The sequence below is a fragment of the Alteribacillus persepolensis genome, from assembly GCF_900099605.1.
Classification (GTDB): Bacteria; Bacillota; Bacilli; order Bacillales; family Marinococcaceae; genus Alteribacillus; species Alteribacillus persepolensis.
In genome coordinates, this window is the sequence record NZ_FNDK01000002.1 from 1 (window position 1) to 57671 (window position 57671).

The following is a 57671-nucleotide window of genomic DNA, read 5'->3' on the forward strand; positions in this document are numbered from 1 at the left end:
CTGCGCGGACGAATACGTCATTGACAGCTTCCATTGGTTTGTTGCGGTCTACTGGAGGGTTAATAATCGCATGGTTAAAGAACCAGTTTTTCTCTTGGGCTTCTTTGTACCAATAGCGTGCATTATCAGAATATGGTGCATAGTAATCCGGGTCAGCACCAAGTGTTGCTAAGAACGATGCTTTGTAATCCGGGGATCTGCCCATTTGCCCGTACGTAATCTTTGCCCATTCCGCAATCGCATCTCTTGATTCGAGCAAGTCCTGGGCGGATTCAGCATATTGGAAGAATTTTTGCGTATAGCCGCCATTTCCTGTATCGGTCGGTTTTGTTAAGATATCTTTTGTTTTTTCATCGTGAAGGGCATCATATTGTCTCGCAATCGAGCGGGCGGCGTTTCGAAACGCTGGGTGTGTCGTTACGTCATTCACGCGTTCACCGTTAATCCAGACTTCGCGGTTATCTTTTAAGCTCTCCAGGTATTCTTCTCCTGTCAAAGGACGTTTCGTTTTTTGTTGTTGTAGCATGGGACATCCTCCTTCAATCTGTTTTCCAATGAAGCGCTTTCAATTGGTTAGTTTCATTATGGTTTCTTTTCTGAAAAATTTGAACTGTAAAACAATATAGAGATTTTACTTCCTTCTTTCAAAATTTGTGGTTTTTAAAAATGCGCTGAATAATATGATGAAGATTGTGTATAGGGTTTTATTGAAGAGGCGGAGCAGGACAGGAAGTCTGCATCAACATTTCTGCTGTGTTTTACAAAGCAGTTAGCTCTGCATAAGCAATGTTTCAGTATATAAGAGAAGTTTTGGCTGCATAAAAAAATCCCCTTGGTTAATAAAGGAGATTTTATTTAGTATGAGGCTGTTTATAAAGATGTGGCAGATGGCTGGGAATCATTAATTTGTATCGCAAAATAGATTTGAATAGCTAATTGGTACTGAAAACGGCCTTGGCCCGATTTTAAATCCACATCACACAGCTGTTCGATGCGCTCGAGCCGGTAGCGAAGCCCGGCAATGGACAGATGCATTTCGTCTGCTGTTTGCTGCAAGTTGCCGTTATTATCGAGATATGCTTTTAATGTAAGCAGCAAGTTGGATTGACTGTTTTCATCGTATTTGACTAATGCACCAATCGTTTTATGATAAAAATCAATCAATTCTTGTTGATCTGTCCCCTTTAACAGCATCATAACCGGTTCGATATCTTCAAAAAACGTCAAGCGGCTGTTGGCTGGCTGGGTCAGCTGGACGAAATCACTAATGGCACAAGCATCTTGATAGCTTTTGGTTAAATCCTGCAAGCTGCTGGACTGCCGGCCGACTCCCATGTAAATGGTGACGTGTGGAAATTGATGTTCTAGGTCATCTGCCATACATTGAGCAAAGTCTTTGGTCGCTTTTTTATCGTCATCCGATAAAATCATAATAATATAATGTCCTTTAGCAAAAATATCTTTGTCTGGGTATGTGGCGCTTAAAAACTGCATGACATGCTTGTCACAATCAGCTGGTTCTAATTTCATAGACAAGATACGATTCAGTGAATCCGGTCTGAAGTGAAAGAGGTGGGAGCGTTTTTCGTACACGGCATTGTCTGTATCATTTAACATTTCTTCAAAAAACTCTTCTTTTTTCTTCCAAATCGAGCGCGTGATTTTCCACTGATGAAACAATTGAATGGTAAACACACTTAAGGCACGCTTAATAATGAGATGATCTTTATTTTCTATAGGATCGTGGCCGATAACGACCATTCGCCCCAAGTTCAAGTTATTGGCACGAATCGGGTACGTTGTAATCACATTTTCTGTTTCTTCTGTGTAGACAAACTGATCGTTCCAATTTGTATAGATACGGTGGTCGTCATCACTTAGGAAAACGCTTTCAATTGTTTGCCCGTGATAATCGACGATAATGCTTTTCTTAAGAGACTGAGCAACAAATTCAATTGTTTCTGTGAAATCACGATCTTCGAGAAAAAGATTCGTTAGCTGGTCTTGAATTTTATCTGATTCTATAATGTTTTGGTTGATTTCGTGCAGTTCGTTGTATGCGCGGTCGAGTTCAGAAGCAAGGGATTCTGCTTTGTAATAGCGCATGTCTTTTTTATGCTTGTCATCTAACAAGTTTGTTGTTTTTGCAACAAAGTAGCAGTAGTTAGCACCTTGTCCGGCACATTGGTCTTCATAGGCAATTACATCAGAACCAAATGTCTTGGTGAGATAACCGCTGGCATATCCGGCGAGAATCCAGCAGACAGGACACGTACTTTCGCCGTAATGATTGACATGTTCGACCGCTTCAAATGAACTTCTCCAAAACCCTGTGAAATGAAGAGAATCATGAGAAGTGTCTAATGTCTCAGGTTCCACCGTTACTACCCCTTCTAACGTGTGCAGAACGGGGCCGGCGAGCATTAATTCTTTTGTATTATCCCAGTCATACATACTGGCAATACTCTCCCCGTCTTTTGCACCCCAGGCCCATCCATACCGCATAAGGAAGCCTTTGGCACGATCCATGCCGAGTGTATTAATAAGATCACGGCGAAGCAGGCCAAGCGCTTCGACCGATACGAGAGCCATTCGTTTGTGATTAAATGTAATCATGCCCGTTCGGGGATTGATGTCCATTAGGTTATCAAATAACAGTTGATTTGCCCTCATTTCATACCCCTTTCTGGATATATGTAGGAAGCTGCAGCTTATGTGGCTGCAACGTGAGAAAACGATCCACAGAAATAAAGCAGAGGATTACCGCTTTGGTATTGAAAATCTTTCACTTCTCCGAGATAAAGAACGTGATCTCCTCCGTCATAAGCAGCCCATGGTTCACACTCAATATGGGCGAGTGCATCTTTAATGCGACAGCCACGTTTTCCCTCCTCCCAAGTAAAAGGAAGCGGGTCTTGCGTTTTACCGGCAAAGTGCAGAGCTGTCTCTTTCTGGTCCTCTTTTAAAACGTTTACAATAAATCGGTTGTCTTTTAATACATCCAATGCCGTAGTGCTGCGGTCAACAGAAACAAGGATAAGCATAGGATCAAGAGAGACAGAAGTAAAGGAGTTCACGGTAAAACCGTGTGTTCTATTATCTGCTTCACTTGTCACAACTGTGACACCAGTTGCAAAACGTCCCATACAATGTCTAAAATCTTTTGGATCCATGGTTTACACTCTTTATCATTATGTGCTGGATTTATGTAAAATTGTAGCAATATTAAAACAAATGATATACCGCAAAAATGTGGTGGAAATCCAGCGGTAACTTGCACAATGGTAGAGTGTTCAGCCATATCAAAGCCATGCAGCTTTTGTTTGTCTGCATAGAAAAACGTGGACAACTAACAAGTGTAGTAATATTCTGTTTTTTCCTATTATACAAGATAAAAAGAGGTTTGTAGATATAAAATTATTTCAGTCGTTTAAGACAGAAGAGCGTGACATTTTGTATCGGCCTATCAAACGTTGTATAATAATTGTATACAACATACAAAAGGGGGACTCTACATGAAAGAATGGGTTGCTGAGGATCTTTTATCCATTCGAGAGAGGGCGTATCTTCATCTGAAAAATTTAATTTTAGAAGGGGAGTATACTGCCGGAGACCGACTGGTGGAAAGGGAGTTAGCTGAAAAGTTAAACATAAGCAGAACACCGATTCGAGAAGCACTTTTCCGGTTGGAGTCACAAGGTTTTGTGAAAACTGTTCCACGCAAAGGTGTGGTCGTTTCTCAAATTTCAACGGAAGATATTATTGAAGTTTTCACGATTTTATCTTCTCTTGAAGTACTGGCATCGAAATTAGCTGCTCAAAAATTAGACAATCACACGAAAGAGGAATTGGATAATTGGATTGAAAAGCTGGAGTTTGCTTTAGAAAATAAAAACACAAGTGACATTGCGAACTTGCATATGGACATTAGCCATGTGTTATATCGAGCTGCTAAAAGTCCAAAACTATATGAAATGCTTGTTGATTTGATGGATTACATTCGAGCATTCGCTGATATTGGGCGCAGAGTAGAAGGCCGGATGGAAGAAGCGATGAGAGAACATTTGGCGGTATTAAAAGCCGTGCGAGATCAAGAAGTTGAAATGGCCGAGTATCTGACAAAGATTCACATTGAAAACTCCAAAAAAGCATATTTAAATTCTATTAACAAAAAAGGTGAATAGAAATGCTCGCCTTTTTTATTTTTTACATGGACAGACGTGAGCAGGAGTTACTCAGCGGCGCTGCCATCGCGGCGAAGAGCCAAAGGAGCACAGCGAGGCTGCGGCCTGCACAGGAAGGCTCGATGGCAGTCAAGCTTTCTTTATACGAAGAAGCCGCGTGTGTGGAAAATGAACGTCATGGATGTGTATTAAATAAGAATTCAGTAAATTTAAAAAATACATTGTTGAGTACTAGCTCGTATGGTATACTGTATACTAAATAGAATGAGGGAGGTTCTCATTATGCCGAATATCCATCTGAAAAACACAAATAAAACGTTAGAAGTAGAAAAAGATTCTAATATTTTGCGCAATTCTCTTCGTTATGGCGGCGAAGTTCCGAATAGGTGCGGAGGCGGTTACTGCGGAACATGTGTAGTAAAAATTGAAGAAGGCTCTGACAACCTGGATAAAGTGAAGCCGGCGGAAAAAAAGAAACTAGGGGAATTGTTAGACGATGACTATCGGTTAGCGTGCCAGACGTTTGTCAAAGGCGATGTGACATTATCTTGGGACGAAGAGTTTACAAAACAAGTGAAAAGACGGAAAGTGCAGCGTGTTAACTCCTAAAGACTTAAAATATGTCAGAAGATTTCAATATATTTTAGTATCTATTATTTATTATGGAGGGTCAGTGATGCAGCTTCTGACCCTTCTTTTATTCAGTGGAAAGGAGAAGTATGATTATGAACCAGGAAACGCTACTAGCAAAAAACAATATTGAACTGCCTTTGCCACCGAAGCAGTCAGGGCATTACCGTGTCACCAAGCAAGTAGGAAACTTGCTGTATGTGAGCGGCATCACGTGTAAGTGGAATGGTGAGACATTATATCAAGGCAGTGTCGGAGATACTGTCTCTTTGGACGAAGGCTATGAAGCCGCAAAAGTTTGCGGATTAAATCTATTAGCGGTCTTGCAAGATGCTTTAGGCGATTTGAAAAAAGTAAAGCAAGTCGTGAAGCTTGTCGGGTATGTTCGCTGCGACACTTCATTTGCGAGCTTGCCAAAAGTGGTAAACGGAGCATCCGATTTATTGGTGGAAGTGTTTGGTGAAGATGGCGAACATACGCGGTGTGCCGTTGGAGTAAGTATGCTCCCTGGTCAAGCAAGTGTAGAATGCGACTTAATTGTAGAACTTCATGAAAACGAAAAAAAGAGGTGATAAAAACACACCTCTTTTTCGCACAGACAGAAAGCGTCTGCCTGCTCGCAGCCGTCACGAATGATAAACCATGAAAGCTGTACGGCAGACGTGTTTTGATTTAATTTGCAGCCAGTTTCAGTTGGGAGCTGTCGGAATTAGGACCGGATAGTTCCCGTAATTCATCATGAGCTTCTTCTAGTTTTTCAAATGTCTCAAAAAACTTCACCGGGACTCGATTGACGTAGACCTTATCGTTTTTTTCTTCGGTCAGCTTGATTTTAATGCTGTTATCGTGCACCTTGGCAATCGTATATTTTGCTTTTAAGTGGTCAAAGAAGTAGTAGTCATACGTTTCAATAACCTCTAGTCCTTCATTATTTAAATCTGTCTGATACTCTTCTTTGTTCGTTAAAATAATGTATTGATCCATGTTCATCACGCTCCTCAAAATATTTGTATATTGTATACCATAAATAATAAAGGGTAAGTGCAGTAAATGCAAGAGGTGGAGAAAAATTATTTAGAAAATTGTAAACATTTATTGCATTTTGTCTGCAGATAGTTTTATACTAATTATTAAATTTACTATATATCACATAGTAAAATATGAAGGGGGAACTTTTATGCCAAAAGTAACGCTTTATAAAGCAGATATTGTCCATGAGCAAGAGGTAGATCCAGGCTCAAACTTGGTAGTACTAGCAGGAATCAAAAAATTTCCGCATTTGTCCTATGGCTGCGGCATGGGGAAATGCACCAGGTGCCAGGCGAAAATTACGAAAGGATCGGAGCATTTGGATGAGCCGAATTGGAAAGAAGAGAAAATGCTGGGCAGCAAGCTCGAAGAAGGATATCGTCTGCCGTGCCAGTTAACGATAAGAGAAGATATTGAAATTGATCAGTCTTAATTTTTTTTCGATACAAAGGTATAAAGTATACAATTTATGAAATGATTGGAAAAATGAAAGGGCATTCATTATAATAAAAAACGATGTAACATTATATAACACTGTTCATGTACAGGTGGAGGGAATCTATTAATATATTTAGTATACAAAATACTATAAAAAAGGAGGGATCAAAAAGGTTTCCATCAACGCAGGTAAGGAGGGACAGAATGAAGGCCTATTTACTTTCAGAAATGACATGGGAAGAAGTGGAAGAAGCAATGAAGACGGTAGAAATGGCGATTGTGCCAATTGGAGCCCATGAACAGCATGGACCGCATATGGTAGAAAGCTGCGATGCTGTGCTGGCCACAGAACTGGCGAACCGTCTGGCAGAAAGGCTTTTTCCGGAAGTGTTTGTGACACCGACTGTGAATATGGGAGTATCTCCCCATCACTTAAATTTTCCAGGAACGATTTCGCTAAAGCCGGAGACACTCACGGCTGTTATTAGAGATATCGTTGATTCCTTAACACATCAAGGCATACGCAAGTTTTTGCTGTTGAATTCTCACGGCGGCAATCAATCAACACTTGGTGCTGCGGTAACATCGCTGTCACAAGAAACAGGTGCTGATATTTATTTTGCCAAAACTACTGCTTCAGCCAAAGAAGCAATGAGCCGTCATATTGATTCCAGATTGTTTGGGCACAGCTGTGAAAGAGAAGTTTCAGAAGCACTGTACTTGGCTCCGGATCTGGTTCGGCTGGACCGGTTGGAAAAAGGAGATATCCAAACAGGCGGCTATTGGGAATGGCTTCGTCCAGGACAAGCCCTGCAAGGATTTTATCGGTATGAAGAGATGACAAAAAATGGCTGTATTGGTGATGCTACTAAAGCAAGTGCAGGTATTGGCGAAGAGATTGTGGAAGAAGCTTTGGATAACTTAACGACGTCCATTCAAGCACTTTTAATGAAAAATCGAGTATGAGGAGCACGCGGCTGGATATAGGGGGAAGATAATTTATGGAAGATGGTGTAGTATTAACGGCTTCTCATTGGATATTCTTACTTGTTATTTTAACGATTATTGCGTTTATGATTTTCAGGCGTGATGTTGTGATGCCGTCTATTGTTGGCACCTTTCTTATTGGATTGGTTTACAGCGGAGGAGATGGCTTTACAAACACAATCATTGGAGGAGCACAAGTCGTTTTCAGAGCGTTTTTGAATGCGGGGACGGAGCTGCTTGATATTATGCTCGTTATTGCTTTGATGGTGGCTATGTTAAAGTCATTGCAAAGCCAGGGCGCTGATGTTCTCATGATACAGCCGATGAAGAAATTAATGAAAACACCGTCCACTGCCTTTTTTGTCATCGGTCTAACGATGTATGTTGCTGCTACGTTTTTTTGGCCGACGCCAGCTGTGGCACTGGTTGGGACTGTATTAATCCCGATTGCGATGCAGGTGGGGCTGCCGGCTATGGGAGCTGCTGTTTCTGTCAACTTGATGGGGCACGGAATGGCTCTTTCCGGTGACGTCGTTATTCAAGGGGCGACACAGTTAACATCGTCCGCATCAGGCGTGAGCACCGTACAGCTGCTTCCGTTTACGGCGTTATTTTCGGTCACAGTAGGTTTTGTAGCTATTACGATTGCTTTTATTATGATTAAACGCGATATGAAAAAAGGCAAGCTTACTGTAGACACAAGTAATCAACCCGTCCAAGATGCTGATGCACAGCAGCAAAACCAATCGAGTCCGGAAGAAGAAATTGCAGCAACGGTGGAAAGCAGGCCGACTGCTAGAGCAAAGTTTCTTGCGTTTCTTGTGCCGGCAACGCTGTTTACGATTGTATTGACCATGATTTACCGGGCGATTTTTGCACCGGACAGTTCGATTGAAGGCGGCGATGCGACGGCTTTACTGGGAGGAAGTGCTGTTGCATTATTAATTATTGCGACGGTGCTCGATAAAGGCTCTAAGTCTATTGAAGCGATAGCAGGTCATATCCGCGAAGGGTTTTTCTTTGCGATTAAAATTTTTGCACCGATTATCCCGATTGCCGCGTTTTTCTTTATGGGAGATCCTGAACAAGCCCAAACCGTTCTCGGGGAAGGAGCACCTGGATTCTTATTTGACTTAGGAAACGCTGCTGCCCCTTATTTTGATGGCAATAAAATTACTTTAACGTTTGGCATGCTTGTTATCTCTTTATTAGCGGGAATGGATGGATCTGGCTTTTCTGGACTGCCATTAGTCGGTTCACTTTCTGCTGCACTAGGCGGCGGAGCTGGACTAGATGTTGCCGTATTAGCTTCATTGGGCCAAGTTGCTACAATCTTTGCAGGCGGCGGTACATTGGCAGCCTGGGCATTTGGTGTAGCGGCTGATGCAGGGATTGCCGGCGTAAAGCCGATTGACTTAGTCAGGCGCAATTTTATTCCGGTGATGGTAGGCTTGTTTGTCGCTGCCTGTATTGCGATCACCATCATGTAAAATAAAAAATCTGCGAATTAATCAGAATTTTTTAAATAGACAGTTGACAAAAGGGACAAACATTTATTATTATAAAGTCAAACATTATGGTATACAAAATACAGTATTTAAATTTTGGCAGCCATAAGTTAAATTGAAAGTCTATGAGGGAGGAATTTACAAATGGCAGAACTATTATCTCGTGAAGAGTTTAGAAGACAATTAGAGGAAGCAATTAAAGGAAATCACAGTGAAGCGGCACCGTTTACTGTTGCATGGGCAGAAGGGAAACTAAAAAGAGAGCATTTTGCAAGATGGGCGGAAAATCACTACCATTATGTAGGGCCGTTTGCTGATTACTTAGCTAGTATGTATGCCAACACTCCAGAAGCTTATACAGATGCCAAAGACTTCTTGCTGCAAAACATGTATGAAGAAGAAATCGCAGCCGACCGCCATACTGATTTACTAATTCGTTTTGCAGAAACGTGCGGAACGACAAGAGAGAGAGTAGAAAACCCTAAAAACATGCAGCCGACAACATTAGGACTGCAAAGCTGGTGTTATGCTGTAGCAATGAAAGAGAACTTTGTTGTAGCTACGGCAGCACTTGTTGTTGGACTGGAGTCGCAAGTTCCAGCAATTTACCGCAAACAAACACCAATCCTTCGTGAAAAATACGGCTTTAACGATGAAGAAATTGAGTTCTTTGACCTTCACATTGTTTCCGATGAAATTCACGGTGAACGCGGCTATTCCATTGTTTTAGAATATGCCGATACGCCGGAGCTGCAGCAGCGCTGTCTTGAAATTGTCCGTACAGGAGCAGACATGCGCCGCATGTACATGGATGGCTTGTACAGAGCGTACTTAAAAGATGATTTGGAACAAACTGCAAACGCATAATTATTACATTTTACTGGTATACAAAATACAATATCGGCAGTCTTCTAATATAGAAACTGCCGATATTGTTCCTATAAGGAAGGGTGGTACTTTGTTAGAAACAACCGTAAAACAATACAAAAATTATATTAACGGCGAATGGGTGTCCACAAAGGAAACATTCCAAAGTGTGAACCCGGCAGATGTAAATGACGTTGTAGGAGAATTTCCTTCTGCCACTTCAGTGGAAGTGAATGAGGCAATTGATGCAGCGAGTGCTGCTTTTCCAGACTGGGCAAAAGAATCACCAAGTAAACGCGCAGCGGTATTGAATAAAGCTGCCGATATATTAGAACAAAATGCTGATCAGCTTGGAGAAGAATTAACGAGAGAAGAAGGGAAAATTATTAGTGCCGGCAAGGGAGAAATCAAACGGACAGCACAAACCCTCCGGTATTATGCAGTGGAAGGGATGAGTTTCACCGGGGAGACATTTCCAAATGATGATCCGAATATGGAAGTCACGACGCAGAAAGAACCGTTAGGGGTTGTATCTGTGATCACTCCGTGGAACTTTCCGATTTCTATTCCAGCAAGAAAGATAGCTCCAGCATTAATGACGGGAAACACGGTTATCTTTAAACCTTCTTCTGACACACCGTTAATCGCATACCGCCTGGTGGAAGCGTTACATGAAGCCGGAATACCAAAAGGAGTCATCAATTTTGTGACAGGAAGATCTTCCAACATTGGAGATGACATTATTACCCATCCGGCGGTTCGCGCCGTAACGTTTACCGGTTCTACAGCGGCAGGGGAAGATATTCATCAAAAAGCATCACTTACCACACGGACCCAAATGGAATTAGGCGGGAAAAACCCATTGATTGTTATGGAAGATGCGGATATCGATCATGCCGCGCAGCTGGCGGTGAATGGCGGCTTTTCTTTGACTGGACAAGCATGTACAGGGACTAGCCGCGTAATTGTCATGAAATCTGTCGCAGAGGCGTTTCAACGTGCGTTGATCGAAAAGACGAAAGCTCTAACTATCGGCAATGGGCTGAATGAATCAACAAAAGTTGGCCCGCTTGCTAACCAGCGCCAATTAAAAAATGTACGAGAATACATTGAAATCGGAAAGCAAGAAGGAGCAGCACTAGTCTATGGGGGAGATCAGTTAACAGAAACAAAAGAATACGAGAACGGTTACTTTATCCAGCCGGCCATCTTTGCTGATGTTCATCCTTCTATGCGGATCGCTCAAGAAGAAATCTTCGGTCCGGTTATCGCTATTCTTACCGTAGACAGTTACGAAGAAGCGATTCAAGTAGCGAACGGCGTAGAGTACGGATTGTCCGCCGCGATTGTGACCAATGATATAAAAACAGCAAATCAGTTCACAAAAGATATCGAAGCCGGAACAGTAAAGGTTAACCGAACAACAACCGGCAACTTAATTAATGCTCCGTTTGGAGGACTGAAAAAGTCCAGCACCTCCACATTCAGGGAATCTGGAAGAGCTGGAATGGAATTTTTCACGCAAATTAAAACTGTGTACGTGGGGTACTAAAGGGGGAGTTTCGCATGAAGCAAGTATTGGAGCTGACGTTAGAAGAAGCAAAGGTTATGATTGAAGCGGCCAAGCAAAAGGCAGAAGAAATTAATGTTCTCGAGACGATTACTGTCGTTGACAGCGGCGGATATGTGATTGCGATGGAAAGGATGAATGGATCTCGTGTAACAGGTCCGGAAATTGCGATGGCAAAAGGCTTCACGGCCGCTGGCCATAAGCGTTCCACTCATCTTTTTAATAAAGAGCCGAATGGGCCGGTATTACCTGGAAATGAAGCATTTGGCATTCAACATATGATTCCAGGAAAGTTCGCAACATTTGTTGGTGGTTTTCCGGTTGTTGTGGACGGAGAAGTCATCGGCGGTGTCGGTGTGAGCGGAGGCAATGGAGAACAGGACACTGCTGTTGGCACAGCTGCTTTACAAGCTTTAGCAGAACATGTCAAAGACCAAAATCATGAAGTCATTACCGACGCAGATATTAAACGATAGTAATAAATAGACAAAAGGGTTAGGCCCACGTTCTGCGGCCGGCCCTGTTGTATCTGGACGTTGTTCAATGAGGTGAGCGTTTTGCAGACGTTTGTACAAATATCGATAGGTTTTGCAAGGGCTGGTGTCTTAGGATATGGCGGAGGCCCTTCTGTGATTCCGCTAATCGAGCACGAAGCTGTAAAAAATTATCAGTGGATGTCAAGCGACGAATTTGGTGAAACATTAGCTTTAGCCAATACGCTGCCCGGCCCGATTGCTACGAAGATGGCAGCATATGTCGGGTATAAAGTAAAGGGAAGCATGGGTGCAGTTGTTGCCATCCTTGCACATATATTGCCATCTCTTGCAGCAATGATTGGTTTGTTAAGCTTTTTATATTCTTTTCGAGATTCACCGTTTATCAGCGGCATGGTTCAGGGTGTGACACCTGTGATTGCGATTATGCTGTTAATGATGGCATTGGGTTTTTTAAAAAAAGCATCAAATGGCCTTGGAATGAAATGGATGGCCCTTATGTTAATTATTGGTATCATCCTGCTTGAGATTTTATTGATTCATCCAGGAATTGTGATCGCTCTATTTTTGAGTGCTGCTTTTATTTATGCAACATACAAAGTGAAAAACAATGTAAATAACACGCAAAAGGAAAAGGACGTTCAATCATGACGTATGTAGAAATTTTTTGGGCATTTTTTATTGCTAATTTGCTGGGGTATGGAGGGGGACCGGCAACGATTCCTCTCATTCAAAACGAAGTAGTCAATCAGTATGAGTGGATGAATTTGAATGAGTTTAGTGAATTGCTCGCAATTGCAAATGCTCTGCCAGGGCCGATAGCGACAAAGATGGGAGGATTTATCGGTTATGAAGTTGGAGGGGTTTTGGGTGCAGTTGTTGCACTTATTGCTACCGTTGCTCCTTCCGCTATTGCGGTCATTATTTTATTTAAATTTGCGTCGATGTTTAAAGACTCTTTGCAAATAAAGTTTATGACACGGTCGGTACAGCCGGTTATTGCTATCCTGTTAGGAGTGCTTGCGCTGCAATTTTTCTATACTTCGTTTGAAGACAGCGGCATTATTCACTTGCTGTTATTAAGTGTGGTCAGCTACTTCTCGCTGGAAAAGTTTCGTATTCATCCAGCATTGGTTATTCTTGGTGCTTTGCTGTATGGAGGGGTGTTTTTATCGGGGGCCGTTATATAACGCACCAAGCGAAAAAGGAGGGGGAAGATGGAGAGAGAGGTGTACGATATTACGATTATCGGCGGCGGGCCGACAGGGATGTTTGCAGCGTTTTACGCAGGAATGCGGCAAGCTTCTGTGAAAGTAATCGAGAGTCTGCCGCAGCTAGGTGGACAGCTGGCTGCCCTGTATCCGGAAAAGTACATTTATGATGTGGCTGGTTTTCCAAAAGTGCGGGCAAAAGATTTAGTGCAATCCCTAAAAGAGCAGATGGACCAATTTCATCCAGCGGTTAGTTTAGAAGAAGCGGTGGAAGATCTTCAAACAGAAAATGATGGAGTCATTCGACTAACGACCAATAAACAAGAACATCTGACACGAACAGTGATTATTACCGCCGGTGTCGGCGCTTTTCAACCACGTAAAGTTGCTTTCGAACATGCAGATCTTTATGAAAACAGCAACCTTCATTATTTTGTCGATGATTTGGAGAAGTTTCGGGATAAAAAAGTCGTGATTTGCGGCGGCGGAGATTCAGCGGTGGACTGGGCACTGATGCTTGAGTCTATTGCCAAGCAAGTCACTGTTGTTCACCGGCGTACGAAATTTCGAGCACATGAACACAGTGTAAAGCAGCTGCTTTCTTCTGCCGCTCATGTGAAAACGCCATTTAAGCTAGTAGATTTTATTGGAGATGGACAGGCCATTACGTCTGTGATAGTGCAAAAAGAGAAAGAAGAGATCAAGGAAACAGTCGAAGTCGATGATGTCATTGTAAACTATGGATTTGTTTCCTCATTAGGACCGCTGCAGCAATTAGGCCTGGAAATAGATAAGCATTCGATTGTTGTCAATTCGCGTATGGAAACCAATATTCCAGGAGTGTATGCAGCAGGAGACGTGACGACGTTTGATGGCAAAGTAAAATTAATTGCCACAGGCTTTGGAGAAGCTCCGACTGCGGTGAATAACGCGAAAGCATGGATCGACCCGAATGCAAAGGTGCAGCCTTTGCACAGTACATCGATTATGGCATAAAGAGGAAAGGAGAGGTTCTAATATGAGTAAGTTTGTTTTTGTTGATAAAGATACATGTATTGCGTGCGGAGCCTGCGGGGAAGATGCACCGAATATATTTGAATATGATGAAGAAGGTTTGTCCGAAGTGGCGCTTGATAATAACACTGGCACAGGTGCAGTTCCTGAAGACTTAGAGGAGGAGCTGCTAGACGCAGAAGAAGGTTGTCCCACCGAATCAATTAAGGTAGCCGATACTCCCTTTCAAAATAAAGCAGCAAATGAATAAGGAAATAACTGTGGATTGCAGCAGAATCCTTTAAAAAAACATAATAAAGTCCTTTTCTTTTACACTGTTTTGGTATACAATATACAATCATGGGATAAAGACAAAAGGAGTGGAGAGCCATGATTTTTCCAAAACAAATCGATTGGAAGCATCACATGTTCAAAACAAGAGAAGAATTTGCAGATGAGAACGTTGTGGAATGTGCTTTATATGGCGATGTTTGTGTTTCTCAATGCGAAAACTGTGTGTGGCTGCAGCATATGACAGAAGAAATGGCCAAGACTAAGGTGGCGTGCAAGCCGCCTGTCATTTGGGAAAGGTAGAAGGAGAAAAAAGGGGGGCGTTCTAGATCCCTGTGATGCCATGGAAGCAGCGCTCCCTTTTGATTTTGGTTTTTGGTATACATAATGTATAATGAGTAGAAAATGTTGGAAATTATAGATGGGGGATGATGGTGTGATACGTTACATATTTCTATTGGCGATTGGTTTATATTTACTGTCAAATATCATACATCATCCCGTTTTAGATGTTTTCGTTTCTATCGTTGCTTTATGTGCTGTCGTATGCAGCGTCTTTTTTGTTCGAAGCATTGTGCTGATGTTTGGACTGATATTTTTAAGTTCAGGCATTCTCTTGCTGTCTTTCAGCCACTCGGCTGTCACCAGCTATTTATTTGCTTTTGGCGAAATGCTTAATCTCTTAACACTATTTGCTTTAATTCCCATCCTGGCTTTGCCGATCAGGCTTGGAAACTATGCCGGCGAAGTGAAAGCAGTGATTCAGAAGAAAATAAAGAACTCGATGCAGCTGTACATGATGTCATCAGGAATATCGTATTTTTTAAGTTCTTTTATGAACTTAGCTGCACTGCCAATGACATATTACTCGATTCGTCCGTCCATTGATGAGTATGCGGTATACAACAAAGAACGCTTCATGTCACGTTCGATTACACACGGATTTGCGATGCCTCTATTGTGGACACCTGTAACACCGATTGTAGGGATTGTGTTAGAAATGACAGGCGTGAACTACAGTAGCATTTTGCCTGTATTAATCCCATTAAGTGTGCTGGGACTGCTCGTTGATTGGCTGATTGTCCGTGTGCATACTATCCCTTCTCAAGTAAGCCGAGAAGAATTTTCCGGGGTGGAAGCTGCAGAGTCATCCAAGCAGGAGATGGCTGCTGCAACAGAAGACACGGAAGACAAGTCTGTTTACCGTTTGTTTCATATTTTTCTTGCTATTATTCTCTTAAATATAACCATTTTGATTGTCGAACAATTTGCAGATGTCAGCTTTTTGTTTCTTATTAGTTTGTTAGTTATTCCGTTTTCTTTTATCTGGACATTGCTCATCAAAAAGCAGCGTGAGTATGTACACGCTTTAGGAAATCACTTCCAAACCCATGTGACAAAAATGAAAGACCAGTTTTTTCTCTTTTTATCTGCTGGCTTCTTCATTTCTGCTTTAAATATTTCCGGAGCCGATCAAACGGTAAATCAATGGATCAGCAGCATTATTGATGTCATTGGTGTACACGCTTTTCTGGCTGTGCTGCCTTTCATTCCTGCAGGTTTGGCATTTATCGGCCTTCACCCTGCTGTTGCGTTTGTGTTAATTGTAGAGGCCGTTAATCCGCACGTCCTTGGCTTATCGCCGCTGGTCTTGACGATTGCCATGCTCGGAAGTGCCGTTCCGGCATTTTTGATGGGCCCCTACAATGCGACACTTGGAGTAATGTCCAATATTATTGATCAAAGCCCTTTCAAAATATCGAATTGGAATATTCCGTTCAGCCTTACCTACATGGTGATTCTGATTGTTTTCTTGCAAGCAGCACAATATATTTTTTCCTAGAAAAGCAGCTCTTTTTAAAGGGCTGCTTCATTTTTTAGGCTCTACAACGTTTGTTGAGGTTATCATATTCTTCAGACTGGCAATGTTTTCGCTGTCTTTAAGGAATGATCGTTTCTTTTTTTAATTCTTCCCGGTACGTGTCATATTGTGTATGGGCCTTTCCGTTATACCAGCCTTTTTTATACCCATTTTCAAAAGCCGCATCAGCGGTAAGTTCTTCTACTTCCTGCACCGCATCCACCACGTCATCAAGCAGGCTGATATCAATATCGTGTTCAATCAGTTTGTTGGCTAGGATTTCAAACGATTGCGCGAACGTTTCCCTTTTTTCCGCAAATAGAATATGCTTGGCTGCTGAGTAAGTCATAAGCTGTCCACCTCCTGTGAATCTTTGAATCTGTTATTTTTATCATAGACGTGAACGAAGAGGTTTATACGTATCGGAATCAAAGTCCAAGCTTTTGTTTTTACAGCAGTGTTTTATCAGTAGATGCAGCGGTATAAGAGTTACATGTGGATAAGCACCTCCTATAACATGTTCTAAAACATAACAACATTATATTTTGTTGTAATTTTAAAAAAATATTGAAAACTAAAAGAGGCAGTGATTTAATATAGATAGAGTAATCACACATCTGATGATTAATAAGTGAACGAAAGTAACGAGGAAGAAGGATGGTGAGTGGTGGCAATAGAAAAGATTGTAACGAAAAAGGTGTCTGTGTTAGTAGCTGAACAGATTGAAGAAATGATTAAAAACCAAACATTGAAGCCTGGCGACAAACTTCCCTCGATTCGTGAACTATGTGAACAGCTGGATGTGGGAAGGTCCGCTGTACGAGATGCACTGTTAACATTAAATGGCAAAGGCGCAGTGCATATGAAACAAGGGGAGGGTGCTTTCATATGTGAGTTTGATTCGAAGAATTTGTTTAATCAGACGGCTATCTCTGCGGAAAAACGGCATATGAAAGAGCTTTTTCAAGTAAGAAAAATCTTGGAAACAGGAGCGGCTGCAGCGGCGGCGAAAGATTGCACCGGTGAAGATATACAGGCGTTAGAGATATTACTTACCGATTCCTTGCGAGAGTGGGGAGCCGATTATAAGTTTCATTTAAAAATAGCAAAAATGACAGGAAATCCGATCTTAGTTCAGTTAATGGAGTTCATTTCGGCTACGATGACGCAGGCGATGAAAGACTTTCATGTGCAAATTAGCGAAAACGGCGAAGAACTGCATCGCATTATGGAACAGCATGTTCGCATTTTTGAAGCCATTCAGGCAGCTGACCCAAACCAAGCCAAGCGGGCAATGATGGAACACTTGCATCATGTGGAGAAGCTGCTGCTGGAGAAAACATCACAGAAATAACTCTTTTTTTCGACAATTTTAGAAACTGCGTTGCTTTATGAGCAACAAAAGGAGGGGGAGCAGTAAATATGGGAACTTCCGATGTGTTACAGCAAGTAAGCAGTTTAGTAAAAGATTCGGCGGTAGAGGAGAATACGTCGCTTGATTACTGGTATGGAAATGATGGAAAGATGAAAGTTTTTCCACGATCTGAAGACGACATACGAGCACTGCTTCAAAGAGCCAATGACAACCGCCATACGGTGGCCATTGCGGGGAATGGAAGCAAACGAGGGTTCGGAGGAAAAGAAGCTGCAGCTGATATCCTTTTATCTCTATCTTCGTATAAAGGAATCATCGAACATACTGTCGGGGATATGACCATTATTGTGAAAGCTGGCACGTTACTTCGCGAACTGCAGGATTATTTGAGAGAATACCGCCAGCAGATTCCCCTGGATCCAGCGCATCCGGAATCAGCAACCATTGGCGGTGTTATTGCAGCCAATGACAGCGGCCCAAAGCGGCTGGGTTATGGTTCGGCAAGAGACCACGTTATTGGTTTGAAGGTGGCTTATGCCAATGGCGACTTGATACGAACAGGCGGGAAAGTCGTGAAAAACGTTGCTGGGTACGACATGAACAAACTATTTGTCGGGTCGATGGGAACGCTTGGAGTGATAACCGAAGCAGCGTTAAAGCTAAGGCCGCTTCCAAAATATGAAAGCGTGCTGTTTGTTCCATTTGAGGAAGCAAACCAACATGCAATACGTGAATTTGCTGTAGAGATTCTTGATTCCATGGTGGAGCCAGTTTCGTTGGAACTGTTTAATCCTCGTCTGTCCGAGAAATTGTTAGGGCACAGACGGTATACGCTTGCGATCGCATTGGAAGATGTGGAAACATCTGTTCATTACCAAGAGGAAAAAATAGGAGAAATGGCAGAGAGGGTATCATCGCTTACGGTATTTTCCGAAGATGATGCGAAACAATTTTGGAAGCGTTTTTATAGTGCTTTTCCAAACAGCGGCGCGGTACCAAAGGAACATGCTACTGATGCTGTTGTAAAAGTTGGTGTTAAAAATTTGGATGTGCTTTCTGTATTAAACGAATGCGCCATGCTTGAAGACGCCCATAATGTATCGATATGTGCTCATGGCGGATTAGGTCATGGGCTATGTCAGATACATGTGGCCGGAGCGCAGGAGGATGTGCTGGCCGCTATTTCTTCGATACGTAAAACGGCTGTGCATCTGCAAGGTTACGCAGTTGTCAAACACTTACCGTTAGCACTTCGCCAGATGATCGATATTTGGGGAGAGAAGCCTTCCTACTTCTTTTTGCTAGAAGGTATTAAAAAGAAAATGGACCCTTTTTCTACGCTGAATCCGAAACGTTTTATAGGAGGGTTATAGAATGAGTGTAAAAGAAAACGTTGTGCAAGAGCCGCCGTGTACAAATCAAAGCTTAAGCAATTATCTATGGAAAGAAAAGCCGGATGAAAACAAGTGGGCAGACTGCGTGCATTGCGGCATGTGCCTTGAGTCTTGTCCAACCTATGAAGTGACAGGACAAGAGCAGCATTCCCCGCGCGGGCGTGTTCATCTAATAAAGTCGGTGGCCGAAGGAAAACTTGAAGTGAACGAACAATTTATGGACCCAGTGTTTGCCTGCTTGGATTGCAAAGCTTGCACAACGGCTTGTCCAGCGGATGTTGATGTTGGCGGACTCATTGAAGAAGCAAGGGGACAAGTGCGCCAAGCGCTGCCGCTCACTGGCTGGCGGAAAATGGTGAGCAGCTTCTTTTTAAAAGGGATATTTCCACATCCATCCAGGATTCAGACAGCAGGACAGTTGTTAAAAGTCTATCAAAAAAGCGGCGTGCAGTCTGTTGTAAGAAAAACGGGCGTATTACATGTCCTGCCGGACCATCTGAAAACGATGGAAAGCGTGATGCCAAAAATAAAGCAGCCCGTGCGAAAAAAATATAAGCACGAAGAGGTAATCAAGGCAAAAGACAAAACAAAACAAGAGGTCGCATTTTTAACCGGATGTGTGATGGATGTGATGTTTAGTGATATTAACGAAGCCACCGTAAACGTACTGACGAGAAACGGAAACGATGTGGCTATTCCAAAACAGCAGACTTGCTGCGGAGCACTGCACGTTCATGCTGGGGACCGGGATATGGGAAGGAAGCTGGCTAAACAGAATATTGAAGCGTTTGAACATGCGGATACCGTTATTACAAATGCGGCTGGCTGTGGCTGCATGTTAGCAGAATATCCTGAATTGTTTCGAGAAGAAGATACAGAATGGAGAGAGCGGGCCGAAGATTTTGCAAAGAAAGTCGTAGACGTATCTAAATACTTGCACGACACCGGCTATGAAAAGCCGGAAGCAAAACTAAACACTACATTGACGTATCATGATGCCTGCCATCTTGCTCACGGGCAAGGTGTACGGCAAGAGCCGCGTGATGTGTTACTGGATATACCAGGTGTCAAGATGGTTCCGATGGCCAATGCAGACCGCTGCTGCGGCAGTGCGGGAATCTATAATATTACCAATCCAGACATGGCAGGGGACGTACTAGAAAGCAAAATCGAAAATGTTCCTGAGGAAGCAGAAATGATTTCAATGGGAAACCCAGGCTGTATGCTGCAAATGGCGATGGGAGTAGAAAAGCATGGAAGAAATCAACAAATCGTTCATACGGTGCAGCTTTTAGACTGGGCCTATCAAAAAGAAGATCAAGAAAGGGGGAGGAAATAGTTGTTTCGTCGCAAAAAAGCATTAAAAACGGAAGATACACATATTAAACAATTAGCAGACATTGTTGGCCCAAAAGAGGTGTTGTTTCATAAAGAAGATCTCATTTCCTATGAATCGGACGGATTTACAATCCACAGCCACATGCCAAAAGCAGTGGTTTTTCCAAAAAATACAGAAGAAGTCGCAGCAGTTGTTAAATACTGCGCAGATCATGATTTGCCGTTTCTGGCAAGAGGAGCTGGTACGGGGTTAAGCGGCGGAGCCATACCGCTTAACGGAGAAGTAATTATTAGTCTTGTGAAGATGAAGCGGCTGCTGCATGTCGACCTGGAAAACAGACAGGCGGTCGTGGAACCAGGTTATGTGAACTTAAAGTTAACCCACTCTATATCAGACAAGGGTTATTATTATGCACCGGATCCTTCTAGTCAATACTGCTGTACAATCGGAGGGAATGTAGCAGAGAATGCAGGCGGTGCTCATTGTTTGAAATACGGAGTTACTACCAATCATATCTTAGGACTAGAAGTTGTTACGCCAGCTGGCGATATTATAGAAATTGGCCGGGAAGGCATTGCAGATGTACCTGGATATGATTTGCTGGGCCTGATCACAGGCTCAGAAGGAACGCTAGGCATTGTGACGAAAATAACAGTACGTATTTTAAAAAATCCAGAAGAAAAACAAACCGTACTAGCCTATTTTGACCGCGTGGAAGATGGAAGTCGGGCGGTATCTGATATCGTTTCCCGGGGGATTGTCCCCGCAGCGCTTGAGATGATGGATAAAATCGCGATAGAAGGGGTGGAAGCGGCAGCATTTCCTGTTGGCCATCCAAAAGATATTGAAGCACTGCTGCTCATAGAAGTCGACGGTATTTCTGCAGGTATTGAAGAGCAGATTGATGATATTTTAGACGTTTGCAAGAAACGCAATGTCCGTTCAGTCAAAGTAGCTCAAGATGAAAAAGAAAGAGCAAAATGGTGGGCAAACCGGAAAACAGGCTTTGGGGCGATGGGAGCGATTTCGCCTGATTATCTCGTACAAGACGGTGTTATTCCTCGCAGTACTCTGCCGCAAGTGCTGCAGAAAATAAATGAAGTCAGTCAAGAAACGGGACTGCGCATTGCGAATATTTTTCATGCTGGTGATGGTAACTTGCATCCGCTCATTTTGTTTGATGCAAGAGTTCCAGGAGAGACTGAAAAAGCATTGGAAGCAGGCAGCAAGTGTTTGCAGGCCTGTGCAGATGCGGGAGGGTCTATCACCGGGGAGCACGGTGTAGGTATTGAAAAACGGGAAGAAATGCGATTTGTGTTTACAGACCAAGAAATACAAGCACAAACCGATGTGCGGGAAGTATTTAATCCACACTATTTATTAAACGCAGGCAAGCTGTTTCCCTCATCAGGACGCTGTGCCGAGATTAAAGCCGAACAAAAAAAGGCAGCATCAGAATAAGAGAAGATAAATAGAAAGGAATGAGGACATGAAGTTTGTTAGGTTTGCTGAACAATCTGCTGTTTGTCAAGGGGTTATAAAGGACAATACAGTAGAAGAAATCACAGGTGATATGTTTACAGACTGGACATACACTGGACGCAGGTTTCTAGTCGATGACATCAAGCTGCTTGCACCGCTTGAACCAAAACAAATTATCGGTATTGGCGCGAACTTTGTGAAACACCCTCAAGAGCGTCCGGAGACGCTGCCGCAAATTCCTGTATTTTTCTTTAAACCTGTTTCCTCTGTCATTGGACCGGACGAGGAGATTGTGATACCTGCTGGCATCGAGGAAGTGAAATTCGAATCGGAACTTGCTGTTGTCATTGGCAAAGAGACGAAAAACATTTCAAAAGATGACGTATTGGATCACGTGTTTGGCTGCACAGTTGGAAACGATGTAACTGCTCCTCAGTATCTTCATGAAGACGGTCATTGGATGGTAGGGAAATCATTTGATACCTTCACACCGCTTGGGCCGTGTATAGAGACTGATATGAATCCGCTGGCGGTTTCGGTGGAAGCAAAACTTGACGGAGATGAAAAGCAAAACAGTTCTGTTGACTGCATGATTGTACCAATTCAAGAGATGATTGCTTACCTATCTCACGTGATGACATTGCAAAAAGGAGATGTGATTTTAACAGGAAGCCCGCTCGGGGCCGAAATGACGCGTGCAGGCAGTACGATTGAATGTGAAATCAAAGATATTGGCGTATTAAAAAACCGTTTTGTAAAAGCGAAACAAGGCGCAGCTTCGATGTAATGCTGTCCCCTTTTTTAGCAGTACCCCTTGTGACAGTTTTGTTTGATTTTGCTATCAAATAATCCATCAGGACACACCGCCTCAACGTTCTGTTCTGGTGGGTTATTTCAAATAAAATAAACAAAATATTTTGAAAAAAGGAAAGAGGGGTAGAAAATGAGCACCGGGTTATTGGCGTTTTTATCATTGTTACCTATTATTGTCGTCGCCATCTTTCTCGTTGGGTTTCGCTGGCCTGCTAGTAAAGCTATGCCAATTTCTTTTGTCGTGGCCGTTGTCTTGGCATTGTTTGTATGGGGGGTGCCAGGAGACATCGTAGCCGCGGCATCGGTTAATGGTCTGGTTACCGCGATATCGTTGCTGTATATCATTTTTGGGGCCATCCTGCTGTTGAATACGCTGCAAGAAAGCGGCGGGCTGAAGACGATCCGGCAGGGGTTTACCGATATTTCCCCGGACCGGCGTGTACAAGTTATTATTATTGCATGGTTGTTTGGTTCCTTTATTGAAGGGTCGGCTGGATTTGGGACACCGGCAGCTGTTGCCGTACCTTTGTTGGTCGGTCTGGGTTTTCCCGCCATGGCAGCAGTTGTAGCGGGGATGGTTATACAAAGTACACCGGTGTCGTTCGGAGCGGCAGGGACTCCAATGCTTGTTGGTGTACAAGAAGGACTGGCAGCTGATGCTTCGATTACGAATGATTTCTTGGCTCTTACGTATGACATTGCAGGAAAAGTCGCGATTCTGCATGCTGTGGCAGGTTTTCTCATTCCGCTTTTTATGGTTGCTCTCATGACGGGGTTTTTTGGTAAAAATAAATCATTTGCTGAAGGATTGAAAATATGGAAATTTGCACTATTTGCTTCGGTGGCAATGACTATACCATATGTTATTGTTGCGAATTTCCTTGGCCCGGAATTTCCTGCGATGATTGGAGGGTTAATTGGGCTTGCGATTGTTGTTCCTGCAGCGAAAAAAGGGTTTTTAATGCCGGCTGAGCAGGACGTGTGGGACTTTGACGACAAATCCAAATGGAACCCTGAATGGATTGGCTCGATTGAAATTAAAGATATCGCTCATAAAAGCGGCAATATGAGCATGATTCGTGCATGGACGCCGTATGTATTAATTGGTGTTATTCTAGTCATTACAAGACTTCCTGTTTTTCCATTTAAAGAATGGATGAATGCTTGGACATTAGGGATGAACAATGTGTTTGGAACAGAGGTTTCTGCAGGGTTTGAGCCGCTGTTTTCTCCTGGTACGGTATTTATTGTTGTTTCTCTTATCACTTATTTTCTTCACGGCATGAATGGAACATCTTACAAGAAAGCCTGGTCTCATTCTGCCAAAACGATGATTGCAGCTTCTGCTGCATTAATATTTACAGTGCCGATGGTTCAAGTCTTTTTGAATTCAGGAGGCGGTACAGCTGGTTTTGAAAGCATGCCGGTTGAATTAGCCGGTGCGGTGGCTGCAGCAGCTGGTGAATTCTGGCCGTTATTTGGAACCTTTATTGGCGGTATGGGCGCATTCATTGCGGGGAGTAATACCGTTAGTAATATGATGTTTTCGTTGTTTCAGTTTGATGTAGGAACGCGCATTGGCGTAGATTCTACCTGGATTGTCGCGCTGCAGGCTGTCGGTGGAGCGGCAGGAAACATGATCTGTGTGCACAATGTTGTAGCAGCATGCGCAGTAGTTGGGCTTGTCGGAAAAGAAGGAGCAATCATTCGAAAAACAATATTCCCATTCCTGTACTACGCTTTATTAACAGGGGCGTTAGGCTATTCGATCGTATGGTTTGGCGACAAAGGATTGTTTAACTTAGGGACATTCATTGTTGCTGCTATCGGCCTTATGGTATTCTACCTCATTTTGACAAACAACAAGCGGGTTCCAACGGACTTAAAACAAGACAAGACGGCAGGGATGTAGTAAACGAAGCACAAGTTTCCTGAAGATGGAGCTTGTGCTTCTTTGCAGCTACTATCTGGTGTAATGCAGGATAAAAACCGTGCTTTTTCAAGTGTTGTACCTTTTATTAAACATCGTTTTCGCTCTCAAGGATCTGTTCCTCATCAGGAGGAAGGTCCGGCTCGTGTTCTTCTTCGATTGCTCCGGCTTCTGTGCCTTCTACAAACGGGTCCGCTACTTGCTCTTGGGGAACAGGAAATTCGCTTAACATACTTTCTTCTGCTGGGTTATTTTTTGGCGGCTGATTTTTTTTCTTCATAATAAACCTCCTTTTATAGCCGTTATTAGTCATTATGTGTCATTATTGTGGATGATATGAACGAAGAGATGGTATATACATGGGGGACAGTGATATGTGTGTTGGCTGGAATCACAAAATGATAATAGCAGTATTGACAATTTTTAAAAAACTACTATTATAAAATATAGATAATTTAGTTCTCTAATTTAAGAATGTGATGTGTGAAGGTCTCTTCTGGAAAGAAGAGTTATGTTGTTGAAGTCTTTGAAAGCGTTAACACATTTAGCGGAGGGGATGCATATGAGTTTGAATGCTACACCGGAAACGGCGCTGACGATTCACGAATTAATAACCGAGGCTGCCAGTCGTTATCAGCAGCGTCCCGCCTTATTTGATGGGAAAAATCAGTTTACTTTTGCAGAGCTGGACAAGCTGTCCGCGCGAGTAGCCAAACATTTTTTAAAGCTTGGTTTGAAAAAAGGCGATGTGATTGCCGTACAACTGCCGAACACGTGGGAATTCGTTATTGCTCATCTTGCTGCAGCAAGGGCTGGACTTGTTTTTAATCCACTAAGTCCAAATTATCGAAAAAACGAGTTGTCGTATATGTTGGGACATTGTGAGACGAAAGCGTTGATTACCACTAATCAATTAAAAGGGTTTCGCCACGATGCATTAGCGGCAGAACTAAAAGAAAGCTTGCCAGCCTTAGAGCACACGATTATTACGGGAGCGTCGGAAGAAACGGATCATATTAATTTTTATTCCTTTATGAAAGAAGACCCTGTTGGTATTGCGGAAGAAGACATGGAGCAGAACCTCCCTTCTATGGACGATCCGGCAGTAATTATGTTTACATCTGGTACAGAATCGAACCCAAAGGCAGTTCTTCATACGTTTCAAACGTTTGTCCCGGCTCATTTGATGAATGGAAAGGAATACAAAGTAACCGAAGAAGATACCATTCTTAGTGTAACGCCTCTTTGTCATATGTTTTCTTTGCCTATGATTATTATTGGAATGAAATATGGCGCCAAGCAATATTTATACCGTGATTATCAAGTAGATACGGTGATTGATGTGTTAAAAAGAGATAGCATTAGCTTTTTCATTGCTGCACCAGCACATTTAATTGATATGATTCATCACCTTCGTACTATCGACCGCGCGGATGTGAAGATGCGTTTGATTTTAACAGGGGGAACGAAAATCCCTGCGCAAATGGTAAAAGATTTGCGTGAACTGCTTGATTGCAGCGTCGGAGCGCAGTGGGGGATGACCGAAGTGTGCGCCGGTACATTTACAAGGCCGGATGATAATCCGTCTTATGCATGGGAAACAGTTGGAAAGGCGACACCAGCAGGAGAAGTAATAATCGTCAATGATCAATATGAACAAGTTCCACGAGGCGAAACAGGGGAAATAGCATTTAAAGGCGAATGTTTGTTCAAGGAATATTATAAGAATGAAGCCGCGACAAAAGAGGCGTTTTCAGAATCTGGGTATTTCCTAACCGGAGACCAAGGGTGGCTCGATGAAAAAGGCTATCTCCATTTCGTTGGCAGAACGAAAGATACCATTAATCGCGGCGGCTTAAAGTACCATGCATCCGAAGTAGAAGAGGCATTAAATATGCATCCAAATATTCAACAGTCCGCTGTTGTCAGTGTTCCTGACCCAAGACTTGGGGAGCGCGGCTGTGCCTATGTTTCCCTGCGTGAAAACAAGTCATTTGACCTTGAAGAAATGAAGCAGTACCTGTTGGAAAAAGGATTTGCTAAATATAAGGTGCCGGAATTTTTAGAAGTCAGAGAATCGCTGCCGGCAACTCCTTCAGGCAAAATTTCCAAAGGGCCGCTGAGAAAAGAAGCAGCCCACTTACAGCCGTCCAAATAGGAAGAAAGTTAGTACGCTGCTTTCACTTTGTACGTAGCAAGCAAGTGGTCGATAAACGCCTTGCTTGCTGCTGGAGTGAAAGTATTTTTTTGAAAAATCACCCCGACTTCTTTTTTCGGAAGAGGGTCGTTGAGACGGACGAGCTGGACTCTGCGGTCATTCATTTTTTCCACATAGGATTTGGGCAGGATGGTGACGCCATTATTGTTGACGACCATTTCTAATAAAGAAAACGTATCTGATAGTTCAACGAGCGGATGGATTGTTAATCCCTTTTGCTGACAGTACGCATCAACATTTTGGCGCAAGGCATAATGTTTTTGGAGCAGAAATACTTTTTCTTTTTCAATCCGTGCCAAAGACGTTTCTGCTTCTTGGGACAAGGGGTGTTCTTTTGAACAAACTAAAAACAATTCGGATGTAAACAGAGGAATACAATGCATGCGCCCATCGTGAACCGGCAGAAATACAACACCGATATCAAAGGAGCCATGCAAAATGTTATCTACTGTTTCTTCTGTCGTTGTATCAATAATGGACAGCTCGATATCAGGAAACTGCTCATGAAAAGAAAGAATAGCATTGTGCAGAAGGTGATTGCCAGAACAGCCAATGGTTATTTTTCCGCGTTTGACATCGTGAATTTCTTGTATTTCTGATTCTGCTTGCTGCAGTTCATAGAATATTCGTTTGGCACGGTACAGCAAGACTTTTCCTGAATCTGATAAATATATCTTTTTTCCTTTTTGATAAAAGAGCTTGGCGTCGATGCGTTTTTCGAGCAGCCGAATTTGCTGGCTTAATGTAGGCTGGCTGATTCCAAGTTTCTCCGCTGCCTTTGTATAATGCAGCTCTTCACTTAAAACAATAAAATATTCAAGCAAACGCAATTCCACGGGGATCATCCTTTATCATAGACGTAAACTATCGTTTTTATAGTTATAATAGTATTGTACTATTGTTAATTGCAAGATACAATGAAGACAATAGATTGGTAAGCTAATAAAGGGTGTGTGTGCATATGAGTCATTCTTATACAACGAGCACGGCTTTTCTAGAAGCATTGCAGGAAGCAGGAGTATCTTATCTTTTTTCCAACTTGGGAAGTGATCATCCAGGCATTATTGAGAGTTTGGCTGCAGCCAAACAAGAAGGGAAGCCGCTGCCAAAAGTTATCACGTGTCCGCACGAGATGGTAGCATTGAGCATAGCTCACAGTTATGCTCAAGTAACTGGAGAACCCCAAGCGGTGTTAGTACATGTTGAATGCGGAACACAAAATTTAGGCGGAGCACTTCACAATGCCTATAAAGGCCGAGTGCCGGTACTAATCTTTGCAGGAGCCTCTCCTTACACGCAAGAGGGAGAACTGCCGGGAAGCCGAAACGAATTTATTCACTGGATTCAAGATGTTCCAGACCAGCGCGGAATTGTAAGGGGTTACATGAAATATGATAATGAAATCCGCACGGGGGCAAATGTAAAACAGCTTGTTCACCGAGCATTACAAATTTCGAAAAGCCAGCCAAAGGGTCCGGTCTATTTAATGGGGCCGCGTGAAGTGATGGAAGAGGAAACAGAGCCAGCGGCGGTGCAGGCAGATAAATGGAAACCAGTTTCTCCAGCCGCTATGCCTCCAGAAGAGGTAGACAAAGTGGTTCATGTGCTGAAAACGGCAGAGAATCCAGTGGTTGTTACATCGTACCTTGGCAAAAACACAGAAGCGGTAAAGGAACTGGTTCAGTTTAGCGAAACGTATGCTGTTCCTGTCATCGAATCCGTTTCGAACTATATGAATTTTCCAGCAGATCATCCAATGCACTGCGGCTACCAATGGAATGAACCGTCTCAGCACGAACTGCTTGAAAAGGCTGATGTGGTGCTCGTATTTGATAGTGATGTGCCTTGGATACCAACAAAAAATAAGCCGTCTGATACGAGTACCATCTATTATTTCGATGAGGAGCCGTTAAAAGAATCCATGCCGTTGTGGTATGTTTCAGCAGAAGAAATGTACCAGGTCGATGCGAAAACAGCTCTCTCGCAATTAAACAAACGTTTGATTGAGAGCGGCATAGATGAAGGTGTTATTGCGAAACGCTGGGAGCGTATCACTCGTTATCATCAACAGCTTTGTAAAGAAAGAGATGAAAAAGAAGTCTATCAAGAAAATGTTATTACGCCGGAGTACTTAACAGCCTGCATCCGTGAAGCGATTGATGACGATACCATTGTGGTAAACGAAGGAATTTCTAACTTTGATACAATCTATCGGCATTTGCAGCGAACAAAGCCCGGCTCTATTATCGGAAGCGGCGGCGGATCACTCGGCTGGAACGGCGGTGCTTCTCTAGGGGTGAAACTATCCGCAAAAGATAAAAAGGTCGTGAATTTGACCGGGGACGGTTCTTATATGTTTAGTGTGCCTTCTACAGTCCATTGGATGTCAAGAAAATATGACCTTCCGTTTTTAACGGTTATCTATAACAATCGCGGCTGGAAGTCTCCTAAACTTTCTACGCTGGGAGTGCACCCGCAAGGAACAGCCTATCAAACAGATAATTACTGGGTAGACTTTGAACCACATGCTGACCTTGCTGGTATAGCACAAGCATCAGGAGGGGCTTTTGCTAAAACAGTGAAAGATCCAAAAGATGTAAAAGAAGCATTAAAAGAAGCGATGGCGGCGGTTGAGGAAGGACGTTCCGCTGTTCTTGATGTCTATCTTCCAGCTATTAAAGAAGAAGAGAAAAGTCAAAAACATACGTATGTACATGGTTTATAAAAATGTTTCATATAGAAGAAAACTATTCTTTCATGTGAAAACAATAAACGGTAAGGTAAAGGAAGTGAACTGTTGCAGTCGCTCTCTTTATCTTTGGTCTTTCTTGTAAGCGTTTTAATTTGAAGCTCTGTGAGGGATGGCAGTTCTTGCGTTCAACATGCAGCAGAGCCTCATTTGAAATACAAATGTGAAATGAAATCAAAAGGAGTGATTATGGATGGAACGTTTTGAAAATTGGAACAAAAGCTATATCAATGGGGAATGGGTGGAAGGAAACAGTACGAGCACGTATACAAATGTCAATCCGTTTGATGATTCTGTTATTACAACGTTTAAACTAGCTGACAAAGCCCAGCTCGCAGAGGCGTTTGAAACAGCCGCAGATGCTCAAAAAAGCTGGGCAGCTTCGACGACCGAAGAAAGAAAGGAAGTTATACAAAAATCACTTGATTATTTAAAAAATCATCAAGACGATATTGTTCAAACGATTGTTCATGAAACGGGCGGTACAGTACTGAAAGCAAATATTGAGCTGCATTTAACGCTAGAAGTGTTAGAGGAAGCATTAAACTATGCCGGCGAGCTGGATGAAGTGAAGGAAGTCCCGGCAGCAATAGAAGGCAAAGTAAATCACATTCACCGCCTTCCTTTAGGAGTTATAGCGTCTATTTCACCATTTAATTTTCCAATGAATCTATCAATGAGAACGATCGCTCCTGCTATTGCACTTGGCAATAGTGTCGTTCATAAACCAGATATTCAAGTCGGATTAACCGGAGGGGTTATTTTAGCGAAAGCTTTTGAAGCGGCAGGTCTGCCAAAAGGCGTTTTTAACATGATTATTACCGACATACCTGAAATCGGTGATGACATGCTGACTAATCCTGCAGCAGAACTTATTAGTTTTACAGGATCGACCGAAGTAGGAAAACACATTGGAGAGATTGCCGGAAGAAACTTGAAAAGAGTGGCGCTTGAATTAGGGGGCAACAGTCCGTTTGTTGTGATGTCGGATGCAGACGTGGACCAGGCAGTGCAGGCGGCTGTTTTTGGTAAGTTTGTTCATCAAGGACAAATCTGCATGATTATTAACCGTATAATTGTTCATGAAGATAAATATGAAGAATTTACAGAAAAATTTGCAGAAAAGGTAAAACAGCTTCCATATGGAGATCCAAGCAATCCAGAGACTGTTATTGGACCACTCATTAATCAAACACAGATGGAGAAAGTGCTAGGTCTTGTAGAAGAAGCGAAACAAAGCGGAGCAAAGCTGGCGGTAGAAGGCAAAAAAGAAGGAAATGTGCTAACTCCGTTTGTCTTTACCAATGTCGATAATAACAGCCCAATCGCTCAAAGCGAATTGTTTGGTCCTGTTGCTTTAATTATTAAAGCGCAGTCGAATGAAGAAGCAGTGCAGCTGGCTAATGATACCGATCATGGATTAAGTTCGGCTATTTTCACTAGTGATTTAGAAAAAGGACAGCAGTATGCGCTCGACTTGGACGCTGGAATGACACATATTAATGACCAGACAGTAAATGATGCCCCTAATGTTCCGTTTGGCGGTAACAAACAAAGCGGTGTCGGACGGTTTGGAAATCCATGGGTTGTTGATGAATTTACGGTAATGAAGTGGGTATCAACGCAAAAAGAAAATAGATCATATCCTTTTTAAACAAAAAAGTCTGCAGCAAGGGAGGCCCCGATGATGCATAAACGTTTATTTTTCAGCGCAGCGTTACTATTTATCGTAATCATTGCCGCAGGGTGTGGAGGGTATTCTAATCCAAATCAGGATATAGAAGCAGCCAGCGGCAGTCCAATTACAGCGGATATTAATCAGGCTGCCCAGCAAGAAACAGACGATGATGCTCTTGTGTTACGTTTAGGACACCAGACGCCAGAAGAAACGAATTATCATAGAGCATCTCTTCGGTTTAAACAATTAGTCGAGGAGAAGACAAACGGTGAAGTGCGAATTGATATTTATCCTTTCCGGGAGTTAGGCACTGATCGTGAACTGCTGGAATCGATGCAGTTTGGCACGATTGATTTAGGGATGATTTCGGGGCCTCCTGTATCAGGATTTGCTCCGGAAGCAGCTGTTTTAGACCTTCCTTATCTGTTTGAAGACTGGGACCATGTAAACGCATTTCTAGAGTCGGATGTGTTAAAAGAACACAATAATCTGACAGAAGCAGCAAACATTAAGACACTGGGAACGATGGCTAGAGGGTATCGGCATATTACAACGAGTAAGGGTCCAATTTTAACACCAGATGATTTAAATGGAGTCACGCTGCGAGTAATCGAAAGTCCTGTATATGTCGATGCGTATGAAGCATTGGGCGCTAGTCCGCAAAGCATGAATTTTGGAGATGCTTATACAGCTTTAGAACAAGGCGCCATTGATGGACAAGAAAATACAATCGATATTGTTTATGACGAAAATGTATATGAAGTTAACAACCATGTATCAAAAACAGGAGTAAACTTTGCATTTGGTTTTCTGATGGCGAGTAAAGACCGGTTTGAATCATGGCCGGAAGATGTCCAGCAAGCGATCATGGAAGCTTCGGAAGAGGCGCTGGCGAAAACGAACGCGGAAAATGAAGTAAATGAGGAAAAATACGAAGAGGTTTTACTGGAAGAAGGCATGGAAATTCACGAAGTAGATACAGGTCCTTTTCAAGAACAAGTAGAAGGTGTATATGAAGAGTGGATTGATAAACACGGAAGTGACATGCTAAGAGACATCCAAGCCTTGGCTGAGTAATGATTACGCTGTGAAAGCCGGCTAGACGGTACTCATATAGAAGGGAAGTGACATCTATTGAAGGTCATACACGGAATTAGTGAATGGATTGATCGGTTTGTCCGTGCTATTATCACAACCTTTTTAATTGTGATGACAGGGATACTGGCTGCTCAAATTATTGCCCGTTCTGTGTTTCAAGGCGGGTTCGTTTGGACAGATGAAATGGCCAGGTTTTTGATGATTGCATTTGTGTTTTTAGGAGCTTCTGCAGCCATTAAAGACCGCAGCCACATTACTGTATCGATACTAGAAGACTGGAAGCCTTCATTAAAAAAGTGGCTGGCTCCAATACAGTGGGTTGTGATGATGGCTTATGCAGTGTTTATTGTCATCGTTGGCTTTGAAACGCTTAGTATTGTCAGGCACCAATTATCTGTCAACATGGGAATTTCCATGGGATACGTCTACATTGTACTGCCCATTGCAGCACTTATAATGATTATTCACCTTGTAGCTAGAATTGGCAAAAAAGAAAAGGAAGAGGAGGTGACTAACTAGTATGGTAGCTTTGTTTTTTGGAATGACTATTCTTTTGTTTTTATTAGGTGTGCCGTTAGGAATTACGATTGGCATGTCGTCCATGCTCTACATACTATTTGCCGATATCACACCAATGATTGTTATACAACGGCTGTTTACTGGTATTGATGTTTCTTCCTTACTGGCAATCCCTTTCTTTATTCTAGCAGGAAACTTGATGTTAACAGGCGGCTTGGCCCAGCGGATTCTCGATTTAGCTAATTCTGTACTAGGACGCAGTACAGGCGGTTTAGCATTAGTAACGGTTTTAGCTTGTATGTTTTTTGCTGCTATTTCGGGAAGTTCAATTGCAACAGCTGCAGCTTTAGGCACACTGATGATACCTGCAATGGTAGAGAAAGGATATGACCGTAACTTTGCTACAGCTGTCGTGTCGACAGCAAGTCCAATGGGGGTCATTATCCCGCCAAGTGTAACATTAATTATCTATGGAAGCTTGGCAGGTGTCTCTATCTCTGATTTATATACAGCTGGAATCCCGGCCGGTATTATTGTCGGCGGAGCCTTATTGATTGTTACGTATCTCGTTTCCCGAAAAAAAGGGTACCGCGGCAGCGGAGAGCCGTTTGAATGGAAAACGTTTTGGAGCGCGCTGTTCCGGTCGTTGTGGGCCTTGGGAACTCCGGTTATTTTAATTGGCGGTGTCTTCTCTGGAATCTTCACGCCAACAGAGTCCGGGGTAGCAGCTGTCGTGTATGCTATTTTGATTGGAATGTTTATTTACAAGGAATTGAACATAAAGGACTTCGGCAGAATCTTTTTAGATTCGGCCAAAACGACAGCGACTATTATGTTTATTATTGCAAACGCTTCCCTTTTTGCATATGTACTGGCATATGAAAATATACCAAGTGCTCTCGTGTCAGGATTTTTGACCGTTTCTGAAAATCCAGTTGTCATTTTATTAATTATTAACATTATTTTACTTATCTTTGGCATGTTTATGGATACCATTGCTATTTTAGTTATTGTTGTGCCAATGTTTTTGCCAGTGATTAATGCGCTGGGGATCGATCCGGTGCTGTTTGGCATTATTGTGATTGTAAACACAGCGATTGGTATGTGTACACCACCATTTGGGGGCACATTGCTCGTAGCGACGGATACGGCCAAAACAAAACTGTTTAACACAGCGTTTCGATCTGGATATTCTATTATGTCATTAATAGTTGCACTTTTGTTAATTACGTATATTCCTATATTAGTGATGTTCCCGTTATGGTAGTGCACATTGGCTGTCCTTTTCACGAAGGGCAGCTTTTTACAAAGCAGGAGAGTGTAAATATTTAGCGTTTTCATTGTTTGGCATAAGTGCACATGATAAAGAGGAGCTTTTGCTAAAACCGTGAACGTCCTGTTCGCAGCACAAAAGTCAGCACCTCCTGTTAAAGCCAGTTCGGCGTTGTCACAGGAGGAGACGCTCTTAGTTTCTGATGTTTAAGGCGCTTATGCCTTTCATTGTCTAGCACAAGCGCCTACTCGCTCGAGGTTCCTTCGGTCCGTCCAGGGAAAGCAAAGAACAGCTTTCCGTATGGCCGGCCCTGCAGGACTTGTAACTCGTGGTCAAGGTGCTTGTGCCTTTCTAAAAAGGAGGTTTTCCGGTGAATAAGGTCACCATTATTGGCGGTGCTGGTACGCTGGGTTCGGCTTGTGCTTTTCAGCTGGCTGCGCATCCAGCCATTGATGAAATAGGCTTAATCGATGTGAATAAAAATCTTTTAGATAATCACGTGATGGATTTGCAAAATGCATATCCACATAAAGAGATATATCGTGGAGATAATCAAAATCTGGAAAATACAGATATTGTTTTAATCACAGCCGGTATTCCCAACCGTAATAACGTTCAGTCCCGGCAGGAATTTTTAGACGGAAACATCCAATTGTTTCGCGAGTTTGGAACATCTATTAAAAAGTACGCGCCGGAAGCTCTCATTATCACTGCTTCAAATCCGGTAGATGTGTTGAATTATTATTTACATGAAGCGTTTCATTTCTCACGCCGGCAGCTGATCGGCTATACGTTAAACGATTCGTTCCGCTTTGAATGGGCGATTCGGCGTGTACTGTCCTTTTCCCGTCATGATTACATTGAAGCTAGTGTACTTGGCGAGCACGGAGACGCTCAAGTTCCAGTGTTCAGCCGGGTGAAACGAAACAATGAACCTTTTTCGGTTGACGCTTTTGATCAACAAAAAATCCGGCAGATGCTGCAAACATGGTTTCAAGATTTTAACCAATTAAACGTCAATCGAACGACGGGGTGGACGACTGCTTATGGAATAGGAGTGCTCGTCGATAAACTGCTGCAAGATAATGGACAAGATACCATCGCTTCGAGTGTGTTGCAAGGAGAGTACGGCGTAAGCCACGTTAGTTTGGGCGTGCCGGTAACAGTGAATAAACAAGGTATACAACAAGTTCATGAATGGATGTTGTCCAGTGAAGAAGCCGAGCGTTTTCAGCGGGCAAAAGATGCGGTAGCGTCTCTGATCAGAAATTACATATAAGGGGGCATCTGTAGTGAAGATAGCAATTGCTGGTGCGGGAGCAATGGGCAGCCGTTTTGGGTTTATGCTTCATAGTGCAGGCAATGACGTGGTACTGCTGGATATGTGGCAGGAGCATGTCCGCGCCATTCAAAACAAAGGATTAGAAGTAGTGCATGACAGCGGGCAAGAAACCATAACGATAGAAGCGAGTCATCCACGTGATTATTACGGCAAGCCGGATGTTTTCATTCTTTTTACAAAAGCGATGCAAACAGAAGACATGCTTTGTAAATGCCAGCATTTACTCGGGGCGGATGTCAAGGTTCTGACGTTGCAAAACGGTCTTGGGAATATTGACGTCATTGAACAAAGAATGCCAAAAGAAAACATATTTGCGGGCGTAACAACGTTTGCTGCTAAGCTGTTAAAGCCGGGACAAGTAGAAGCATTGGGCTCTGGAGATACAGAAATAATGCAAATATATGGAAATGATACAGAAGCTTTGTTACATCTTATTGATACATTTAATCATGCCAATATCCATGCGGCACTATCACAAGACGTGATGAAAAGTATTTGGCAGAAAGCCGCCTTTAACTCTGTGCTGAATCCGTTATGTACATTAATGCAAAATACGGTTGCCGCCATAGGAGGGTACTCTCGCATTGATCAATTAATCGAGCCGCTGGTAGAGGAGATCATTACCGTGGCAAAAGCAGAAGAAGTGATATTAGAGAAAGAGAACATGCTGCGTATGATACGCGGCGTCTTTGATCCTTCTATGTCCGGACATCATATGTCTTCTATGTACCATGACGTGAAAAATGGCCGAAAAACAGAGGTTGATTTTTTAAATGGTGCGATTGTGGAAAAAGCACAGCGTTATCATATTGATGTTCCATATAATCACATGCTGTACCACCTTATTTCTATGCTTGAAGAAACCGCACCATCGTATGCATAACTCCTATTGTAGCACCCAGCCTTACTCATTTCACGGAGAAGGCTGGTTTTTTATTTGTTATGTGTGAGAGGTCTCCAAAAAGCTGGACATTTCCATGCCTTTTTGCTTTATAAATTGTGTCATTGGATCATCCAGTGTTTGTGGAATGCGGTGGGTGAAACCAACAACAGTAACTGTTCCAACAACAAACTGATTGAAATTTAAAATTGGTACGGCTACCGAAGAAACGGATGGAGTAATTGGTTCACTGGCAAACGCAACACGATGTTGCTCAATATGCGCTTGATCGGTTAACAGTTCCTCTTGCTGCGTCTTGTCTAATTTAGCAAACTCTTCTTTTTTCCACTCTTCCATTATTTCCGTTGGATACGTGTATACTAGTTTGCCAGTAGAAGAAAACAGAGGAAGCCGTGTTCCGATTTGTGCACCGACATTTAACGTTTGTGTATTATGCAGCATTTTTACAACCAGTGGTCCTTGTTCTGTATTACAAGCGTAAAGAACCGTTTCATTTGTTTCATCGCGAAGCTGTTTTAAATAAGGGGTAATTTGTTCAATAATATTTTCTTGGTCAATTGCTTGAAAGCCGTACTCAGCCAGCTTTGGTCCAATGAAGTATTCTCCGCTGAATGGGTTTCGATGCAGCATGCCAAGTGCTGTTAACGTATTTAAATATTTATAAAGGTTATTTTTGGAAATAGAAAGTTCTTTGTAAATGTCATTATATTTAAGCGGCCTATTTTTTTGCGAAATGACTTCAATAATGGACAAGCCAACTTGAAGGGATTGAATCATTTCGGCTTTTTTGAATGTTTTTTTCGTGTAGTCCAAGCCCTGTTCCCTCCTTTCACTTCATGGTAGCATATCATGAATCTGTTCATCGTGATATGCAAAAATAGATTGACATTTGGAAGGGGTTACATATACCCTATTTTATATAGTGTACTAATTTCACTATATAGTCAATGAAGAATCGCAGCCGTATGAACAGGAGGGGAACACATGAAACGATTACTACACGGTAGCGTGCTGCTTTTTTTAACAACGATGACACTTGTTGGATGTAGTTTTTCTTCGTCTGTTGACAATGAAACAAATGAATCCAATGAAGAGGGGATCAAAGAAAGAAACTTTGTAACCGCTCACATCGTGCCTGAAGGACATGTCTGGCATCAAAGCTTGCTTGTTCTTGAAGAAGAAGTGGCCGAGGCAACGGACGGGAAGTGGACATTTGATTATTACCCGCAAGGAACATTAGGGAATCAAAACGATATGTATCAGCAATTACAAGTAGGTTCAATTGACTTATCGGTGTTGGTTGGGGCTGAACTTAACAGTCACTCTGAAGCTTTCGCATCTTGGACTATGCCTTTTATTATGCGTAACCATGAAGATGCTTTTGAAATGGCTCAAACAGAAGAAGCCCACGCTCTTTTTGAAACACTCGATCAAGTAGAAGGCAAAGGGTATTTTTTCGCAGGCATGCGCCATGTGCTGGCAAAGAATGGCCCAATTGAATCGATAGAAGATTTACAAGGTGTGCCTCTTCGGATCAGTCCGAGCCCAGCTATTACTGATTTTTGGCAAGAAGCCGGGGCAGGCCCTACACCGGTTCCAGCGGCTGACTTGTATACCTCCTTTCAAACGGGAGTAGTGGATGCCATTGATATTGACCTGGATTTGATGATGAATAACGCCTACAACGATATTGGGAGTTATTTTACTCCACTGAACCACATGACGTGGCCAGGGACAGTTTTATTGAACGAACAACTATGGAACGACTTTAGTGAAGAAGAAAAAGAAATATTTAATAACGCACTAGAAAAAGCCATTGCTGCAAATAAAGAAATGGTAATTCAAATGGAACAAGATTATATGCAAGATTTTGAAGAACAAGGCGGAACAATCAGTAACATTGAAAATCTTGATCCCTTTTATGAAGTGGCCGAGAAAGTTCATAAGGATTATGGAGAGAGAAACGATTATATACAAGATTTCATAGATAAAGCCAAAGAAATCTCAGAATATGACCGCTAGGAGTGAGACAAGCCATGGTGCATCACATCGATCGCTGGTTTCAACGCTTTATAAAAGGTATGTCCAAAGCAGTAGAAGTCATTTGTATGATTAGCGTCGGAGCAATAGCAGTCGTTACGATTTTAGCTTTTGTTTCGAGATATATTTTGCAAAGTCCCATCATCGGAACAGATGAGATAGCTCTGTATTTGTTAGTGTGGATAACATTACTTGGAGCAGCTTTAGGTATTCATAAAAATGACATGGTCGCATTGACACTGGTAAAAGACAGAATGAACGGTAAAAGCCTGACCGTTTTAAATATCATTTTGCAGTTGATTATCTTTTTGTTTTCTCTTTTAGGGTTATGGTTTGGAACGATATGGCTGTTATCGTCCAGCATTTTGGAAGCCGTATCCGCGTCATTGGAAATACCGCTGTGGATACCGTTTATGATTTTTCCAGTGTCCATGTTAATTATGGCCGTTTTTTCCCTTAACAATATAATAAAACAATTGAAAAACAGAGAGGTTTCAGCCAGTGAAGCAGGAGAGGGGGAATCAACATGATACTAGGTTTTATCGCAGTTTTTGCTGTACTGCTTCTTATTGGTTTGCCGATTGCCTATGTTCTGGGCGTCTCGACTGTTTTTTACATTTTTCAAACAGACAACCTTGAGCTGCTGCTTTCGATACCGCAGCGTATGACCGGTGGTATTCAAAACTATGGGCTGCTGGCTATTCCTTTATTTGTTTTAGCCGGTGAATTAATGAACAAAGGCGGCATTACGACAAGGCTGATACGATTTGCCAAAGACATGGTCGGACATTTCAGAGGCGGTTTGGCTTACGTAAACGTTGTGACAAATATGTTTTTAGCCTCTATTATTGGTTCAGCTAATGCACAGACTGCTATGATGAGCCGTATTATGGTGCCTGAAATGGAAAAAGAAGGCTACAACAAAGAATTCAGTACGGCACTAACATCAGCGTCATCATTGCTTGGGCCGATTATACCGCCAAGTTTGCTGTTTATTATTTATGGTGTTACGGCAGAAGTGTCGATTGGAAACATGTTTATTGGCGGGATAATCCCCGGCATTTTACTGACGATTGGGTTTGTTATACTGATTTCTTTTATGGCTGTAAAGGAAAATTTTCCTAAACATAATCGTGTGAAAGTTCAAGAATTGATAAAAGCATTCTTTGTGGCGCTTCCTTCACTTAGTATTCCGTTCATTATTATCTTTGGGATACTAAGCGGCATGTTCACGCCGACAGAGTCTGCCGCAGCAGCCAGTTTTTTAGCGATGGTCATTGGTGGCGGACTGTATAAAGAATTAAAGATAAAAGATTTTCCGAAAATCTTTTTAAACACGGCGATGTACACGTCGATTGTGACGTTTATTATTGCGATGGCTACGATCTTTGGATGGGTTCTGTCGTTTGAACAAGTGCCGCAGCAGCTATCGGAATTTATGGTATCACTAACAGATAACGTGTACGTATTCCTATTTATCTGTATTATTTTGTTCCTTCTAGTAGGCATGGTTATTGAAGGAATGGCTGCCGTTATTATTTTGGTGCCAATTTTGCTTCCAGTAGCAGTGAATTATGGCATTGACCCTATTCAGTTTGGGATTATTATGTCTATTAATCTAGCGATTGGCTTAATCACGCCGCCTGTTGGAACTGTGTTATTTATCGCATCATCTATTACAAAAGTAAAATTTGAAACACTGGCGAAGTACGTTATTCCATTTGTCCTGGTTGCGTTAATAGCGCTTCTTATCATTGCATATGTGCCAGCTGTTACGACATGGCTGCCAAGCTTATGGCTGTAAATTTATTGTCTAAAACCAGTTGACAAAATTGTAAAACAATGAAATACTCTAAATAGTAAAATTAGTTCACTATTCCGATGAAAGGTGGAAGGTTCATGAAATTAGTAATGTTTCAGTTGAAAAGTGAAGAAAAAGAAAATCAACGCATCGGTGTTGTAGAAAACGATGTTGTTGTTGATTTGCAAAAAGCATATGCAGCACTATTAAAGGACGGAGGAAGCGTACGCGCAGAGGAAATGGCCAAGACGGTTTTCCCTTCTGAAACAGCGGAATTCTTAAAAGGCGGCGAGAAAAGCCTGGAAGAAGCTAAGTATGTTTTAAGCAGCGTTGAAAACGCTTCAGACGAATGGAAGAAACAGTGCACATTCCCACGAGATGAAGTGAAGCTTAACGCACCAGTTCAAGCGCCGCAAAAAATTCTCTGCGTTGGTCACAACTATCGTGAACATATTTTGGAAATGGGACGTGACTTGCCAGAATATCCAGTGTCCTTTGCGAAATTTGCGAATACAATTATCGGACCAGAAGACGATATTCCAAAGTATGACATTTCGGATCAATTGGACTATGAAGCAGAATTTGCCATCGTTATCGGAAAACGAGCTTGCAACGTGAAAAAAGAAGACGCGCTTGATTATGTAGCAGGTTATACTGTTGCCAATGACGTAACATATCGTGACTTGCAAAGAAGAACGTTACAGTGGCTGCAAGGTAAATCTGTAGACGGAACAGCACCACTAGGTCCTTGGCTTGTAACATCCGATGAGCTTACTGATCCTTCTAATCTAGAAATCTCTCTATCTGTAAATGGAGAAGAAAGACAACGTTCCAATACGAAAAACCTTGTGTTCAGCGTAGAAGATCTCGTCGAATTCTTCTCTGGTCTTATGACTCTTGAACCAGGCGACGTCATTCTTTCCGGAACACCTGGCGGCGTAGGATTTGCAAGAGATCCGAAAACATTTATGAAAGACGGAGATGTCTGCACAGTAAACATCGATTCTGTAGGTACATTGGAAAACCGTGTCAAGGCAGCGAAAAGAGCCGAAGTGAAATTGTAATCGCGTTCATATTTTTTAATAAAACAGCAAGAGAGTATTCAAAACTATCACAAAGAGGTGTCACGTATGAGCAATAACACACTTCCTATGACAATTATTGGTGGAGGAATTGGCGGATTGGCAGCTGCTTTAGGAGCTGCCGATGCCGGTCATAAAGTAGCTGTACTAGAGCAAGCTCCAGAGTTTGGTGAGATTGGTGCAGGTATTCAGTTGGCACCGAATGCCATGGCTATCTTAGATCGCTTTAATTTGTTAGGCGAACTTGATAAATACGCTGTTTATCCTCAGCGCCTTGTTTTAAAAGACGCATACACAGGTGAAGAGCTGTCCGCTTTGGACTTGGGAGATGCATTTAAAGAAAGGTACGGCTATTCTTACACAGTTATGCACCGTACAGACCTTCATAAAGTGCTGCTTGAAGCGTGTGAGAGAAATGATGATATTACGCTTCTAACAAACCATATGATTACTGATATTCAACGCGGTCCGGATTCTGTTACTATTTCGTGTGACAATGGCAAGACATATGAAGCTGATTCTCTTATTGGAGCAGATGGATTATGGTCTGAAAGCCGTAAGCAGATTATAGATGATGAAGCAATCTGCTCTGAGTACGTCGCTTACCGTGGTGCGATTCCAATGGAAGAAATTAGTGAACACGCGGATTTTGATGACGTTATTATGTGGATCGGCCCGCATCTTCACCTCGTACAGTATCCGATACGCAGAAAAGAATTGTACAACCAAGTAGCTGTGTTTAGAAGTTTCAATTACACAAAAGAAATCGAGCATACCGATCAATGGGGTACACCAGAAGAGCTTGATGAACATTTTGGTCGTTGCGTGCCGGAAGTTCAAAATGCTGTTACATTTATGCAGCGTCAAAGAAGATGGCCATTATATGACCGTGAACCGTTAGAAAAGTGGGCAGAAGGTAACTTTACGCTTTTAGGTGACTCTGCACACCCAATGCTTCAATATTTGGCACAAGGGGCTTGCCAAGCACTAGAAGATGCTGATTCACTTACGAATCAGTTGAAAGAAAACAACAGTGTAGAAGATGCATTCCAAGCATATCAGCAAGAAAGAGTAGCTCGTGCTAATAAAGTGCAGAAAACAGCTAGAACATGGGGAGACATTTTGCATACCGATAACGATATTGCCACGTTGACAAGAGATGCATATATGAAAGAACGCGACGCGCAAGATTTTGAAATCGTAGATTGGTTGTATGGACATTTTGTTAATAGTACAGATAAAACAACGGTTAACAAATAAAACTTTCACCTAGAAAAAGAGTTCGTACATGCATTTGTTGTACGAACTCGACTGCAACAACCAGCGTCTTTCCAGCAAGAAGCTTTTAGAATAAGGAAATTCCCATCATAAAACAATGCCAGCGCATCATTTCACGAGGAAGCTAAAGGAGGGGAAACATCATGGAAACCAATGCGTTTATGGAAAGTCAAGAGGTCAAAGATTTTAATAAAAAAATTGAAAAAGATGAGCTCGGTCCTCTTTGGAATGCTATTCCTGAGCTCGTCAGCAAAGAGCCGGCTCAACATGCAGAGCCGTATTTATGGAAAGGCAGCGTCATTAAAGAACACCTCATGGAAGCAACAAAAATATTCACCCCAGAACGTGGCGGGGAAAGACGCGCGATTTATCTTCAAAACCCAAAAATGAAAGATAGAGAGCCATGGGGATGGGGTGCAGCCACCCAAAACATTTATGCAGCGGTGCAATTAATCCTGCCTGGAGAAGAAGCACCTTCTCACCGTCATAAACAGAGCGCGCTTCGTTTCATTATGGAAGGAGAAGGCGCATACTCCATCGTTGATGGTGAACGGTTGTTTATGAATGAAGGCGACTTTGTTGTTACTCCGCAAGAGTGCTGGCACGGCCACGGCCATGAAGGAGAGGAACCAATGCTTTGGATGGATGTTCTTGATATCCCATTCATCTATTCAATTGGCGGTTCTTTCTTTGAAGGCTATCCAGAAGAAGGTGTCCAAAAGCCAGAAAGAGCGGATAACTATTCTCCGAACCACTATCAAGGCGGCCTTGTTCGCCCAATTAAAGACCGTAAGCCGAAGAAAGCTCCAGTTGGGACGTACAAGTGGCAGCAAACAAAAGAGGCGTTGGACGGTCTGGAAGAGTTTGATCCGGATGTATATGACGGACATGCAGTGGAGTTTATTAACCCAACAACAGGTGATACAGCAAATGTCAATATTGCTTCCTGGATGCAGCGTCTGCCGGTAGGATTCCGTGGGAAAGCACACCGCCATACAAACTCTTCTGTTGTTCATGTGCACAGCGGCAGCGGTTATTCCGTTATTGATGGAGTGAAGTTTGAATGGGAAAAAGGTGACTTTTTCGTTATTCCAAGCTGGTCTTGGCACGAACACGTAAATACTGGCGATGAAGCGGTTCACCTATTCTCTGTACATGACACACCAATTATGGAAACCTTTAACTTGCAGCATGAAGAAGAGTATAAAGATGGACATCAAGAAGTGAACAGTGTATTCCAACCGTAAATGATACATGGAAACCAAAAGGAAAGAGTGACTCATTCTCTTTTCCTTTTGGTTTTTTGCTTCTATAAAGTTTGCAGGGTCTGCGATCACCTCTGTTTTCTAGTTGCCGCCCGCCAAGTAATAGACAATCAAGCACACAGTATACCCACCTTGATATTTGCAGTAGCATCGTTTTTTATACATTAAAAACGATGGTGCTGTAAAAGGATAAGGAAAACAGCAGGCCTCCGCTATGACGACTCGACGACAAGCCGGCTTTTTCTGCTGTGGACAGGAGAGTGCAGTGCATGAGTATGAACCAGTCATCGATATGATTAAAATGTGTCAGTGGAATCCGGCAGCCGCCTGCACTTAAAGGTTTGGTATTAGTTAAGTGTTCGCTACAATTCAAAATAAGAATCGAGAACAAGTCTGGAGGCTCCGATTAAAGCTGCTTTCCCAGGCATAGAGGCTTTTTGAAAAGTACCGTCTATATCCTGAAATAGATAACGTTGAGCGGTTTCAACAACCTTTTCGTAATAGGAAGGATGTTGATGGATGAGCGGGCCGTCTAAGACCACTGTTTCGGGTTTGATGGTGTTCACTAAATTAGCTGCTCCAATACCTAAATATTCAGCAGAATTCAGAACAATCCGTTGAACGGTATCATGGCTGGATAAAAAAATACGCATGATATCATTGACAGAGGAATGGCTGGCATGAACATTTTCTTTTTCTATTATGGATGACACTTCAGCTTGAATGTTATCAAGCAGTGCTGGAAGCGATGTGTACGATACTAAACAACCTCTGTTACCACAGCGGCAAAGGTTTCCGTGTATATCTACAACCATATGTCCGTAACTTAATACATCTCCATGACGACTATGCCACAAACGGCGGTCGGATATAATACCGCATCCAAAGTTCCACGCGTTCATAATGTAGAGAAGACTATTAAATTGAGAGTGTTCATATATATATTCTCCCAATGCAGCTGTATTTGAGCCGTATTCAAGAAGCACTTTACAATGGAAATGTTCTTTTAGTTCTTTCACGATAGGAACTGCTTTCCAATCAGGAGCAGGGAAAAAACTAGGGTTTAGAATGAGACCATTTTGTTTGTCAATTGGTCCAATCGAACCGATTCCAATTCCCAAAAAATGATGAGATGAGACAGCATGTTTTTTTAGAAATTCTTTTATCGTCTGTATTATATGGTCTATAACCTTTGTAGAAGTGTGGCTTTGGGTTAACATAATTTGTTTATGTTCCCGTTCATTCCCTTTTATATCATACAAAGCAACTTGAACATGCATGCGAATAATATGAACACCGACAATATAAGATGCAGAAGCATTTACTTCAAATAAAACCGGCGGCCTCCCTCCATGTGGAACGTCCTCTCCGTATGAATATATTAAATCTTGGTTAACCAACTGTTGAATTAAGCGTACAACCTTTGAACGGTTAAGCTCCGTTTCTTTAATAATATCATTGCGTGAAATAGGTCCTTTTTGAAGGATAGTTTGATACACCATTTTTAATGGGATGTTTTTAATAGACGTATCTTGCAGCAGTGTCATTAACATAATTATCACCTAACTCAGTATGTATCTCTTGGATAATAAGCAGAAGGAAAAGAACCTTCTTTTGCAGGTTCTTTTCTTTCATTAGTAATATTGATATCTTATCTTAATTGTCTCGTGTCGCAAAGAGATAGCCACCGTGTTTTATTTGGCATCGTGTAAGACGGCATTTGTACGTGCAGCATCTTGTTGTTTTTTCCACTCACGGAAGAATACAGCAGCAATGATGATGAATCCAATGAAGTCGGTACCCCACCCAACAATCATTAATAGAAGGGCGCCAATCAAGAACAGGCTGCGTGATAGAAATTCGATTTTGTTCTTTAAGTGTCCTTCCATACCGACGCTAAGGGCAAAGATACCAACTAATGCTGTCACAAATGATCCGAGAATGTTAAACCAACTGCCATCGAAAATAAGAGCAGGGCCGTACACGAACATAAATGGCACAATAAAAGCAACTGAGGCTAATTTCACAGCCGTAAAAGACGTACTCATTGGGTTGGACTTTGCAATTCCGCTTGCGGCATAGGCTGCTATAGCTACAGGAGGTGTGATGGCTGAGAGAGTTCCATAGTAAAAAATAAATAAATGAGCAGCCAAGTCAGGAACACCTAATTGTGTGATAGCCGGCGCAGCAAGTGTCGCTAGAATGATGTAAGAAGCAACAGGAGGAAGTCCCATTCCCATAATAATAGAAGCAATCATCGTTAAGATAAGCAACGGGAATAAATTTTCTCCTGAAAGCTCAATAAGTATGCTGGAAAAACGCAGCCCAAGTCCTGTCATGTTAATAATACCAATAATTATTCCAGCACTTGCACACGCAGCGATGACAATAAGAGAAAGTTTTACACCTGATTTGATACATTCAACAATATCAGCTGGACTCATTCGTGTTTCTTTACGAAGCCATGAAGCAAGCGGCATTGCTATAATAGACCAAAAAGCGGCTTTAGGAGGATTCATTTGTTCGACAATTAAAAGGTAAATCAGTAAGAGCAGTGGCAGCAATAGATGTCCTTTTTGGACAAACAAGTACTTTAAGTTTGGTATTTCATAGTCATCTTTTTGATAAGATGCACCAATACGGGCTGCACGTAAATCTGCCATGATAAAAACAGCTATAAAATATAGAACGGCAGGGATAATTGCAGCTAAAATAACTTGAACGTAAGGAACTTGAAGAAAATCAGCAATTAAAAAGGCCACTGCACCCATAACAGGTGGAAGGAACATCCCGCCCGTAGAGGCCACCGATTCTACTGCACCAGCATACCGTGACGAATAACCACTTCGTTTCATTAGTGGAATCGTCAACACTCCTGTAGAGGACACATTCGCAACTTGGCTTCCACTTATCGTTCCAAATAAAGCGCTTGCAAGAATAGATACTTTAGTAGCACCACCACGAAACTTACCTACTAAAGCAAATGATAAGTCAATAAACAATTGTCCTGCTCCGGACTTTTCTAGAAAAGCCCCAAAGAGTACAAATAAAACAACGTATGTTGCAGAAACACCTAAAGGTACTCCAAGAATACCCCCTGCTGTTAAGGAAACGTTTGCAAGAATCTGTTCAAATGAAAAGCCGGAATGGGCAAATAATAGTGGCAAGTGATCCCCGAAAAAGGCAAACAGCAAGAAAACAGCGGCCAGAATTGGCAGTGTCCAGCCTATAATTCTGCGAGTAGCTTCTAACGTTAACAGAAGCGTCAATAATCCAACAATGGTTAGTTCAACACCTAGACTGCCAAAAAGTGAGTACAATTCTCTATAGTTCATAAAAAAGTAATAGCCAATATAAAGAGAGAGAAAAGCAAGAATAAAACTTATAATAATTTCCCAATTATTCTGTGTGTGCTCTTCTGTTTTTTTCTTAATGACAGGGTACAGCAAAAATATGAGAGCCAAACCAATACCAAGGTGCACACCGCGCTGTTGGACGGCGGGAAATAATTGAATCCCGCTGGCATACAGGTGAAACAGTCCTAAAGCCGTGGATAAACAAAGAATGAAAATAGATTGCACACGAAGAATCATTGCCTGGACTCCTTTCTTAAGAGGTGATAAAAAGGTTTCTAATATTTAGATTATTGATTATAATCAATGTCATTGTCCTCAAAGTATCGAATAGCTCCATCGTGATACGGAAGGTCGTTGTCATGTATAATCGTATTTTCATCGATATTAAAAGTAGGATGGACTGCTTGTAATGTGTCTTGATTTTCCATGATTCCTTCGATGAAATGATAAACGATGTCATCATCAGTATGCTGATGGGTAATGAAATTTGAATAAAAAGAACCAATAAATAATTCTCTTTCTTGGCCTGCATATGTGCCTGCTTCTAATGTTACAGGTGAATAATAAGGATGTTCTTCAAAAAAAGACTCTGCTACATCGTGATCAATGGACAAAATATTAACATCTTCAGTCTGTGTAAGTTCTTGTACAGTAGGGGCAGGTACAGCACCAAATAACAGCCCAGCATCCACACTGCCTTCTGCTAGAGCCTCTTGTACTTCCGGTAAGCTTCCGAGCGGCAATGTTTCATATTCTCCTGCCAGCCCGTAAGCGTCTAAAAGGTGTTCCAAAAAATTACTGGGTGGTGTTTCCGGTGCTGGAATGCCGATGGTTTTTCCCTGCAAGTCATTAAAATCTTCTATAGAAGAATTGACAGCACTTACAACGTGCATCGTTGTTCCGCTTAAAAAACCGATGTTGCGCAGTCCTGTATGTTCCCCAGGCAGCTCTTCTGAATTGCCATTGTATAGTTCGGTTGCAGCCACATTCGCAGGTGCAGCAATCGCAGGTTCATGATTTTTTTCGCTTTCTAGCAGCAAATACATTAACTCGGTTGATCCACTGGTTGCTTCAGTAGAGAAGACAATGCGCCCGTCGAATTCTTTTTTATTGGTTAATACATTGGCAGTGCCTGCTGAGATAACATAGTTAATACCACTGGCTGAAGGGGTGTAAATTGGAACGACCCCCTCTTGTGAAGTTTTGCTGTCTGCTGATTGCTGCTCGGAACATGCAGCAAGTAAGAAGATTAAGCCAGTGAATAAAATCATTTTATACCAAAATGAAGTCATTCCAATTTCCCCTTTCCTCATCTTCAGATTTAGACGTGTATCGTCTGCAAGTCACTTGGTACAATCACTTCTCCTTCAAATTCCTTTTTTGCCTCTTCATATGCTTTTTTCGTGTCAACTCCCGGCAAAAAATGCGTTAATACAAGTGTCGACGCATTGGCCTCTTGAGCTAACTCACCGCATTGTTTAGGTGTACAATGCTCTTTTTGCAATTGTTCCCAGATGTGATTGACTTCTTTGCTGGCATTATTGCCATCATATTTGTTTGCGGCAAGACAGGCATCAAGCACAAATACATCTGCTTCTTTTGCCAGTCTAGGAACACTCTCTGTTGGAGCAGTGTCGCCTGCAACAGCAATAGTTTTGTCACCGGTTTCAAAACGAAAGCCATATGTTAGAACGTTATGAACCATTTGTTCGGCAGTGATTCTCTCAAAACCAAGTGGTAAGTCAATGTCGCCTGGTTCTTCTATCTCAATAATGGTGACATTTTCTTTTACTCCATCAGCGGGGCGGCCCAGTGACATGCGATAGTCAATATCTTCTGAAAACATTTCTAAAACGTGCCGGTGAAATTTTTTCATGCCTTTCGGTCCGATAACAGTTAATTTTCTACGTCCTTGAGCCCATCCAGTGATTAAAAAGTGAGCGTAATCGAGCGCATGGTCTGCGTGTAAATGTGTCATGAATAAATGGGTGATCTCATTGGGGCGTATGTTTACTTTTAACAATTGGTTAAATGTGTTGTAACCGCAGTCTATAAGAATCAGTTGGTCATCTGCTTGAATGATTTGAGCAGGACTTGATCTCTCCAAGGTAGGGCGCGGGCTCCCTGTACCTAGCATAGTTAATGTGATATTCATGTATTTTTCCTCCGTTTCGTTCTTGAATATAGTCCGCCCCTTTTGTTCGTTTTGAACAAAAGTTATGATGTGTTAGATTGTAAACGCTTCCTAAAAAATATTCAATAGAATTTTCAAATTTTTATAGAAATAAATCTAAACGGAGCATGAACGACAGTTCTTTCAACAAATATGAGGAATTTAATTTTTAATTTTGTACACGTTGTATGTTAACGAGAAAAAAATAATTGGTTATTATTGTTGTTAGAAATTACAGAAATATTTGAAAATGTAAGCGTTATCAGGAGGTTTTAAAGGATGGACCATATGAAAGTGATTATGCTGGGGACCGGCAGTCCAAGACCTGACATAGAAAGAGGAGGGGCTGCTCAAGTTTTGCTTGTAGGTAATAAGCCAATACTAGTCGATTGCGGCGAAGGGGCTACGAAACAATTAATGAAAGCAGGTATCCCGCCTGAAACAGTTAATGTAGTGTTTTTCACTCATTTACATTCTGATCACCTCATGGGTTACCAGCAATTTTTGCTGGGTGGTTGGACAGCAGGAAGAACACACCTCACCATTTATGGGCCGAGGGGATTAAAGAAGTTTCACGATACGACCTTATCTATGTTCGATGAAGATATTTCATACCGTACTTCTTTAGGGAAAAATCCGGAAGGGCTGCTGGATGTAAATGTGGTAGAAATCGAAGACACTGGAGAAATACCGACTGATTTGCCATTAAGTGTTTCGGCAGCAGAAATGGTGCACAACGTGAAAACATATGCTTATCGTTTTGAAAAGAATGGAAAGGCAGTCGTTTTTTCTGGGGATACGGCTCCCACACCAGTAATTGGTGATTTCTCTAAAGGAGCGGATATATTGGTTCAGGATGCAGCTATGGCTGTGAATGATGCATACAAACCACCGTTGTCAAGAGAACGTGAAATGATGTGGGAGAACCTGCAAAAAGAACATTGTACGCCAGGGCAAGCAGGTGAAATTGGTGAAAAAGCAGGAGTTAAACAGCTTGTGCTTACTCACTTTCTGCCGCGCATCGATAAAGAGCAAGCATATTTAGATGCTAAGAAAGTGTACAGTGGAAAAGTAATTGTGCCAGATGATCTTCAAGTTATAGAAATTGAAAAATAGAAAGAACGGGGGGAGTAAACGTGAATAAAAAAATGGGCAGTTATATCTTTACTTTGTTAACAGCCGCTCTTTTAGCTGTTTTAAGTGCTTGCGGGAATTCAACGGGAAGTTCGGAAACAGAAGCTTCATCTTATCCTGAAAAACCAATTAAAATTTCAGTTGGCTTTCCAGCTGGGGCAGTAACAGACACGGTAACAAGAACTATTGCTGAGTCACTGACAAAACAGCTGCCAAATGAAGTAGATGTAGCAGTTGAAAATAAACCAGGCGGTGGTGGTGTAGTAGCAGTTACAGACATTGTAAACTCTAATCCAAATGGGTACGAAATAGGATTTACACCTAATGGACCATTAACGATGCATACGCATTACGGAAACACCGCATACGACTATGATGACCCGACGCTTATTTCACAAGTAATTGTTAGTGATTTTATACTTGCCGTCCATCCAGATAGTGAGTGGAAATCGTTTGAGGAATTTTTAGAAAGTACAAAAGACAATCCTGGTTCTGTTTCGATCGGCACACCAGGGGATGGAAGCAGACCAGATTTAATTATGGACCAGTTGAAGGAGCAAGCGGGAATGGATGTCAATTCGGTACCGTTTGAGGGGAACGCTCCTGCTAGAACTGCACTAATGGGCAAAGATGTTGATGCTGTTATTTTAACAGAAACAGATATTTTACCTTACGCGGAAAGTGGAGAATTAAAAGCTTTATTGAACTTTGGTGAGAAGGAATTTGATGATATTCCTACAGCGCAGGAAAAAGGCTATGACTTGAATGCATCTGCAATATTTTTCTTCTATGGTCCAAACGATATGCCAAAAGAAATTGTACAAGCATTAGACGGTGCAATACAAAAAGCTATAGATGATCCTGCGGTAGTAGAATCATTTGAACAAGTAGGATTTGATATAAATTATAAAAGTTCAGAAGAGATAACAGAAATCATCAAAATGGAATATGAACAGTTAGGAAAATTGATTAATGGTTCTTCATAAGACGCCTTTTGAAATAACGCTGCTGTTCGATGTAACAGTTTTTTGAAGAGAGGGAGGAGGAATGAAAATTAATTGGAAAGAGATATTTCCTCAAGTGATAATGGCGCTCTTTGGGATCTTTCTAATATTAATCATCCCCTATCAAGTCGTAGATAACTCTGAACACAGTGTCGGGCCAGGTTTTTTTCCGACAGCTAGTGCGATTATTATTGTCGTTTTAAGTGTCGGATCGGTGATTGGAAAGATAGGGAAAGGAAAAGCGGTTCACCAGCAAACCAAACAACAGGTAGCGACGTCAAAAGAAAAAAGAAACAGCAAGGGAATTTGGCGGGTTGTTTTCATTACAGCAGGAATTTTCACATGGATATTCGTTATTCCACTCCTAGGCTTTTTTTTAACGACTTTACTGGCCACCTTGTATTTGATGGTTGTCATAGGGAATAGGAAAAAGCTGCAAATAGTCATGGTCTCTATCTTATTTACTTCTGGCTTGTATTATTTAGTGGAGCACTTACTGAAACTTTCTTTTCCTGAAGGGATAATGTAGGTCCGAAAAAGCCGTGGATACAATGTGCACGAGTAATTTTGGAAAGGGGGAAAACGATGGCAGAAAACATTCTTTATGGACTTACACATATATTTACTTGGCAAAACATGCTGTTTATTTTTTTAGGAATATTTGTAGGGCTGTTTGTTGGTGGATTGCCAGGGTTAAGTGTAACGCTGGCAGTTGCCCTGATGATTCCTTTTACGTTTGGACTTCCTCCTGAATCAGCAATATTGTTGTTGCTTGGAGTCTATTGTGCCGGGACATATGCTGGTTCTGTTGGAGCTGTATTATTAAGGACGCCTGGAACTCCAGCTTCAGCAGCTACAGCTGTTGATGGATTTGCTTTGTCTCAAAAGGGTGAAGCCGGCAAAGCATTAAATGTTTCATTGATAGCTTCTGTTACGGGTGGATTAATAAGCGGTATTTTGCTGCTGTTTGCCGCGCCGCAAATCGCAAAGTTTGCGCTAAACTTTGGACCTCCTGAATATTTTGCTCTTGCACTTTTTGGGTTAACCATTATTGCAAGCGTCAGCGGCAAATCTTTTAACAAAGGGTTAGTCATGGCTAGTCTTGGCGTTTTCATTGCTTCCATTGGATTAGACCCACTCGCAGGCAGTCAGAGGTTAACGTTTGGAAGCAGTGCTCTCTTGTCAGGAGTGAATATTATACCAGCACTAATTGGTTTGTTTGCTATTGCCGAAGTATTTAGACAAGTGGAAAAAGGCATGAAGAAAATTTCTACCCCTTCAAAGGTAGACAACGAAAAAATAGGCTGGCGTTTTTTAAGACCTTACAAACGGGTTATTTTTAAATCCAGCTTAATCGGCAGTTTCATTGGTTCTATCCCTGGAACCGGAGGAGCTATTGCTTCTTTTATTAGTTACAATGAAGCTAAGCGTACATCGAAAAATCCAGAACAATATGGAAAGGGCAGTTTAGAGGGGGTAGCAGCATCCGAAGCCAGTAATAACGGTACAACGGGAGCTACATTAATACCCATGATGACATTAGGGATACCTGGTGATGTCGTTACAGCAGTGCTGTTAAGTTCTCTGTTAATTCAAGGATTACAACCTGGGCCGGAGTTGTTTGAGCAGCACGGTGGAATGGTGTACACAGTGATGATTGGCTTTATTGTAGTCAACATATGCATGTACATTGTGGCAAAACTTTCTATTAGAGGATTTAAACGAATTACATTAGTGCCTTCCTCTATATTATTTCCAATTATCTTAGTTTTTTGTTTGGTAGGTTCTTTTGCTTATGATAACTCTATGACAGCTGTTTGGATTGCTGTTGCATTTGGTTTTATTGGCTATATTCTTCCTAAATTCGGTTATCCCGTCGTCCCGATGTTAATTGCAATTATTTTGGGGCCGCTGGCGGAAACTTCACTTCGTCAATCGTTAATTATGTCAGAAGGAAGCTTGGTTATTTTTACTGAAAGGCCTGTAGCTGTTGTTTTTCTTTTATTAGCAGTATTATCTGTATTCGTAGCCTTATATAATCATAGGAAAACGAGGCTGTCGGTACATTAAAAGGTGCAAAATGAAAAGGAGCTGAAACATCAATGGATCAGGAAGCAAAAGTAATCATGCTCGGAACAGGGGCTCCTGTTCCAAATCTAGAACGTATGCCTTCAGCAGAGTTGTTAATAATGGAGAACATTCCTATTTTAATTGACTGTGGTGAAGGAGCAACTACACAAATTATGAAAGCAGGGTTTCAACCACAAGATATACATCATTTGTTTTTTACGCATTTGCACTGCGATCATATGCTTGGTTACGGACAATTTTTGATTGGCGGTTGGACGTTAGGGCGGAAGAAATTAACTGTTTATGGGCCAAAAGGCACCCGGGATTTTCATGAAGCAGTACTTAGTACACTGCGCAGTGATGTAGAATATCGAAAGTCACTGGGACGATCCCCCGAAGGAATATTGGACGTTGAGATTATAGAAATAGAGGATGCAGGATTGGTTAATACAAGCCTGCCTATAGAGGTGACATGCGAAGAAATGGTACACTATGAACCTACTTTTGCATATCGCTTTCAGACCAAAGACAAGGCCGTTGTTTTTTCCGGAGATACTTCTCCCGTAAATGCGCTGGTACAGCTGTCAGAAGGAGCAGATGTCATTGTTCATGAATGCTGTTTAACATCTAATAGTGCTTATGAAGGTAACGATGAACAAGAGCATAGAATTTGGGAAAGCTTGCAAAGAGAACACTGTACACCTCAACAAGCAGCAGAAACAGCAAAAAAAGCAGGTGTTTCTACGTTAATCACCAATCATTTTCTTCCAGATATAAATGAAAGGCAGGTTTACGATGAGATAGCATCTGTGTTTAACGGTAATATTATTGTTAGTGAAGATCTCCAGGAAATAAAGCTGTAGGTAAGGGTTTTTTAATTAATAAGGATGATACCCCCTATATTCAATGGAAAATAAAGATGCAGAACATTTCCATTGGAATATAGGGTTTTTTTCTGTTATGAATGAAAGAGAAAGACTTTTTGATGTGTACGCCGCTTCATAAGAAATGTATGATGGAATACGATCAGGTGGAGGGGAGGATCGTGTTATGGTCAATAAGCGAGAGAAAGTAATGAAAAAAGTAGAAGACCATCTTCGCATGACATCCAGGCAGCTTGTTCAATTTGATACAGAGGAAGAGGCGCTGCAGTATTTAACAGATTCGTTTCAATCGGAATTAAGCTGTGATTTCGTCAGTGTGATTTTGATTGAGAATGAGAATTTAATTCCAAAAGTGTGGAGTGGTGAGCTGCAGTGGCTGAAGGAATCTTTTCCTTTGCCCATTCATGCGTGTTATGAAGGGCTGTTTCAGTCGAGTTTAACGTATAAAGACATCGACAAGGGAGAGTCATGTGCCTTTTTAGATCTATTAAACAGGGATAAGGTGAAAACGTGGTTTACCGTGCCGCTTCAGGATGAGTCCAACATTTACGGGTTTTGTGCGATTGGTTATTTAGAAGAAATTCCTTTATTGCAAATGAGTAATATATTTACTGAATTTGGCCGAGACGTAGCCGTCGCATTAACATTAGCCAAACAAAAAGAATCAGAACGAAAGAAAATGTGGGGCATGGAGTGGATGAACCAAAATATTTTGCTCGATGAATCGGTGGAGTCATTGGTATCAAAATTAGTAGAACGCACCGGGAAAGGAACCCAGGCGCAATTTGCAGGGATATATTTGTTTAACGATAAGGAGAATTGCTTTACATTTCAGCCTCCTGCATATGGGAAGCTAACGAAACCAATGTATATTAATGTGAAAGAAAACTATGAAATGAAAGAATACTTTCCTTACATAGAAACGCCAGGTGGAGATGAATTAACAGTTCCCATGGTATTGGATGTAAAAACCATTGGTGTGCTCCACGTAGAGCAAAAGAGAATGGGTAATGTTTTCACGAAAGAAGATAGAGAGATTTTGGAATTAATGGCGAATCATGTTGCTTCTACTCTAGAAAATATCCGTCTGTATAATAACGAAAAAAATCATAAAAAGAAGCTGCATGAATTATTGAACTATCAGCAGAAGTTAATTATTGAAACAGTGGAAAAAGATAATTTTGACGGTATTACATCCACATTAAGTGCTATTTTTGCTGAACCTGTTGTGTTGTTTGACCGGTTTATGCGTCCGATGTCTTTTGATGATACATTTGGCGACATCCACATAGACACCATTGCACGGGCTGCAGTCGAAGAAGTATCTCAGCTGCAGCAGCAAGACACTGCATTTATGCTAACAGTCTGTAAAGAAACGAATGTTTCGTTCTGGCCCATTAATGGCGGTGGTGATTTGTTAGGTTATCTTGCTGTTTGTGTCAACCAAAAAGAATTTGATGATTTTGACCGTTTGACAGTAGATCTTGTAAGAAACATTTACTCCATTCAATTTATTAAGCAAAAGCTGGTGCTGGATGCAAAAGAACAAGTGAAAGACAGTTTTATCAACAAACTGCTTGTAACATCCATTGAAAATAAAGAAAGCATTATTCAATACGCCAATATCTTTCAGTGGGATCCGTTTAAACATCACCGCGTTGCCGTATTGTCTGTAGATGTAAAACATCCCGGACACACAGATGAAGATATTCTAGCAGCACAAGCGACCAAGTCTTTAATGATGGATCAGCTAAAAACGAGAATTATGATGAACGAAAAGGATATACTGCTAGCCACAAAAGGTGATGACTATGTATTAATTGTACCGGCTGAAAAAGAAGAAAATACCCTTCAATATTGGAAGGCATTCAAAAAAAACATTGACCGGTGGCTGAAAACGGGGAGAGCAGACGGCCGTGCTTATTTGGGGATTGGAAGTATGGCAGAGAAAATAGAAGATTATTATGGGTGCTACCAAGAAGCAATGCAAGCGTTACATGTTGTCAAACAGCGCGATACAGAAAATGGCTGTGCTTTTTTTGAAAAGCTGGGATCTTATACGCTCCTGCACCACATTAAGGATATTGAGGCTGCTTCTTTGTTCATTAAAAAACAACTGTCCCCGCTGCTTTCCTACTCTGATGGGAAAAGCATGGACTTATTTGAAACGCTCAGAATTTACTTGCAGCACAATGGCAGCATAAAGAAAACATCGGAAGCACTTTATATTCATCGCAGTTCGTTGTTATACCGTTTGGAAAAAATACAACAATTATTGCAAATAGACATTAATGATTCTCAAAATCGTTTTGATTTAATGCTGGCTTATAAATTGTATGAGTTGAGTTCAGCAAATGAGGGACAGCTGGAATAATGCTTTTGTACATTTTGTATGAAAAAACAACTTTTTTTCCAACTTGGTGTATGTATTTTTTGAGGTAGCAGTTATTTATAATAAAAGTAGAAAATGGAACAAAACACAGGAGGGGGAAAACAATGAGTATTCAAAAAGTAGCTGTTGTAGGGGCAGGATCGATGGGAAGCGGTATTGCAAATCTTGCTGCTATGAATGGATATGGTGTTATTTTACGAGATATTAAGGAAGAGTTTTTAGATAAAGGTCTGTCTCGTATTGAAGCATTTATGGATAAAAGTGTTTCTAAGGGAAAAATGACAGAAGAGGAAAAATTAAAGGCATTAGAAAATATTCAAACAACGACAGATATTAACGCAGCAGCTGAAGCGGATTTTGTTATTGAAGCTGTAATTGAAGACATCGAGGTCAAAAAAAGTGTATTTTCTGAATTGGATGAAATCGTAAGAGAAGATGTTATTCTTGCAACAAACACGTCGTCTATGTCCATTACAGAAATCGCAAATGCCACGAAGCGTCCGGATCGTGTAGCGGGCATGCATTTTTTTAATCCAGCACAGCTCATGAAGTTAGTCGAAGTTGTTCGAGGCTTTTATACGAGTGATGAAACAGTAGAAGAGGTTAAAGAATTATCTAAAAAGTTAAACAAAGAGCCGGTAGAAGTGAAAAAAGATACACCAGGGTTTATTGTCAACCGCATTATGATACCGCAGTTTATTGAAGCCATTAAATTAGTTGAAGAAGGTGTAGCTTCTCCGGAAGATATCGATAAAGCTGTAACTCTTGGATTGAATTATCCAATGGGACCATTTACATTGCAGGACTTTGCAGGGGTAGATATTGGATACCACACAATGGAATATTTCCAGCAAGAATTTAACGAAGACCGATTTGCACCGCCAATGTATTTGAAACAATTAATGAGAACAGGAAGAGTCGGTAAAAAAGCAGGCGCTGGATTTTACGATTATAATTAATACCAACGGAGGGAATGCCAATGAGTTATGAAACAATTATCTGTGAAGTAGAAAATAAT

The 57671-nt window shown here is 41.8% G+C and carries 56 protein-coding genes (1 of these 56 running past the window's edge); 44 read left to right on the forward strand and 12 right to left on the reverse strand.

The genetic code is table 11. The annotated features are described in order from the left end of the window. From BLT18_RS03165 to BLT18_RS03175, 3 genes are all read right to left on the reverse strand, one after another. The coding region (locus BLT18_RS03165) for a 4-hydroxyphenylacetate 3-hydroxylase N-terminal domain-containing protein (RefSeq protein ID WP_281242329.1) at positions 1-526 on the reverse strand (526 nt) is incomplete at its 3' end. Between the two features lie 344 nt (positions 527-870). Further along, entirely contained in the window at positions 871-2673 is a 1803-nt protein-coding gene (locus tag BLT18_RS03170; RefSeq protein ID WP_091271172.1) for a XylR N-terminal domain-containing protein, read from the reverse strand. Positions 2674-2711: 38 nt separating this feature from the next. Continuing rightward, on the reverse strand, positions 2712-3173 hold the full coding sequence (locus tag BLT18_RS03175; RefSeq protein WP_091271174.1) for a flavin reductase family protein: 462 nt from the start codon (positions 3171-3173) through the stop codon (positions 2712-2714). A gap of 342 nt (positions 3174-3515) precedes the next feature. On the opposite strand from BLT18_RS03175, the gene BLT18_RS03180 reads away from it, so the two are divergent. From BLT18_RS03180 to BLT18_RS03195, 3 genes are all read left to right on the forward strand, one after another. Beyond that, positions 3516-4184: a GntR family transcriptional regulator gene (locus BLT18_RS03180; protein ID WP_091271175.1), complete on the forward strand. Its 669-nt coding sequence runs from the start codon at positions 3516-3518 to the stop codon at positions 4182-4184. Positions 4185-4466: 282 nt separating this feature from the next. Further along, positions 4467-4793, forward strand: a complete 327-nt coding sequence (locus tag BLT18_RS03190; protein ID WP_091271177.1) for a 2Fe-2S iron-sulfur cluster-binding protein — start codon at positions 4467-4469, stop codon at positions 4791-4793. Between the two features lie 116 nt (positions 4794-4909). Continuing rightward, a complete protein-coding gene (locus BLT18_RS03195) occupies positions 4910-5386 on the forward strand; it encodes a RidA family protein (RefSeq protein WP_245705161.1) in 477 nt (158 codons plus the stop codon). Positions 5387-5486: 100 nt separating this feature from the next. On the opposite strand, the gene BLT18_RS03200 is transcribed toward BLT18_RS03195, so the two are convergent. Beyond that, the gene (locus tag BLT18_RS03200) at positions 5487-5798 is read right to left on the reverse strand and encodes a hypothetical protein (protein ID WP_091271179.1); all 312 of its coding nucleotides are present in this window, start codon (positions 5796-5798) and stop codon (positions 5487-5489) included. 193 nt (positions 5799-5991) lie between these two features. Here BLT18_RS03200 and BLT18_RS03205 point away from each other — a divergent pair, with 193 nt between their 5' ends. The 12 genes from BLT18_RS03205 to BLT18_RS03260 all read left to right on the forward strand — a co-directional run bounded on the left by BLT18_RS03205 (position 5992) and on the right by BLT18_RS03260 (position 16045). Beyond that, positions 5992-6276 (forward strand): 2Fe-2S iron-sulfur cluster-binding protein, encoded by a 285-nt coding sequence (locus BLT18_RS03205; RefSeq protein ID WP_091271181.1) that lies wholly within the window; start codon positions 5992-5994, stop codon positions 6274-6276. Between the two features lie 209 nt (positions 6277-6485). Then, positions 6486-7247, forward strand: a complete 762-nt coding sequence (locus BLT18_RS03210; RefSeq protein WP_091271182.1) for a creatininase family protein — start codon at positions 6486-6488, stop codon at positions 7245-7247. A 35-nt stretch (positions 7248-7282) separates the two neighbouring features. Next, on the forward strand, positions 7283-8758 hold the full coding sequence (locus tag BLT18_RS03215; protein WP_091271184.1) for a hypothetical protein: 1476 nt from the start codon (positions 7283-7285) through the stop codon (positions 8756-8758). 162 nt (positions 8759-8920) lie between these two features. Continuing rightward, a complete protein-coding gene (locus tag BLT18_RS03220; RefSeq protein ID WP_091271185.1) occupies positions 8921-9643 on the forward strand; it encodes a TenA family transcriptional regulator in 723 nt (240 codons plus the stop codon). A 91-nt stretch (positions 9644-9734) separates the two neighbouring features. Beyond that, on the forward strand, positions 9735-11195 hold the full coding sequence (locus BLT18_RS03225) for an aldehyde dehydrogenase family protein (protein WP_245705162.1): 1461 nt from the start codon (positions 9735-9737) through the stop codon (positions 11193-11195). 14 nt (positions 11196-11209) lie between these two features. Further along, the gene (locus tag BLT18_RS03230) at positions 11210-11689 is read left to right on the forward strand and encodes a GlcG/HbpS family heme-binding protein (protein WP_091271189.1); all 480 of its coding nucleotides are present in this window, start codon (positions 11210-11212) and stop codon (positions 11687-11689) included. Positions 11690-11770: 81 nt separating this feature from the next. Next, on the forward strand, positions 11771-12358 hold the full coding sequence (locus BLT18_RS03235) for a chromate transporter (protein WP_091271190.1): 588 nt from the start codon (positions 11771-11773) through the stop codon (positions 12356-12358). Then, positions 12355-12897, forward strand: a complete 543-nt coding sequence (locus BLT18_RS03240) for a chromate transporter (protein WP_091271191.1) — start codon at positions 12355-12357, stop codon at positions 12895-12897. Before BLT18_RS03235 ends, BLT18_RS03240 begins: the two co-directional genes overlap by 4 nt. Before the next feature lie 27 nt (positions 12898-12924). Next, positions 12925-13914: an NAD(P)/FAD-dependent oxidoreductase gene (locus BLT18_RS03245; RefSeq protein ID WP_091271192.1), complete on the forward strand. Its 990-nt coding sequence runs from the start codon at positions 12925-12927 to the stop codon at positions 13912-13914. A 22-nt stretch (positions 13915-13936) separates the two neighbouring features. Then, positions 13937-14182, forward strand: a complete 246-nt coding sequence (locus tag BLT18_RS03250) for a ferredoxin (protein WP_091271193.1) — start codon at positions 13937-13939, stop codon at positions 14180-14182. Between the two features lie 119 nt (positions 14183-14301). Next, the gene (locus BLT18_RS03255; RefSeq protein ID WP_091271194.1) at positions 14302-14505 is read left to right on the forward strand and encodes a hypothetical protein; all 204 of its coding nucleotides are present in this window, start codon (positions 14302-14304) and stop codon (positions 14503-14505) included. 133 nt (positions 14506-14638) lie between these two features. Then, positions 14639-16045, forward strand: a complete 1407-nt coding sequence (locus BLT18_RS03260; RefSeq protein ID WP_091271533.1) for a hypothetical protein — start codon at positions 14639-14641, stop codon at positions 16043-16045. Between the two features lie 97 nt (positions 16046-16142). Here the strand turns inward: BLT18_RS03260 and BLT18_RS03265 are convergent, their stop codons facing one another. Continuing rightward, a complete protein-coding gene (locus tag BLT18_RS03265) occupies positions 16143-16412 on the reverse strand; it encodes a hypothetical protein (protein ID WP_091271195.1) in 270 nt (89 codons plus the stop codon). A gap of 318 nt (positions 16413-16730) precedes the next feature. Between BLT18_RS03265 and BLT18_RS03270 the strand changes: the two genes are divergently transcribed. The 6 genes from BLT18_RS03270 (at position 16731) to BLT18_RS03295 (ending at position 24378) form a co-directional block, all read left to right on the forward strand. After that, the gene (locus BLT18_RS03270) at positions 16731-17417 is read left to right on the forward strand and encodes a FadR/GntR family transcriptional regulator (RefSeq protein ID WP_091271535.1); all 687 of its coding nucleotides are present in this window, start codon (positions 16731-16733) and stop codon (positions 17415-17417) included. A 68-nt stretch (positions 17418-17485) separates the two neighbouring features. Next, on the forward strand, positions 17486-18811 hold the full coding sequence (locus BLT18_RS03275) for an FAD-binding oxidoreductase (RefSeq protein ID WP_091271196.1): 1326 nt from the start codon (positions 17486-17488) through the stop codon (positions 18809-18811). Between the two features lies 1 nt (position 18812). Beyond that, on the forward strand, positions 18813-20171 hold the full coding sequence (locus BLT18_RS03280) for a (Fe-S)-binding protein (RefSeq protein ID WP_091271197.1): 1359 nt from the start codon (positions 18813-18815) through the stop codon (positions 20169-20171). Beyond that, positions 20172-21632: an FAD-binding oxidoreductase gene (locus BLT18_RS03285; protein ID WP_091271199.1), complete on the forward strand. Its 1461-nt coding sequence runs from the start codon at positions 20172-20174 to the stop codon at positions 21630-21632. A gap of 28 nt (positions 21633-21660) precedes the next feature. Then, on the forward strand, positions 21661-22440 hold the full coding sequence (locus BLT18_RS03290; protein ID WP_091271201.1) for a fumarylacetoacetate hydrolase family protein: 780 nt from the start codon (positions 21661-21663) through the stop codon (positions 22438-22440). A 156-nt stretch (positions 22441-22596) separates the two neighbouring features. After that, positions 22597-24378, forward strand: coding sequence for an L-lactate permease (locus BLT18_RS03295; protein ID WP_091271202.1), 1782 nt, complete (start codon positions 22597-22599; stop codon positions 24376-24378). Positions 24379-24484: 106 nt separating this feature from the next. Here the strand turns inward: BLT18_RS03295 and BLT18_RS03300 are convergent, their stop codons facing one another. Next, positions 24485-24676 (reverse strand): hypothetical protein, encoded by a 192-nt coding sequence (locus tag BLT18_RS03300; protein WP_091271204.1) that lies wholly within the window; start codon positions 24674-24676, stop codon positions 24485-24487. A 282-nt stretch (positions 24677-24958) separates the two neighbouring features. Here BLT18_RS03300 and BLT18_RS03305 point away from each other — a divergent pair, with 282 nt between their 5' ends. Beyond that, positions 24959-26554 (forward strand): class I adenylate-forming enzyme family protein, encoded by a 1596-nt coding sequence (locus BLT18_RS03305; RefSeq protein WP_091271205.1) that lies wholly within the window; start codon positions 24959-24961, stop codon positions 26552-26554. An 8-nt stretch (positions 26555-26562) separates the two neighbouring features. Here BLT18_RS03305 and BLT18_RS03310 read toward each other — a convergent pair whose 3' ends face one another. Continuing rightward, on the reverse strand, positions 26563-27450 hold the full coding sequence (locus BLT18_RS03310; RefSeq protein ID WP_175487357.1) for a LysR family transcriptional regulator: 888 nt from the start codon (positions 27448-27450) through the stop codon (positions 26563-26565). Between the two features lie 125 nt (positions 27451-27575). Between BLT18_RS03310 and BLT18_RS03315 the strand changes: the two genes are divergently transcribed. The 7 genes from BLT18_RS03315 to BLT18_RS03345 all read left to right on the forward strand — a co-directional run bounded on the left by BLT18_RS03315 (position 27576) and on the right by BLT18_RS03345 (position 36156). Then, the gene (locus tag BLT18_RS03315; RefSeq protein WP_091271208.1) at positions 27576-29339 is read left to right on the forward strand and encodes a thiamine pyrophosphate-requiring protein; all 1764 of its coding nucleotides are present in this window, start codon (positions 27576-27578) and stop codon (positions 29337-29339) included. Positions 29340-29556: 217 nt separating this feature from the next. Next, positions 29557-31017: an aldehyde dehydrogenase family protein gene (locus BLT18_RS03320; protein WP_091271210.1), complete on the forward strand. Its 1461-nt coding sequence runs from the start codon at positions 29557-29559 to the stop codon at positions 31015-31017. Positions 31018-31047: 30 nt separating this feature from the next. Continuing rightward, positions 31048-32118, forward strand: coding sequence for a TRAP transporter substrate-binding protein (locus BLT18_RS03325; RefSeq protein ID WP_091271212.1), 1071 nt, complete (start codon positions 31048-31050; stop codon positions 32116-32118). A gap of 57 nt (positions 32119-32175) precedes the next feature. Beyond that, a complete protein-coding gene (locus tag BLT18_RS03330) occupies positions 32176-32658 on the forward strand; it encodes a TRAP transporter small permease (protein ID WP_091271213.1) in 483 nt (160 codons plus the stop codon). A gap of 1 nt (position 32659) precedes the next feature. Continuing rightward, positions 32660-33925: a TRAP transporter large permease gene (locus tag BLT18_RS03335; protein WP_091271215.1), complete on the forward strand. Its 1266-nt coding sequence runs from the start codon at positions 32660-32662 to the stop codon at positions 33923-33925. A gap of 376 nt (positions 33926-34301) precedes the next feature. Continuing rightward, positions 34302-35210 carry a malate dehydrogenase gene (locus tag BLT18_RS03340; RefSeq protein WP_091271216.1) on the forward strand — a complete coding sequence of 303 codons (909 nt, stop codon included), beginning with the start codon at positions 34302-34304 and terminating at the stop codon, positions 35208-35210. Positions 35211-35223: 13 nt separating this feature from the next. After that, positions 35224-36156, forward strand: coding sequence for a ketopantoate reductase family protein (locus tag BLT18_RS03345; RefSeq protein ID WP_091271218.1), 933 nt, complete (start codon positions 35224-35226; stop codon positions 36154-36156). A gap of 57 nt (positions 36157-36213) precedes the next feature. Here BLT18_RS03345 and BLT18_RS03350 read toward each other — a convergent pair whose 3' ends face one another. Then, complete coding sequence (locus BLT18_RS03350; protein ID WP_091271220.1) at positions 36214-36987, reverse strand: IclR family transcriptional regulator; 774 nt, start codon at positions 36985-36987, stop codon at positions 36214-36216. 171 nt (positions 36988-37158) lie between these two features. On the opposite strand from BLT18_RS03350, the gene BLT18_RS03355 reads away from it, so the two are divergent. From BLT18_RS03355 to BLT18_RS18640, 7 genes are all read left to right on the forward strand, one after another. After that, the gene (locus BLT18_RS03355; protein WP_091271222.1) at positions 37159-38196 is read left to right on the forward strand and encodes a TRAP transporter substrate-binding protein; all 1038 of its coding nucleotides are present in this window, start codon (positions 37159-37161) and stop codon (positions 38194-38196) included. Between the two features lie 14 nt (positions 38197-38210). Then, entirely contained in the window at positions 38211-38744 is a 534-nt protein-coding gene (locus BLT18_RS03360; protein ID WP_091271223.1) for a TRAP transporter small permease, read from the forward strand. Further along, positions 38741-40018: a TRAP transporter large permease gene (locus BLT18_RS03365; RefSeq protein WP_091271225.1), complete on the forward strand. Its 1278-nt coding sequence runs from the start codon at positions 38741-38743 to the stop codon at positions 40016-40018. The genes BLT18_RS03360 and BLT18_RS03365 overlap by 4 nt, the downstream gene beginning before the upstream one ends. A 95-nt stretch (positions 40019-40113) precedes the next feature. Then, complete coding sequence (locus tag BLT18_RS03370) at positions 40114-41079, forward strand: fumarylacetoacetate hydrolase family protein (RefSeq protein ID WP_091271227.1); 966 nt, start codon at positions 40114-40116, stop codon at positions 41077-41079. 66 nt (positions 41080-41145) lie between these two features. Next, on the forward strand, positions 41146-42357 hold the full coding sequence (locus BLT18_RS03375) for an FAD-dependent monooxygenase (RefSeq protein WP_091271229.1): 1212 nt from the start codon (positions 41146-41148) through the stop codon (positions 42355-42357). Positions 42358-42515: 158 nt separating this feature from the next. Further along, positions 42516-43622: a cupin domain-containing protein gene (locus tag BLT18_RS03380; RefSeq protein WP_091271231.1), complete on the forward strand. Its 1107-nt coding sequence runs from the start codon at positions 42516-42518 to the stop codon at positions 43620-43622. Between the two features lie 232 nt (positions 43623-43854). Further along, on the forward strand, positions 43855-43977 hold the full coding sequence (locus BLT18_RS18640) for a hypothetical protein (protein ID WP_281242330.1): 123 nt from the start codon (positions 43855-43857) through the stop codon (positions 43975-43977). Between the two features lie 25 nt (positions 43978-44002). Here BLT18_RS18640 and BLT18_RS03385 read toward each other — a convergent pair whose 3' ends face one another. From BLT18_RS03385 to BLT18_RS03400, 4 genes are all read right to left on the reverse strand, one after another. Further along, the gene (locus BLT18_RS03385; RefSeq protein ID WP_091271233.1) at positions 44003-45193 is read right to left on the reverse strand and encodes an ROK family protein; all 1191 of its coding nucleotides are present in this window, start codon (positions 45191-45193) and stop codon (positions 44003-44005) included. A 141-nt stretch (positions 45194-45334) separates the two neighbouring features. Continuing rightward, positions 45335-47233, reverse strand: coding sequence for a TRAP transporter permease (locus BLT18_RS03390; RefSeq protein WP_091271235.1), 1899 nt, complete (start codon positions 47231-47233; stop codon positions 45335-45337). Between the two features lie 50 nt (positions 47234-47283). Next, positions 47284-48288, reverse strand: a complete 1005-nt coding sequence (locus BLT18_RS03395) for a TAXI family TRAP transporter solute-binding subunit (protein ID WP_175487358.1) — start codon at positions 48286-48288, stop codon at positions 47284-47286. 29 nt (positions 48289-48317) lie between these two features. After that, positions 48318-49151, reverse strand: a complete 834-nt coding sequence (locus BLT18_RS03400) for an MBL fold metallo-hydrolase (protein ID WP_091271240.1) — start codon at positions 49149-49151, stop codon at positions 48318-48320. Positions 49152-49448: 297 nt separating this feature from the next. On the opposite strand from BLT18_RS03400, the gene BLT18_RS03405 reads away from it, so the two are divergent. The 8 genes from BLT18_RS03405 to BLT18_RS03440 form a co-directional block, all read left to right on the forward strand. Next, positions 49449-50285, forward strand: a complete 837-nt coding sequence (locus BLT18_RS03405; protein WP_091271242.1) for an MBL fold metallo-hydrolase — start codon at positions 49449-49451, stop codon at positions 50283-50285. A 20-nt stretch (positions 50286-50305) separates the two neighbouring features. After that, positions 50306-51289 carry a tripartite tricarboxylate transporter substrate binding protein gene (locus BLT18_RS03410; RefSeq protein WP_091271244.1) on the forward strand — a complete coding sequence of 328 codons (984 nt, stop codon included), beginning with the start codon at positions 50306-50308 and terminating at the stop codon, positions 51287-51289. 61 nt (positions 51290-51350) lie between these two features. Beyond that, positions 51351-51836, forward strand: a complete 486-nt coding sequence (locus BLT18_RS03415) for a tripartite tricarboxylate transporter TctB family protein (RefSeq protein ID WP_091271246.1) — start codon at positions 51351-51353, stop codon at positions 51834-51836. 56 nt (positions 51837-51892) lie between these two features. After that, on the forward strand, positions 51893-53377 hold the full coding sequence (locus BLT18_RS03420; protein WP_091271247.1) for a tripartite tricarboxylate transporter permease: 1485 nt from the start codon (positions 51893-51895) through the stop codon (positions 53375-53377). Positions 53378-53409: 32 nt separating this feature from the next. Further along, positions 53410-54240, forward strand: coding sequence for an MBL fold metallo-hydrolase (locus BLT18_RS03425; RefSeq protein WP_091271249.1), 831 nt, complete (start codon positions 53410-53412; stop codon positions 54238-54240). A gap of 187 nt (positions 54241-54427) precedes the next feature. Beyond that, entirely contained in the window at positions 54428-56635 is a 2208-nt protein-coding gene (locus tag BLT18_RS03430) for a helix-turn-helix domain-containing protein (RefSeq protein ID WP_245705163.1), read from the forward strand. 122 nt (positions 56636-56757) lie between these two features. Then, positions 56758-57612, forward strand: a complete 855-nt coding sequence (locus tag BLT18_RS03435; RefSeq protein ID WP_091271252.1) for a 3-hydroxyacyl-CoA dehydrogenase family protein — start codon at positions 56758-56760, stop codon at positions 57610-57612. A 20-nt stretch (positions 57613-57632) separates the two neighbouring features. Beyond that, a protein-coding gene (locus BLT18_RS03440) for an enoyl-CoA hydratase-related protein (RefSeq protein ID WP_091271254.1) crosses the window boundary here: on the forward strand, positions 57633-57671 show its 5' portion. Its footprint extends 741 nt past the window's final position; 39 of the gene's 780 nt are visible here — the first part of the coding sequence; the start codon lies at positions 57633-57635; its stop codon lies off the right edge, out of view.

Bases quoted from the DNA above. Each gene is read 5' to 3' on its own strand.
- BLT18_RS03370 (WP_091271227.1), top strand. From the start codon at position 40,114: ATGAAATTAGTAATGTTTCAGTTGAAAAGTGAAGAAAAAGAAAATCAA.
- BLT18_RS03360 (WP_091271223.1), top strand. From the start codon at position 38,211: ATGGTGCATCACATCGATCGCTGGTTTCAACGCTTTATAAAAGGTATG.
- BLT18_RS03365 (WP_091271225.1), top strand. From the start codon at position 38,741: ATGATACTAGGTTTTATCGCAGTTTTTGCTGTACTGCTTCTTATTGGT.
- BLT18_RS03425 (WP_091271249.1), top strand. From the start codon at position 53,410: ATGGATCAGGAAGCAAAAGTAATCATGCTCGGAACAGGGGCTCCTGTT.
- BLT18_RS03290 (WP_091271201.1), top strand. From the start codon at position 21,661: ATGAAGTTTGTTAGGTTTGCTGAACAATCTGCTGTTTGTCAAGGGGTT.
- BLT18_RS03245 (WP_091271192.1), top strand. From the start codon at position 12,925: ATGGAGAGAGAGGTGTACGATATTACGATTATCGGCGGCGGGCCGACA.
- BLT18_RS03405 (WP_091271242.1), top strand. From the start codon at position 49,449: ATGGACCATATGAAAGTGATTATGCTGGGGACCGGCAGTCCAAGACCT.
- BLT18_RS03300 (WP_091271204.1), bottom strand. From the start codon at position 24,676: ATGAAGAAAAAAAATCAGCCGCCAAAAAATAACCCAGCAGAAGAAAGT.
- BLT18_RS03175 (WP_091271174.1), bottom strand. From the start codon at position 3,173: ATGGATCCAAAAGATTTTAGACATTGTATGGGACGTTTTGCAACTGGT.
- BLT18_RS03355 (WP_091271222.1), top strand. From the start codon at position 37,159: ATGAAACGATTACTACACGGTAGCGTGCTGCTTTTTTTAACAACGATG.
- BLT18_RS03435 (WP_091271252.1), top strand. From the start codon at position 56,758: ATGAGTATTCAAAAAGTAGCTGTTGTAGGGGCAGGATCGATGGGAAGC.
- BLT18_RS03280 (WP_091271197.1), top strand. From the start codon at position 18,813: ATGAGTGTAAAAGAAAACGTTGTGCAAGAGCCGCCGTGTACAAATCAA.
- BLT18_RS03250 (WP_091271193.1), top strand. From the start codon at position 13,937: ATGAGTAAGTTTGTTTTTGTTGATAAAGATACATGTATTGCGTGCGGA.
- BLT18_RS03430 (WP_245705163.1), top strand. From the start codon at position 54,428: ATGGTCAATAAGCGAGAGAAAGTAATGAAAAAAGTAGAAGACCATCTT.
- BLT18_RS03240 (WP_091271191.1), top strand. From the start codon at position 12,355: ATGACGTATGTAGAAATTTTTTGGGCATTTTTTATTGCTAATTTGCTG.
- BLT18_RS03220 (WP_091271185.1), top strand. From the start codon at position 8,921: ATGGCAGAACTATTATCTCGTGAAGAGTTTAGAAGACAATTAGAGGAA.
- BLT18_RS18640 (WP_281242330.1), top strand. From the start codon at position 43,855: ATGACGACTCGACGACAAGCCGGCTTTTTCTGCTGTGGACAGGAGAGT.
- BLT18_RS03325 (WP_091271212.1), top strand. From the start codon at position 31,048: ATGATGCATAAACGTTTATTTTTCAGCGCAGCGTTACTATTTATCGTA.
- BLT18_RS03195 (WP_245705161.1), top strand. From the start codon at position 4,910: ATGAACCAGGAAACGCTACTAGCAAAAAACAATATTGAACTGCCTTTG.
- BLT18_RS03305 (WP_091271205.1), top strand. From the start codon at position 24,959: ATGAGTTTGAATGCTACACCGGAAACGGCGCTGACGATTCACGAATTA.
- BLT18_RS03265 (WP_091271195.1), bottom strand. From the start codon at position 16,412: ATGACTTACTCAGCAGCCAAGCATATTCTATTTGCGGAAAAAAGGGAA.
- BLT18_RS03295 (WP_091271202.1), top strand. From the start codon at position 22,597: ATGAGCACCGGGTTATTGGCGTTTTTATCATTGTTACCTATTATTGTC.
- BLT18_RS03420 (WP_091271247.1), top strand. From the start codon at position 51,893: ATGGCAGAAAACATTCTTTATGGACTTACACATATATTTACTTGGCAA.
- BLT18_RS03390 (WP_091271235.1), bottom strand. From the start codon at position 47,233: ATGATTCTTCGTGTGCAATCTATTTTCATTCTTTGTTTATCCACGGCT.
- BLT18_RS03190 (WP_091271177.1), top strand. From the start codon at position 4,467: ATGCCGAATATCCATCTGAAAAACACAAATAAAACGTTAGAAGTAGAA.
- BLT18_RS03415 (WP_091271246.1), top strand. From the start codon at position 51,351: ATGAAAATTAATTGGAAAGAGATATTTCCTCAAGTGATAATGGCGCTC.
- BLT18_RS03205 (WP_091271181.1), top strand. From the start codon at position 5,992: ATGCCAAAAGTAACGCTTTATAAAGCAGATATTGTCCATGAGCAAGAG.
- BLT18_RS03255 (WP_091271194.1), top strand. From the start codon at position 14,302: ATGATTTTTCCAAAACAAATCGATTGGAAGCATCACATGTTCAAAACA.
- BLT18_RS03400 (WP_091271240.1), bottom strand. From the start codon at position 49,151: ATGAATATCACATTAACTATGCTAGGTACAGGGAGCCCGCGCCCTACC.
- BLT18_RS03180 (WP_091271175.1), top strand. From the start codon at position 3,516: ATGAAAGAATGGGTTGCTGAGGATCTTTTATCCATTCGAGAGAGGGCG.
- BLT18_RS03385 (WP_091271233.1), bottom strand. From the start codon at position 45,193: ATGTTAATGACACTGCTGCAAGATACGTCTATTAAAAACATCCCATTA.
- BLT18_RS03335 (WP_091271215.1), top strand. From the start codon at position 32,660: ATGGTAGCTTTGTTTTTTGGAATGACTATTCTTTTGTTTTTATTAGGT.
- BLT18_RS03395 (WP_175487358.1), bottom strand. From the start codon at position 48,288: ATGACTTCATTTTGGTATAAAATGATTTTATTCACTGGCTTAATCTTC.
- BLT18_RS03315 (WP_091271208.1), top strand. From the start codon at position 27,576: ATGAGTCATTCTTATACAACGAGCACGGCTTTTCTAGAAGCATTGCAG.
- BLT18_RS03230 (WP_091271189.1), top strand. From the start codon at position 11,210: ATGAAGCAAGTATTGGAGCTGACGTTAGAAGAAGCAAAGGTTATGATT.
- BLT18_RS03375 (WP_091271229.1), top strand. From the start codon at position 41,146: ATGAGCAATAACACACTTCCTATGACAATTATTGGTGGAGGAATTGGC.
- BLT18_RS03210 (WP_091271182.1), top strand. From the start codon at position 6,486: ATGAAGGCCTATTTACTTTCAGAAATGACATGGGAAGAAGTGGAAGAA.
- BLT18_RS03215 (WP_091271184.1), top strand. From the start codon at position 7,283: ATGGAAGATGGTGTAGTATTAACGGCTTCTCATTGGATATTCTTACTT.
- BLT18_RS03275 (WP_091271196.1), top strand. From the start codon at position 17,486: ATGGGAACTTCCGATGTGTTACAGCAAGTAAGCAGTTTAGTAAAAGAT.
- BLT18_RS03170 (WP_091271172.1), bottom strand. From the start codon at position 2,673: ATGAGGGCAAATCAACTGTTATTTGATAACCTAATGGACATCAATCCC.
- BLT18_RS03200 (WP_091271179.1), bottom strand. From the start codon at position 5,798: ATGGATCAATACATTATTTTAACGAACAAAGAAGAGTATCAGACAGAT.
- BLT18_RS03320 (WP_091271210.1), top strand. From the start codon at position 29,557: ATGGAACGTTTTGAAAATTGGAACAAAAGCTATATCAATGGGGAATGG.